Annotated in this window: 56 protein-coding genes, 1 tRNA gene, 1 rRNA gene and 3 pseudogenes (1 of these 61 cut by a window edge); 54 read left to right on the top strand and 7 right to left on the bottom strand. The window is 39.9% G+C overall.

Translation table 11 applies throughout. The features are described 5' to 3' along the window. The 5 genes and pseudogenes from OC530_RS09560 to OC530_RS09580 form a co-directional block, all read right to left on the bottom strand. Window positions 1-315 (bottom strand): annotated as a pseudogene (locus tag OC530_RS09560) (tyrosine-type recombinase/integrase); it reaches 818 nt to the left of the window's first position. Window positions 316-318: 3 nt separating this feature from the next. Beyond that, a complete protein-coding gene (locus tag OC530_RS09565) occupies window positions 319-513 on the bottom strand; it encodes a DUF3173 domain-containing protein (RefSeq protein ID WP_000598356.1) in 195 nt (64 codons plus the stop codon). A gap of 59 nt (window positions 514-572) precedes the next feature. Continuing rightward, window positions 573-959, bottom strand: coding sequence for a hypothetical protein (locus OC530_RS09570; RefSeq protein WP_164226432.1), 387 nt, complete (start codon window positions 957-959; stop codon window positions 573-575). A 2-nt stretch (window positions 960-961) separates the two neighbouring features. Further along, window positions 962-2,164, bottom strand: coding sequence for a replication initiation factor domain-containing protein (locus OC530_RS09575; RefSeq protein WP_164226431.1), 1,203 nt, complete (start codon window positions 2,162-2,164; stop codon window positions 962-964). A 40-nt stretch (window positions 2,165-2,204) separates the two neighbouring features. Beyond that, window positions 2,205-2,677, bottom strand: a pseudogene (locus tag OC530_RS09580) (hypothetical protein). A gap of 80 nt (window positions 2,678-2,757) precedes the next feature. On the opposite strand from OC530_RS09580, the gene OC530_RS09585 reads away from it, so the two are divergent. From OC530_RS09585 to pcp, 10 genes and pseudogenes are all read left to right on the top strand, one after another. Next, window positions 2,758-3,312, top strand: coding sequence for a DUF1269 domain-containing protein (locus OC530_RS09585; RefSeq protein WP_262081157.1), 555 nt, complete (start codon window positions 2,758-2,760; stop codon window positions 3,310-3,312). Between the two features lie 113 nt (window positions 3,313-3,425). Beyond that, window positions 3,426-3,848 (top strand): annotated as a pseudogene (locus OC530_RS09590) (transposase); the annotation flags it as partial. A gap of 366 nt (window positions 3,849-4,214) precedes the next feature. Further along, window positions 4,215-5,492, top strand: a complete 1,278-nt coding sequence (locus OC530_RS09595) for a gamma-glutamylcysteine synthetase (RefSeq protein WP_262081158.1) — start codon at window positions 4,215-4,217, stop codon at window positions 5,490-5,492. A 75-nt stretch (window positions 5,493-5,567) separates the two neighbouring features. Next, window positions 5,568-7,052 (top strand): threonine synthase, encoded by a 1,485-nt coding sequence (thrC, locus tag OC530_RS09600; RefSeq protein ID WP_262081159.1) that lies wholly within the window; start codon window positions 5,568-5,570, stop codon window positions 7,050-7,052. Between the two features lie 60 nt (window positions 7,053-7,112). Beyond that, window positions 7,113-8,393 (top strand): MATE family efflux transporter, encoded by a 1,281-nt coding sequence (locus tag OC530_RS09605; protein ID WP_262081160.1) that lies wholly within the window; start codon window positions 7,113-7,115, stop codon window positions 8,391-8,393. Window positions 8,394-8,396: 3 nt separating this feature from the next. After that, entirely contained in the window at window positions 8,397-9,020 is a 624-nt protein-coding gene (locus OC530_RS09610; protein ID WP_262081161.1) for an HAD family hydrolase, read from the top strand. A gap of 162 nt (window positions 9,021-9,182) precedes the next feature. Continuing rightward, complete coding sequence (locus OC530_RS09615) at window positions 9,183-10,388, top strand: LysM peptidoglycan-binding domain-containing protein (RefSeq protein WP_262081162.1); 1,206 nt, start codon at window positions 9,183-9,185, stop codon at window positions 10,386-10,388. 312 nt (window positions 10,389-10,700) lie between these two features. Beyond that, complete coding sequence (locus tag OC530_RS09620; RefSeq protein WP_262081163.1) at window positions 10,701-11,126, top strand: MarR family winged helix-turn-helix transcriptional regulator; 426 nt, start codon at window positions 10,701-10,703, stop codon at window positions 11,124-11,126. A 10-nt stretch (window positions 11,127-11,136) separates the two neighbouring features. Next, on the top strand, window positions 11,137-11,499 hold the full coding sequence (locus tag OC530_RS09625) for a DUF1304 domain-containing protein (RefSeq protein ID WP_262081164.1): 363 nt from the start codon (window positions 11,137-11,139) through the stop codon (window positions 11,497-11,499). Between the two features lie 117 nt (window positions 11,500-11,616). After that, on the top strand, window positions 11,617-12,261 hold the full coding sequence (gene pcp / locus OC530_RS09630; RefSeq protein ID WP_173234898.1) for a pyroglutamyl-peptidase I: 645 nt from the start codon (window positions 11,617-11,619) through the stop codon (window positions 12,259-12,261). Window positions 12,262-12,289: 28 nt separating this feature from the next. Here pcp and OC530_RS09635 read toward each other — a convergent pair whose 3' ends face one another. Next, window positions 12,290-13,147 (bottom strand): DUF975 family protein, encoded by an 858-nt coding sequence (locus OC530_RS09635; protein WP_262081165.1) that lies wholly within the window; start codon window positions 13,145-13,147, stop codon window positions 12,290-12,292. Window positions 13,148-13,263: 116 nt separating this feature from the next. On the opposite strand from OC530_RS09635, the gene tgt reads away from it, so the two are divergent. From tgt to gap, 37 genes are all read left to right on the top strand, one after another. Then, a complete protein-coding gene (tgt, locus tag OC530_RS09640; protein WP_020903627.1) occupies window positions 13,264-14,406 on the top strand; it encodes a tRNA guanosine(34) transglycosylase Tgt in 1,143 nt (380 codons plus the stop codon). 100 nt (window positions 14,407-14,506) lie between these two features. Continuing rightward, window positions 14,507-16,324, top strand: a complete 1,818-nt coding sequence (locus OC530_RS09645) for an acyltransferase family protein (RefSeq protein ID WP_262081166.1) — start codon at window positions 14,507-14,509, stop codon at window positions 16,322-16,324. Between the two features lie 151 nt (window positions 16,325-16,475). Continuing rightward, on the top strand, window positions 16,476-17,627 hold the full coding sequence (gene nagA, locus OC530_RS09650) for an N-acetylglucosamine-6-phosphate deacetylase (RefSeq protein ID WP_262081167.1): 1,152 nt from the start codon (window positions 16,476-16,478) through the stop codon (window positions 17,625-17,627). A 162-nt stretch (window positions 17,628-17,789) separates the two neighbouring features. After that, window positions 17,790-18,848, top strand: coding sequence for a zinc-dependent alcohol dehydrogenase family protein (locus tag OC530_RS09655; RefSeq protein WP_000649461.1), 1,059 nt, complete (start codon window positions 17,790-17,792; stop codon window positions 18,846-18,848). Window positions 18,849-18,998: 150 nt separating this feature from the next. Continuing rightward, window positions 18,999-19,364 (top strand): DUF1033 family protein, encoded by a 366-nt coding sequence (locus OC530_RS09660; RefSeq protein ID WP_045606653.1) that lies wholly within the window; start codon window positions 18,999-19,001, stop codon window positions 19,362-19,364. A gap of 76 nt (window positions 19,365-19,440) precedes the next feature. Next, a complete protein-coding gene (comGA, locus tag OC530_RS09665; RefSeq protein ID WP_262081168.1) occupies window positions 19,441-20,382 on the top strand; it encodes a competence type IV pilus ATPase ComGA in 942 nt (313 codons plus the stop codon). Next, window positions 20,330-21,346: a competence type IV pilus assembly protein ComGB gene (gene comGB, locus OC530_RS09670; RefSeq protein ID WP_262081190.1), complete on the top strand. Its 1,017-nt coding sequence runs from the start codon at window positions 20,330-20,332 to the stop codon at window positions 21,344-21,346. The genes comGA and comGB overlap by 53 nt, the downstream gene beginning before the upstream one ends. A gap of 1 nt (window position 21,347) precedes the next feature. Further along, window positions 21,348-21,671, top strand: coding sequence for a comG operon protein ComGC (gene comGC / locus OC530_RS09675; RefSeq protein WP_112445359.1), 324 nt, complete (start codon window positions 21,348-21,350; stop codon window positions 21,669-21,671). Beyond that, window positions 21,634-22,068 carry a competence type IV pilus minor pilin ComGD gene (gene comGD, locus OC530_RS09680; protein ID WP_173214457.1) on the top strand — a complete coding sequence of 145 codons (435 nt, stop codon included), beginning with the start codon at window positions 21,634-21,636 and terminating at the stop codon, window positions 22,066-22,068. Before comGC ends, comGD begins: the two co-directional genes overlap by 38 nt. Further along, the gene (gene comGE, locus OC530_RS09685; RefSeq protein ID WP_000413380.1) at window positions 22,031-22,333 is read left to right on the top strand and encodes a competence type IV pilus minor pilin ComGE; all 303 of its coding nucleotides are present in this window, start codon (window positions 22,031-22,033) and stop codon (window positions 22,331-22,333) included. The genes comGD and comGE overlap by 38 nt, the downstream gene beginning before the upstream one ends. Beyond that, window positions 22,296-22,757, top strand: a complete 462-nt coding sequence (comGF, locus tag OC530_RS09690) for a competence type IV pilus minor pilin ComGF (protein WP_173229674.1) — start codon at window positions 22,296-22,298, stop codon at window positions 22,755-22,757. The genes comGE and comGF overlap by 38 nt, the downstream gene beginning before the upstream one ends. Beyond that, window positions 22,735-23,148 carry a competence type IV pilus minor pilin ComGG gene (gene comGG / locus OC530_RS09695; RefSeq protein WP_262081169.1) on the top strand — a complete coding sequence of 138 codons (414 nt, stop codon included), beginning with the start codon at window positions 22,735-22,737 and terminating at the stop codon, window positions 23,146-23,148. Before comGF ends, comGG begins: the two co-directional genes overlap by 23 nt. 32 nt (window positions 23,149-23,180) lie before the next feature. Continuing rightward, a complete protein-coding gene (locus OC530_RS09700; protein ID WP_262081170.1) occupies window positions 23,181-23,768 on the top strand; it encodes a class I SAM-dependent methyltransferase in 588 nt (195 codons plus the stop codon). Between the two features lie 60 nt (window positions 23,769-23,828). Further along, window positions 23,829-24,782 (top strand): class I SAM-dependent methyltransferase, encoded by a 954-nt coding sequence (locus OC530_RS09705; protein ID WP_262081171.1) that lies wholly within the window; start codon window positions 23,829-23,831, stop codon window positions 24,780-24,782. Window positions 24,783-24,831: 49 nt separating this feature from the next. Next, window positions 24,832-26,022: an acetate kinase gene (locus tag OC530_RS09710; RefSeq protein WP_262081172.1), complete on the top strand. Its 1,191-nt coding sequence runs from the start codon at window positions 24,832-24,834 to the stop codon at window positions 26,020-26,022. A 149-nt stretch (window positions 26,023-26,171) separates the two neighbouring features. Continuing rightward, window positions 26,172-26,543, top strand: a complete 372-nt coding sequence (rnpA, locus tag OC530_RS09715; protein WP_112445373.1) for a ribonuclease P protein component — start codon at window positions 26,172-26,174, stop codon at window positions 26,541-26,543. Further along, complete coding sequence (locus tag OC530_RS09720; RefSeq protein WP_262081173.1) at window positions 26,518-27,342, top strand: membrane protein insertase YidC; 825 nt, start codon at window positions 26,518-26,520, stop codon at window positions 27,340-27,342. The genes rnpA and OC530_RS09720 overlap by 26 nt, the downstream gene beginning before the upstream one ends. Window positions 27,343-27,359: 17 nt before the next feature. Continuing rightward, window positions 27,360-28,346 (top strand): RNA-binding cell elongation regulator Jag/EloR, encoded by a 987-nt coding sequence (jag, locus tag OC530_RS09725; RefSeq protein WP_262081174.1) that lies wholly within the window; start codon window positions 27,360-27,362, stop codon window positions 28,344-28,346. A gap of 50 nt (window positions 28,347-28,396) precedes the next feature. After that, window positions 28,397-29,032 carry a ribonuclease P gene (locus OC530_RS09730; RefSeq protein ID WP_262081175.1) on the top strand — a complete coding sequence of 212 codons (636 nt, stop codon included), beginning with the start codon at window positions 28,397-28,399 and terminating at the stop codon, window positions 29,030-29,032. A gap of 118 nt (window positions 29,033-29,150) precedes the next feature. Further along, window positions 29,151-30,608, top strand: a complete 1,458-nt coding sequence (locus OC530_RS09735; RefSeq protein WP_262081176.1) for a PTS ascorbate transporter subunit IIC — start codon at window positions 29,151-29,153, stop codon at window positions 30,606-30,608. A 23-nt stretch (window positions 30,609-30,631) separates the two neighbouring features. Further along, window positions 30,632-30,913 carry a PTS sugar transporter subunit IIB gene (locus OC530_RS09740; protein WP_173262322.1) on the top strand — a complete coding sequence of 94 codons (282 nt, stop codon included), beginning with the start codon at window positions 30,632-30,634 and terminating at the stop codon, window positions 30,911-30,913. 47 nt (window positions 30,914-30,960) lie between these two features. Beyond that, complete coding sequence (locus OC530_RS09745; protein ID WP_262081177.1) at window positions 30,961-31,446, top strand: PTS sugar transporter subunit IIA; 486 nt, start codon at window positions 30,961-30,963, stop codon at window positions 31,444-31,446. 16 nt (window positions 31,447-31,462) lie between these two features. Beyond that, a complete protein-coding gene (locus tag OC530_RS09750) occupies window positions 31,463-32,128 on the top strand; it encodes a 3-keto-L-gulonate-6-phosphate decarboxylase UlaD (RefSeq protein WP_262081178.1) in 666 nt (221 codons plus the stop codon). Window positions 32,129-32,131: 3 nt separating this feature from the next. Continuing rightward, window positions 32,132-32,995, top strand: coding sequence for an L-ribulose-5-phosphate 3-epimerase (locus OC530_RS09755; protein ID WP_262081179.1), 864 nt, complete (start codon window positions 32,132-32,134; stop codon window positions 32,993-32,995). Between the two features lies 1 nt (window position 32,996). Further along, the gene (locus OC530_RS09760) at window positions 32,997-33,701 is read left to right on the top strand and encodes an L-ribulose-5-phosphate 4-epimerase (RefSeq protein WP_262081180.1); all 705 of its coding nucleotides are present in this window, start codon (window positions 32,997-32,999) and stop codon (window positions 33,699-33,701) included. Between the two features lie 108 nt (window positions 33,702-33,809). Further along, the gene (locus OC530_RS09765) at window positions 33,810-33,989 is read left to right on the top strand and encodes a hypothetical protein (RefSeq protein ID WP_262081181.1); all 180 of its coding nucleotides are present in this window, start codon (window positions 33,810-33,812) and stop codon (window positions 33,987-33,989) included. A 119-nt stretch (window positions 33,990-34,108) separates the two neighbouring features. Next, complete coding sequence (locus OC530_RS09770) at window positions 34,109-35,782, top strand: transcription antiterminator (protein ID WP_262081182.1); 1,674 nt, start codon at window positions 34,109-34,111, stop codon at window positions 35,780-35,782. Between the two features lie 111 nt (window positions 35,783-35,893). Further along, window positions 35,894-36,985, top strand: a complete 1,092-nt coding sequence (gene ulaG / locus OC530_RS09775) for an L-ascorbate 6-phosphate lactonase (protein WP_001134228.1) — start codon at window positions 35,894-35,896, stop codon at window positions 36,983-36,985. Window positions 36,986-37,098: 113 nt separating this feature from the next. After that, complete coding sequence (tkt, locus tag OC530_RS09780; protein ID WP_262081183.1) at window positions 37,099-39,075, top strand: transketolase; 1,977 nt, start codon at window positions 37,099-37,101, stop codon at window positions 39,073-39,075. Between the two features lie 116 nt (window positions 39,076-39,191). Beyond that, complete coding sequence (yajC, locus tag OC530_RS09785; RefSeq protein WP_000445810.1) at window positions 39,192-39,491, top strand: preprotein translocase subunit YajC; 300 nt, start codon at window positions 39,192-39,194, stop codon at window positions 39,489-39,491. A 46-nt stretch (window positions 39,492-39,537) separates the two neighbouring features. Next, window positions 39,538-39,981 carry a low molecular weight protein-tyrosine-phosphatase gene (locus OC530_RS09790; RefSeq protein WP_112445379.1) on the top strand — a complete coding sequence of 148 codons (444 nt, stop codon included), beginning with the start codon at window positions 39,538-39,540 and terminating at the stop codon, window positions 39,979-39,981. Further along, window positions 39,968-40,378 (top strand): MORN repeat-containing protein, encoded by a 411-nt coding sequence (locus OC530_RS09795; RefSeq protein WP_020902388.1) that lies wholly within the window; start codon window positions 39,968-39,970, stop codon window positions 40,376-40,378. Before OC530_RS09790 ends, OC530_RS09795 begins: the two co-directional genes overlap by 14 nt. Before the next feature lie 298 nt (window positions 40,379-40,676). Further along, entirely contained in the window at window positions 40,677-43,328 is a 2,652-nt protein-coding gene (gene adhE, locus OC530_RS09800; protein ID WP_262081184.1) for a bifunctional acetaldehyde-CoA/alcohol dehydrogenase, read from the top strand. A gap of 121 nt (window positions 43,329-43,449) precedes the next feature. Next, entirely contained in the window at window positions 43,450-44,370 is a 921-nt protein-coding gene (locus OC530_RS09805) for an XRE family transcriptional regulator (RefSeq protein ID WP_262081185.1), read from the top strand. Window positions 44,371-44,685: 315 nt separating this feature from the next. Next, a complete protein-coding gene (locus OC530_RS09810) occupies window positions 44,686-45,369 on the top strand; it encodes an ABC transporter ATP-binding protein (protein ID WP_049522022.1) in 684 nt (227 codons plus the stop codon). Beyond that, window positions 45,338-46,639 (top strand): ABC transporter permease, encoded by a 1,302-nt coding sequence (locus OC530_RS09815; RefSeq protein WP_262081186.1) that lies wholly within the window; start codon window positions 45,338-45,340, stop codon window positions 46,637-46,639. The genes OC530_RS09810 and OC530_RS09815 overlap by 32 nt, the downstream gene beginning before the upstream one ends. A 177-nt stretch (window positions 46,640-46,816) precedes the next feature. Then, window positions 46,817-47,827: a type I glyceraldehyde-3-phosphate dehydrogenase gene (gap, locus tag OC530_RS09820; protein WP_000260662.1), complete on the top strand. Its 1,011-nt coding sequence runs from the start codon at window positions 46,817-46,819 to the stop codon at window positions 47,825-47,827. Window positions 47,828-47,895: 68 nt separating this feature from the next. Here gap and OC530_RS09825 read toward each other — a convergent pair whose 3' ends face one another. Then, entirely contained in the window at window positions 47,896-48,771 is an 876-nt protein-coding gene (locus OC530_RS09825; protein WP_316043881.1) for an RluA family pseudouridine synthase, read from the bottom strand. Between the two features lie 87 nt (window positions 48,772-48,858). Here OC530_RS09825 and pbp2a point away from each other — a divergent pair, with 87 nt between their 5' ends. From pbp2a to OC530_RS09860, 7 genes are all read left to right on the top strand, one after another. After that, a complete protein-coding gene (pbp2a, locus tag OC530_RS09830; RefSeq protein WP_262081187.1) occupies window positions 48,859-51,054 on the top strand; it encodes a penicillin-binding protein PBP2A in 2,196 nt (731 codons plus the stop codon). A 52-nt stretch (window positions 51,055-51,106) separates the two neighbouring features. Then, window positions 51,107-51,259, top strand: coding sequence for a 50S ribosomal protein L33 (rpmG, locus tag OC530_RS09835; protein WP_001809375.1), 153 nt, complete (start codon window positions 51,107-51,109; stop codon window positions 51,257-51,259). A gap of 9 nt (window positions 51,260-51,268) precedes the next feature. Beyond that, window positions 51,269-51,445 (top strand): preprotein translocase subunit SecE, encoded by a 177-nt coding sequence (secE, locus tag OC530_RS09840; protein WP_001210991.1) that lies wholly within the window; start codon window positions 51,269-51,271, stop codon window positions 51,443-51,445. Between the two features lie 54 nt (window positions 51,446-51,499). Further along, the gene (nusG, locus tag OC530_RS09845) at window positions 51,500-52,036 is read left to right on the top strand and encodes a transcription termination/antitermination protein NusG (RefSeq protein ID WP_000376734.1); all 537 of its coding nucleotides are present in this window, start codon (window positions 51,500-51,502) and stop codon (window positions 52,034-52,036) included. A gap of 120 nt (window positions 52,037-52,156) precedes the next feature. After that, entirely contained in the window at window positions 52,157-52,636 is a 480-nt protein-coding gene (locus tag OC530_RS09850; RefSeq protein ID WP_218764753.1) for a sigma-70 family RNA polymerase sigma factor, read from the top strand. Between the two features lie 92 nt (window positions 52,637-52,728). Next, window positions 52,729-52,800, top strand: a tRNA-Glu gene (locus tag OC530_RS09855). A gap of 243 nt (window positions 52,801-53,043) precedes the next feature. After that, a 16S ribosomal RNA gene (locus tag OC530_RS09860) occupies window positions 53,044-53,122 on the top strand; the annotation flags it as partial.

Genomic DNA, 53,122 nt, shown 5'->3' on the forward strand with positions numbered 1-53,122 from the left:
ATTTAAATTTGTATCTTTAAAATAAGGCTTAATATGACGCTCATAATTGTTTCTTTGTGTACTTGTGTAGCTTACTTTTCTGCCATTTTTCAAATCATCTTCTTCAAGTAAGTCGAATAACATATCCGTTGTCACTACAAAGTCAAATTGTTTTTCTTTTAATTCTACAACTCGAATATGTTGTTCTAGTTCTAGGGCTTCCTTTTTAGATTTTAATCCTTTTCGAATGATACGTATTCTTTTTTGTGTGATGGGGTGGAAACCATTAGAAACATCAACAGTCCATTTACCACTTTTAGTTTTACGAATAGTCATTCATTATGCTTCTTTCTGGAGTTCAATTCCTAGTAGTTCTTCAGCGACACTGGCTGGAATTGTACCAATCCGTTTGTTATCGTAGATATTAAAACCACGATTCACTAATAGTAATTTGCCAGTATGGATAATCTTTCTTGCAGTTCCTGGAGCAAATCCAAGTTCGATAAGGTCATCTTTTGTTACAGTTTTAATCATGTGATCTCCTTTTCTAATTAGATTAAGTAAGGGGAGGATTAACTCCCCTTGTCTTATACTTATTTTTGTTTTACATCTACTAAATGGATAGCATCCGCCTTGTAATACATTGTCGTGCTAATCATAGTAGCTTGTAAATTGTCAAATGTAACTGGTACTTGATCCATTGCTTGGGTATAGTCATTATCGACTAAAGCATCTGGATTGTCTACTGAGACTTGGGTTGATTTCTTTTTGAATTGTCCATCCTTGATTGTTACATTGTATTTCCAACCAATGATTTTATCGGTATTAAAACGTCTTTCGCTACCATCTCGGTTTTTGATAATTTCTCCGTTTGCATCAGCTCGGACTTCCGTTTCAAATTTTGGAATGACTTCATCCAATTCAAATTTTGTTCCAATGTTATTAAAATTCCAGTCATTTTGTGAAAGCATTTTTGCCATAGTTAATTTCTCCTTTTGATATTTTCTTTGATTGTAGGGATCAAATCCTCTCTTTTAAAGAGTATTGCCCTTTCTATTAATCCACTTGCTAAATCTGGTGGATATTCCATATTGTTGAGTGCAAGATAGTTAGATTTCTCATACTCATGCAGTAAATTATTGTCGTATAGAAATTTATACGCTTTTAGAATAGCCCCTGAACCTTTATAAGTAAACCATTCTAATTTTTGTTCTAGTTCTGTTTTTGATTTTGAAATAATGATAGAGACAGGTTTTGAGTGACCTAAAAACTTCTCCCAAGTTCTCAAAGGTTTTGAGAAGTGACTATCACTATAGAACCTCACTTTTTCCTTGAGATATCCCTTGGTAAAGTTGAGAAGGTCTATTTCTGAATGCAACCATTCTTGAATGAAGTAGTGAGCTTTTTCTTTCCTAAGTTCTAACTCAGTTCTTATCCAATTTTCTATATACCGCTTGCTGATGCCGAGCTTCTCAGCTCGTTCTAAGCGCTTATCGTAAATTCTAAGTCTTTCATCATCATTGGGTTTTCTTAAATATAAGGTCTGGCCGATTGTTTCATCTCCGTAGGTATTGTAGTAGGTGCTTTTTCCATATAGAAAGCGTTTCTTCTGACAAATCTTTAGAAGCTGATTAGGAGTGAAATAGGGCGTTTCATTAAAATCATCTATTGCAATATCAATTCGTCTTACTGAAAATTGATTGTAATTGTAATTGTAGTAGAGGTTGTTCAGAAACTGTCTTTCGGACAGACTATTTGGATCTAATACCATATCTCTATAGAACTCGAGTGCCTGTCCTGACATGACAAGCATGTAGGACGACTCTTTCGCTCCATAGTAGATACGGATATTCCCATAATGAAGCTGGCTATCATAGTTATAGTATTTAAGGCTCCCCTTATTCTCAACAAATAGGTCAAAGTCAAGAAATAGGATGTCTTCGATTATTTCTCTTGGCGAAAATTCAGTCTTATCAAACTGAATTTGAATCCAGTCAAATACAGAACGTAAATGTTCATTTTTTGCCATAGATTTTGATTCAACTTTTTGCCTAATTTTGCCACCCTTAAAATCTCCGAAACCCTTGGAAATACTGAATTCTTTCGATGGTACACCTAACTTGCAGAGGGTGGTGTTACTACACACCCTATCGGTCAAAAATGGTCCGTCCGCATCTACGCTCATTTTCGGCTTTCTGCCTCATGGCTCAGCCGAAAACTCGCTATTAGCCGGACCTATTTTTTGACCTCTTCTGAACAAACCCTAGTAAGCCGGTTTGCATCGACTCTTCAATATCTTGGATTTTCTTTTTTAGGTTGGTATTCTCAATTTTTATCAGTCGCATTTCTCGCTTAAATTCCTGTTTTAAGGCGCTCAGTTCATCGTAGAGCGCATCTATTACTTGGTTTAGGGATTCATGATCATTATCTGCTATACTCCCAAATACGACTTGTATAGCTCTTTTAGACCTATTTCAAGTTTTAGTTTAGCTAACTTTTGAAATTGTATAAGGTCTTCGTCTGTAAAGTCATAGGCAACAGTATAACTTAATTGATGAGTTCTTTGGTTTCTACTGATAGGAATTTTAATTTTCTTAAATTCCTTGCCACTTATCTCTTTAATCAGTTGAATCCAATTTTTAAGAGTAGAGGTAGAGTTTAGGCCAGAAATTTGATTGACTAACTCTTTATTAGTCATCTTTTTATGAACCCTCCGAAATTTTATTCTGCAACTGAAGAGTTTTCTGTGGTATAATTGTTACATACTATATTTTGATCTTGGAACGAAAAGTAGCCCAAGCTTCTATTGTGAAGGCTGAGGATGGAATCATTAAAGTGAAGGACAGCTTTGATTTAATGAATTCTTTCGGGAGCGATTATTTCGATGGCGGTCTCATTGGCAGTCTCATTGGAATTTTAGGTGGCCCGCTTGGAGTTCTCTTTGGTTTTGTAGCTGGTGGAACGATTGGAGCTTCCATTGATTTAGATAAAGAATTGGATAAAGAATTGGCTGAATCGGCGCTAATTACAACCGTTAGTGAAAAATTGACTAACGGGGAAGTCGCTATTATTGCACTTGTACAAGAAAAAAATGAATCTGTTTTAAATGCTATTTTTGAGAAATATCAGACTATTATTGCAAGATGGGATATTGCGACTGTTTCAGCAGAAGTAGAATCAGCCCTCCAAATCCAACAAGATCTAGCTCATCAGGCTGAAGCACGTTTAATTGCGGATAAAAAAGAAGCCCGTCGTGAAAAATTTGACAAGCTAAAAGCTGACATTAAAGAAAAATTTGACAAGCTAAAAGCTGACATTAAAGAAAAATTTTAAAAAAAGAATTAGTTTTCAGATTGAAGACAAAGTCCTTGGAACACAAGTTTCCAAGGGCTTTTCTTTGTGCAAAATCGTATAATAGAGCTAAGAAGAGTTGTGAGGTGTTTCCTATGTTTCACAAAGAAAAACCAGATTATAATCGACTCCAATATGGTTTCTATACGATAGACGAATTAGTCCCAGAGGATCACTTTCTTCGACAAGTGGACTCAGAGGTTGATTTTGACTTTATCTATGATTTGGTAGAAGATACCTATAGTCCAGATAATGGTCGTCCTAGTCTAGATCCTGTCATGTTAGTCAAAACCCCTTTGATTCAATGCTTCTATGGCATTCGCTCCATGCGCCAAACCATTAAAGACATTGAAGTAAATGTGGCTTATCGCTGGTTTTTTGGACTAACCTTAGACGACAAGGTTCCTCATTTTACTACATACGGAAAGAATTACAGCCGTCGTTTTCAAGATAAAGAGCTCATTTCTGAGATTATTTCACAGGTTCTCAATCAAGTTTTGTGTGCTGGTTTAATTGATCGTTATCTTTTGTTTTGAATACCTTTGTATGAATATGACCGGTTGGGACATATCCTCTATTCTCTGATGATGCTCTTAGGACGATAAGGTATGAAGTGTTACCAAAAAGTTACTAAAATTTGAAAAATAAGCCTATTTTGCAAGATTCAAAATTCTTAAAACCCTATTAAATCAAGGTTATAAGATTTAAAAAATGTAGTTATGGAACTCAAAATCCAGTGTCCGCAAGGACGTGCCGGTTCGACCCCGGCCGCCGGTATAGTAAAGAGCTAAGGAACGTAGTTAATCTTCGTTCCTTTTTTATATTATTTTTGCTATAATAATAGTTATTCAAATTTTATTTAGATTATGAAAGTGTAGGGAAGTATGTCTCGTTCTATCGATTTATTAAAACATCGGTATTTGAAAAATATTAAAGAAAACCCTGAATTGTTTGTTGGGATTGAGCTGGAATATCCTGTTGTAAACTTGGAAGGGGATGCTACAGATGTTGAAGTTATAAAAGATTTATTTCATTATTTACTTTCCGCTCTGGATTTCACTGTAGAAAAGGTAGATGATTTTGGCAATCCGATCCAGTTAGTGGATCCGATAAGTCAGGATGCTATTTTATTTGAAGTTTCCTATACAACGATTGAGTTTGCATTTGGTAAGGCTGAAACAATTCAAGAGGTCGAAAATCGTTTTAACAATTATATGGTAGTGATCCAGAAAAAGTTAGCTGAATCAAATCATGCTATCGTTGGCTGCGGTATTCATCCTAACTGGGATAAAAATGAGAATTGTCCAGTGGCTTATCCACGGTATCGCATGCTGATGGACTATTTGAATTTGAGTAGAAATGTGACTAAATCAGACTTGCATCATTTCCCTGAATATGGTGCTTTTATCTGCGGGAGTCAGGTTCAGCTGGATGTTTCAAAATCTAACTACCTACGGGTGATTAATGCTTTTACTCAAATTGAAGCAGTTAAGGCATATTTATTTGCCAATTCTGAGTTTTCAGGTGCAGATTGGGATACGAAAATTTCAAGGGATATTTTCTGGGAAGAATCCATGCATGGTCTCTATCCAGAAAATGTTGGGGTTAATGCTAGACTCTTTAAAGATGAGGATGATTTTTTTGACTATCTAGATCATTCTGCGATTTTTACTGCGGAACGTGATGGACAAACCTATTATTTTTATCCGATTCAGGCTAGGGACTATTTGCCTACATCTGAAATCCAAGCTTTTGCTCTGAATGGGGATGAGATTCTTATTTACCCCCAAGAGAAGGATTTTGAAACTCATCGTAGTTACCAGTACCAAGACTTAACGACTCGAGGAACAGTTGAGTTTCGTAGTGTGTGTACACAGCCACTTGATAGGACTTTTGCTTCTGCAGCCTTTCACTTGGGATTGTTGGTTAATTTAGATAAGTTAGTAGCTTACTTAGAAACAGCACCTTTCTTTAAGAAATTTGGTTGTGATTATAAGTTTTTAAGACGACAATTTTCTAAGAAAAAGCTAACAGATGAGGAGAAAACTGCGATTATAGAGTTTTCCAAAGACTTACTCCTGCTAGCCGAGGAAGGACTGGAGATGAGAAATAAACAAGAAATGATTTATTTAGAGCCTTTGAAGAAAGAATTGGGACTATAATTTCTTTTATAAAGGGAGAATTTTCTGAAAAATCATGATATAATGGAAGAGACTATAGATAAAGGATAGAGAGTAATGACATTAGTTTATCAATCAACGCGTGATGCCAATAATACAGTAACTGCTAGCCAAGCAATTTTGCAAGGTTTGGCGACGGACGGTGGTTTGTTTACACCGCTTACTTATCCAAAGGTAGATTTGGACTTTGACAAATTGCAAGATGCTTCTTATCAGGAAGTTGCTAAGTTAGTTTTGTCAGCATTTTTAGATGACTTTACAGCTGAGGAGTTGGACTACTGTATCAACAATGCCTACGATAGTAAGTTTGATACTCCAGCTATAGCGCCTTTGGTGAAATTAGATGGCCAATACAACTTGGAACTGTTCCATGGTTCAACAATTGCTTTTAAGGATATGGCCTTGTCTATTTTGCCATACTTTATGACAACAGCTGCTAAGAAGCATGGTTTGGAGAACAAGATTGTCATCTTAACAGCGACATCTGGTGATACTGGGAAAGCTGCTATGGCAGGATTTGCGGATGTTCCTGGTACTGAGATTATCGTCTTTTATCCAAAGGATGGTGTCAGCAAGGTACAAGAGTTGCAAATGACCACTCAAACTGGCGACAATACTCATGTTATTGCTATTGATGGTAACTTTGACGATGCGCAAACTAACGTCAAACATATGTTTAACGATGTAGCACTTCGTGAAAAATTGGCTGCAAACAAGTTGCAATTTTCATCTGCAAACTCTATGAATATCGGTCGTTTGGTACCACAGATTGTTTATTATGTTTATGCCTATGCTCAGTTGGTTAAGACTGGTGAGATTGTGGCTGGTGATAAGGTCAACTTCACAGTACCAACAGGAAACTTTGGAAATATCTTGGCTGCCTTTTATGCCAAACAAATCGGCCTACCAGTTGGCAAATTAATCTGTGCTTCAAATGACAACAATGTTTTGACAGACTTCTTCAAGACACGTGTTTACGACAAGAAGCGTGAGTTTAAGGTAACAACTAGTCCATCTATGGATATCTTGGTATCTTCAAACTTGGAGCGCTTGATTTTCCATCTTTTGGGAAATGATGCGGTCAAGACAGCTGAACTCATGAATGCTTTGAATAGCCAAGGTCAATATGAGTTGACTAATTTTGATGCAGAGATTTTGGACCTCTTTGCAGCTGAATATGCGACTGAGGAAGAAACAGCGGCAGAAATCAAGCGTGTTTATCAAACAGATGCCTATATTGAGGACCCACACACAGCTGTTGCCTCGGCAGTTTATAAGAAATACCAAGCGGCTACTGGCGATGTGACTAAGACAGTGATTGCTTCAACAGCGAGTCCATACAAGTTCCCAGTGGTTGCAGTAGAAGCTGTAACTGGAAAATCAGGGCTTGGCGACTTTGAAGCCTTGGCTCGATTACATGACATTTCAGGAGTCGCAGTGCCGCCAGCAGTTGATGGGCTTGAAACAGCTCCTGTTCGTCATAAGACAACTGTTGCAGCAACAGACATGCAAGTAGCGGTTGAGGCTTATCTAGGACTTTAAGACAGGGGGAGTAAACTCGGTTGGGAAACCAACTGAGTTTCTTTTCATCAGGAGGAAGGATTGTTTAAGAAAAATAAAGACATTCTTAATATTGCCTTGCCAGCTATGGGCGAAAACTTTTTGCAGATGCTCATGGGAATGGTGGACAGTTATCTGGTTGCTCACTTGGGCTTAATCGCTATTTCAGGTGTTTCAGTAGCTGGCAATATTATCACGATTTATCAGGCGATTTTCATAGCTCTGGGAGCTGCTATTTCCAGTGTTATTTCAAAGAGTTTAGGGGAGAAGAATCAGTCTAAGCTAGCCTACCATGTGACTGAGGCGTTGAAAATTACTTTACTCTTAAGTTTCCTTTGGGGAGCTTTGTCCATCTTCGCTGGGCAAGAGATGATAGGACTTTTGGGGACGGAGAGAACTGTAGCTGAGAGTGGTGGACTCTACCTATCTTTAGTTGGTGGTTCGATTGTTCTTTTGGGATTCATGACCAGTCTGGGTGCCTTGATTCGTGCAACGCATAATCCACGTCTGCCCCTCTATGTTAGTCTCTTGTCAAATGCTTTGAATATTCTCTTTTCCAGTCTAGCTATTTTTGTTCTGGATATGGGGATAGCTGGTGTTGCTTGGGGGACTATTCTGTCTCGTTTGGTCGGTCTTATGATTTTGTGGTCACAATTAAAGTTGCCTTTTGAGAAACCGACTTTTGGTTTAGATAAGGAACTATTGACCTTAGCTTTGCCAGCAGCTGGAGAGCGGCTTATGATGCGGGCTGGTGATGTCGTTATCATTGCCTTGGTCGTTTCTTTTGGAACGGAGGCAGTGGCGGGAAATGCGGTCGGAGAAGTCTTGACCCAGTTTAACTATATGCCTGCCTTTGGCGTAGCTACGGCAACGGTCATGCTGGTGGCTCGAGCAGTTGGAGAGGATAATTGGGAAAGAGTAGCTAGTTTGAGCAAGCAAACCTTTTGGCTTTCTCTGCTTCTCATGTTGCCCTTGACGCTTAGTGTCTATGCCTTGGGCATACCACTGACTCATCTCTATACGAATGATTCTCTAGCGGTGGAGGCTAGTGTGCTAGTGACACTTTTTTCACTACTTGGTACTCCTATGACGATAGGAACAGTCATCTATACAGCAGTCTGGCAGGGTTTGGGCAATGCTCGGCTTCCCTTTTATGCGACAAGTATAGGAATGTGGTGTATCCGCATTGGAACAGGATATCTGATGGGGATTGTGCTTGGTTGGGGCTTGCCCGGTATTTGGGCCGGAACCCTTTTGGATAATGGTTTTCGTTGGTTATTTCTACGTTACCGTTACCAGCGTTATATGAGCTTGAAAGGATAGGAAATGCAAAAAACAGCTTTTATTTGGGATTTAGACGGGACTTTATTGGACTCTTACGAAGCGATTTTGTCAGGGATTGAGGAAACTTTTGGTCAGTTTGCTATTCCTTATGAAAAGGAGCAGGTGAGAGAGTTTATCCTCAAGTTTTCTGTGCAGGATTTACTTGTGCAGGCGGCAGAAGAGAGAAAGCTGGATGTGGAAATGCTAAATCAGGTGCGTGCCCAGAGTTTGGCTGAGAAGAATGCTCAGGTAGTTTTGATGCCAGGTGCGCGTGATGTGCTAGCTTGGGCAGAGGCATCAGGAATTCAGCAGTTTGTTTACACTCATAAGGGAGACAATGCTCTTACCATTCTCAGAGATTTGGGTTTGGAATCTTATTTTACAGAGATTTTAACCAGTCAGAGTGGTTTTGTGCGGAAGCCAAGTCCAGAAGCGGCTACCTATCTGTTAGACAAGTATCAGTTGGATTCTGAGAAGACCTATTATATAGGGGATCGGACTCTGGATGTGGAATTTGCCCAGAATAGTGGGATTCAAAGCCTCAACTTTTTAGAGTCGACTTATGAAGGAAATCACAGGATTCAAGCGTTAGCAGATATTTCCCGTTTTTTTGAGGCTGAGCAATAAAAAGATTGTGTCAGTTTTGTGACAGAGACCTAACAAACTATTTCAAGTAACTGAGTTTGTTACAAGGAATAGACAGTTCTATTAAATAGGCCCGAGAGGGCTTTTTTTCTGCATTTTTTGTGTTATGATAGACAGGTACTCATTTGAAAGGAATTTGAAAGAATGAAGAAAAGAATATTATTAGCCTCAACAGTAGCCTTATCATTTGCCCCAGTATTGGCAACCCAAGCAGAAGAAGTTCTTTGGACTGCACGTAGTGTTAAGCAAATCCAAAACGATTTGACTAAAACGGACAACAAAACAAGTTATACCGTTCAGTATGGTGATACCTTGAGCACCATTGCAGAAGCCTTGGGTATAGATGTCACAGTTCTTGCGAATTTGAATAAAATCACGAATATGGACTTGATTTTCCCAGAAACTATTTTGACAACGACTGTCAATGAAGCAGAAGAAGTAACGGGAGTTGAAATCCAAACACCTCAAGCAGCTTCTAGTGAAGAAGTGACAACTGCGACAGCAGATTTGACAACCAATCAAGTAACCGTAGATGATCAAACTGTTCAAGTTGCAGACCTTTCTCAACCGATTGCAGAAGCTCCAAAAGCGGTAGAAACTACAAGAACAAAAGAAGTAGCAACAAGTTCAGAAGTTACAGAGACAGTGACTGCTTCAGAAGAAGTGACACCATCTACAGGAACTTCTGTCCCAGAGGAACAAACAGCCGAAACAATCAGTCCGGTTGAAGAGGCAGCTCCTCAGGTAACGACTCTAGCTGATAAAGAGGAAACTCAAGCAAACCCACAAGCTGCTTCAACAGTGGAAGCAACTACAATACCAGTAGAAGAAAAAGCACCTGAAACAACTGCAACAAGTTCAGAAGAAGCAAAAGAAGTAGCATCATCAAGTGAAGCTACAGCAGCAGTTTCTACTTATCAACCAGAAGAGGCGAAAACAGTTTCAACAACTTACGCGGCTCCAGCTGCGCCCGATTATGCTGGACTGGCAGTAGCGAAATCTGAAAATGCTGGCCTTCAACCACAAACAGCTGCCTTTAAAGAAGAAATCGCCAACTTGTTTGGCATCACATCCTTTAGTGGTTACCGTCCAGGAGATAGTGGAGATCACGGAAAAGGTTTGGCTATCGATTTTATGGTACCAGAAAGCTCAGAACTAGGGGATAAGATTGCGGAATACGCTATTCAAAATATGGCCAGCCGTGGAATTAGTTACATTATTTGGAAACAACGTTTCTATGCTCCATTCGATAGCAAATATGGGCCAGCTAATACTTGGAACCAAATGCCAGACCGTGGTAGCGTGACAGAAAATCACTATGATCATGTTCACGTTTCAATGAATGGATAAACCAGACTTTGTAATATCATTTTGACGAATGAGATCTAGCTTTCGTGATAGGAAGCGAGTCTCGTTCGTTTTTTGTTTGTCATACTCTTCGAAAATCTCTTCAAACCACGTCAGTTTTATCTGCAACCTCAAAGCTGTGCTTTGAGCAACCTGCGACTAGCTTCCTAGTTTTCTATTTGATTTTCATTGAGTATCAATATGAATGGAAAGTTAGCATCTTGTAATAATCTAAGCATAATTCTTGCAATCTATTTGACTTTGCATTACACTTGATTAGTCAACTATTGATAAATCAATAAAAGGAAAGAAGAAATGATAGAGATTCAAGATCTGCTTTATCAACTCCGTTTGTCTGAGCAAGCGAGTACGCAATTGTTTGAAAAAAGACTTGGGATTAGTTTGACACGGTATCAGATTTTATTATTTTTGCTGAAGCATTCCCCTTGTAATCAAATAGCGGTTCAGGAGCGTTTGAAGATTGATCAGGCTGCTTTGACCCGACATTTCAAAATTCTGGAAAAGGAAGGTTTGGTGGAGCGTCATCGTAATCCTGAAAATCAGCGGGAAGTGTTGGTAGAAGCTACGAAGTATGCCAAGGAGCAGTTAGTGATGAATCCGCCTCTGCAGCATATCAAGGTTAAAGAAGCGATGGAAAGTATCTTAACAGAATCTGAAAAAACAGAACTCAGCCGTTTATTAAATAAATTGGTTTTGGGTATTGAGAATATAGAAATTTAAGGAGAAATAGATGTCAATTATTACAATCATTTTAGCAACAATCGTTGCTTTGGAGCATTTTTACATTTTTTATTTGGAAAGTATTGCAACGCAATCAGATGCGACTAGTCGTGTCTTTAACATGGAAAAGGAAGAACTGGCTCGTCGGTCAGTAAGTTCATTGTTTAAAAATCAAGGGATTTATAATGTTCTGCTAGGAGTCTTTCTCCTGTATGGGATTTATTTCTCACAGAATTTAGAAATTGTGACTATTTTTGTTTTATTTGTGATTGGGGCGGCGGCTTATGGCTCTCTCACAGCAGATAAAAAAATTATTTTAAATCAAGGAGGGCCAGCTATTTTGGCCTTGATTAGTATTTTTCTCTTTAAATAAGTTTAAAGATCAATCTTAGTCTCTCTAGTCCTTTTTACTCCAGAATAAGGGAAATATGTTATACTTGTTTTATTGTCGGAAAAAGAGTTTCATGGAATTGGTTGTAAGGAGTTAGAAATGAAAGTATTGGTGACAGGTTTTGAGCCCTTTGGAGGGGAAAAGGTTAATCCAGCTTTAGAGGCCGTTAAAGGTTTACCAGCTGAAATCCATGGCGCTGAGGTCCGTTGGCTAGGAGTGCCAACAGTCTTTCACAAATCGGCCCAAGTGTTGGAAGAAGAGATGAGTCGTTATCAACCTGATTTTGTCCTTTGTATCGGGCAAGCGGGTGGAAGAACTAGCTTGACGCCTGAACGAGTGGCCATTAACCAAGACGATGCACGCATTCCTGATAATGATGGCAATCAACCGATTGACCTTCCCATTCGCCCAGATGGTGCTTCGGCCTACTTTAGTAGTTTGCCGATTAAAGCGATGGTTCAAGCTATAAAAAAAGAGGGATTGCCGGCCTCTGTTTCCAATACGGCAGGTACTTTTGTCTGCAATCATTTGATGTATCAGGCCCTCTATTTGGTAGAAAAGAAATTTCCACATGTTAAGGCAGGTTTTATGCATATTCCTTATATGATGGAACAGGTGGTGAATCGACCGACTACTCCAGCTATGAGTTTAGTGGATATTAGGCGAGGGATAGAAGCGGCAATCGGCGCCATGATAGAACATGGAGATCAGGACCTCAAGTTGGTAGGCGGAGAAACTCATTGATAGAAAAAAGCGGCTTGAGGGGTTACCTTCAAGCTTTTGGACGTTTTCGAGCCAGTACTGCTCGGTAAAAAATCATTTTATTGATTTGAATGTAGGTTAGGAGTGAGAAACTAGCAATTCCAAAGGTAATCCAATTGAGGAAATACCAAGGAAGGAGTTGTAAGTCTAGGACAAAGCGTTGAAACTTGTAGCCTTTCATTAAGAAACGGCTGGTTTTTAGGATTTGTCCTGGTTTGGCTTGTCCTAAGTCTAGGGTGTCACAGAGGAGAAATTCTACCTGCGAATAGGCATAGTATTGTGGAATATAGAGACTATTTCCTACAACCATCAAGAGGATACTTGCTAGAAAGTAAAGACCAAAGGTCATGAGGAAGCGTTCCGTTTCAACTGACGTGAGATCCAGATTGGGAAACTCAGGGTGAAGGGCAACGAATTTCTTGGCTAAAAAGCTACTGTAAAAAAGGAAGTAAATTCCAAGCAAACTAGGAATGCCCCATAAAAAGAGATAGAAACGTTTGAGAAGAAGAGTCAAAAAGGTTTGTGAAAAGTGCTCTTCGTCAAATAGAGCCAGACTATTTTTGACGGATAGTTCTGTATCTGGATTCTTGATGAGTTTCAGCGTTGTATAAACTGAACTGGTTAGAAGTATTGTTCCGATAAAGGAGACTAATAGTGGAAAAAGGTAAGCTTGGAATATATGACCAAACACGCTTAAAAAGGGTTGTTCTAAAACACTCTCGTTGATGCGCTCTAAGGGATTAAGAAAGCCAGACAATATGACCAGCATGCTAGGTAAGAGATAGACGAGAAAGAGGCGGGGATTTTCAGCCTGAAATTGTCTGGCTTGCAGACGAATGGTTTTTAAATCAATTTTTGGGTATTTCATTCTCTCATTATACCATAGTTCGTGACAGTTCCGGCTTTTTTTGATAAAATCATACAGTATGCCCTTGGGCACAAAGTATGAACTGGGACTGTTTTTCCCAGCTTCGGAGGTAAAAAATGTCAGATTCACCAATCAAATATCGTTTGATTAAGAAAGAAAAACACACAGGAGCTCGTCTGGGAGAAATCATCACTCCTCACGGCACCTTCCCGACGCCTATGTTTATGCCAGTTGGGACTCAAGCCACTGTCAAAACTCAGTCACCTGAAGAATTGAAGGAGATGGGTTCAGGGATTATCCTATCAAACACCTATCATCTCTGGCTTCGCCCTGGAGATGAACTCATTGCTCGCGCAGGTGGTCTCCACAAGTTCATGAATTGGGACCAGCCTATCTTGACAGATAGTGGTGGTTTTCAGGTTTATTCTCTAGCAGATAGTCGCAATATCACAGAAGAAGGAGTAACCTTTAAAAACCATCTCAATGGTTCTAAGATGTTCCTATCGCCAGAAAAAGCCATCTCTATTCAGAATAATTTGGGTTCAGACATCATGATGTCCTTTGACGAATGTCCTCAGTTTTATCAGCCTTATGACTACGTTAAGAAATCAATCGAGCGTACCAGTCGTTGGGCTGAGCGTGGTTTGAAGGCTCATCGTCGTCCGCATGACCAAGGATTGTTTGGGATTGTGCAGGGGGCAGGATTTGAAGATCTTCGCCGCCAATCGGCTCATGACCTTGTCAGCATGGACTTCCCAGGCTATTCTATCGGTGGTTTGGCAGTGGGAGAAACCCACGAGGAGATGAATGCGGTCTTGGACTTCACAACCCAACTGCTTCCTGAAAATAAACCTCGCTATTTGATGGGTGTGGGAGCACCAGATAGTTTGATTGATGGGGTGATTCGTGGTGTAGATATGTTTGACTGTGTCTTGCCAACTCGTATCGCTCGTAACGGGACTTGTATGACCAGTCAGGGACGTTTGGTTGTAAAAAATGCTCAGTTTGCTGAGGACTTTACACCACTGGATCCTGAGTGTGATTGCTACACATGTAAGAACTATACACGCGCCTACCTTCGTCACCTGCTCAAGGCCGATGAAACCTTTGGTATCCGCTTGACTAGCTACCATAATCTTTACTTCTTGCTTAACCTGATGAAGCAAGTGCGACAAGCCATCATGGATGACAATCTCTTGGAATTCCGTGAGTATTTTATTGAAAAATATGGCTATAATAAGTCAGGGCGTAATTTCTAAAACGGAATAGATATAAGCTAAAAATCCTAAGTTTTCTCTTGGGATTTTTCTTCTTTTTTTGATAGAATAAAGTGTATAATGAAAGGAAGAATAAACTCGTATGCGCATTAAATGGTTTTCCTTGATTAGGATTACAGGTTTACTTTTGGTACTCTTGTATCATTTCTTTCAGACTATCTTTCCTGGAGGATTTTTCGGGGTAGATGTCTTTTTCACATTTTCAGGTTTCCTGATTACGGCTCTACTCATCGAAGAATTTTCTAAAAACCATGAGATTGATTTGGTTGGATTTTTTAGGAGACGCTTTTATCGGATTGTGCCACCTGTGGTTTTGATGGTCTTAGTAACCATGCCCTTTACCCTCCTAGTTCGCCAAGACTATGTGGCTGGAATTGGAGGTCAGATTGCGGGTGTCTTAGGCTTTATGACCAACTTCTATGAACTCCTAACAGGTGGGAGTTATGAATCTCAGTTCATTCCTCATTTGTTTGTTCATAATTGGAGTTTGGCCGTTGAGGTTCACTACTATATTCTTTGGGGATTGGCAGTTTGGTTCTTATCTAAACAGTCCAAATCAAATGGTCAGTTGAGGGGAATGGTTTTTCTCTTATCAGCTGCTGCCTTCTTAATTAGCTTCTTCTCCATGTTTATTGGTAGTTTTCTAGTAACCTCTTATTCCTCTGTTTACTTCTCCAGTTTAACTCATGTCTATCCATTCTTTTTGGGAAGTATCCTAGCAACGATTGTAGGCGTTCGTCAGACAACTTCTTTAGTTAAGCAGTTGGATAAAATCTGGGATTTACGAAAGACCCTGTTGATTTTTGCAGGAGGTTTTGGCTTCCTACTCATTTTGACCTTCTTTGTCAAATTTACTTATCTCTTTGCCTATCTTATAGGCTTCTTGCTTGCCAGTCTTGCAGCCCTTGCTATGATTTTAGCGGCGCGTGTTTTACATGAAAAGACTCCTAATATACAGGAGCCGAAGATGATTAGCTTTTTAGCGGATACTAGCTATGCAGTTTATCTCTTCCATTGGCCTTTCTACATTATTTTCTCACAGTTGACCTCAAATCTTTTTGCTGTGTTACTGACTTTGATTTTTTCTTATGGATTCGCCAGCCTATCATTTTATGTGTTGGAACCTTGGATTGCAGGAAAGGACACACCTATTATACAAATCCTTCGTCCCCTGCCTTATATTCACGCAATTCTTGCGACAAGTACAGGAATCTTGGCCTTCATTGTCCTCTTAGTGACTTTGTTGGCACCACAAGTGGGAGCGTTTGAGACAGACTTAACTGTCAATGGTTTGAAGCAAGCTGCAACAAATATTAGCCAGACCAAGATGATGACAGAACGGGCAGATGCAAATAGTTTGGGGATTGCTGATGGCACTATGTTAATTGGTGACTCGGTGGCCTTAAGGGCAAATACAGCCCTGCAGACAGCCCTTCCTGGAGCACAGATTAACGCACAAGTCAGCAGAACAACCAAGACCGCCAATGAAATCATGCTAAATAATAGCCAGAATAAATTTTTACCTAAGATGGTGGTCATTGCAACAGGGGTAAATAATCCTGAAAATTACAAGGAAGATTGGGATAGTATCGTAAAAAATCTTCCTAAGGGCCACCATATGGTTTTGGTGACTCCTTATGAAGGAGATAAGACAAAAGAGACCTATGCAATCGTTGAGAAGGCGGCTGCCTATATGAGAGAATTGGCAGAGAAGACTCCTTATATCACCATTGCTGATTGGAATCAAGTTGCTAAGGAACATCCAGAGATCTGGACAGGAACAGACCAAGTCCATTTCGGAAGTGACACTAGCAAAATTGAAGCCGGAGCTAAATTGTATGCAGATACCATTGCTGCAGCCTTGCAAACAGCTCAAGACAAACCAGTCAAATCAAAATAACGTATATTTAAAAGAGAAGAGTTGGAGAAATCCAGCTCTTTTAAAATATCTCTAGAAAATAGGTCTATACCATTTACAAATGAATCAGAAAGGTTTATAATGTAATTGACATAATAAATATCAAAAGTAATCTTTTAAGGAGGTCATTATTATGCCTAATTACGTTAAAGCGGATCAGTTTTTCTATCCATTTGGCATTCGTCGCGGTGGGTACCTAGAACTTGTTGATGGCAAATTTGGGAAACATGTGGATCAAATTCCTGAAGGAGCAGAGGTTCTTGACTATACTGGTTATAGCATTGCACCAGGTCTTGTGGATACTCATATTCATGGATATGCAGGTGTAGATGTGATGGACAACAACATTGAAGGTACATTGCATACTATGAGTGAAGGACTTCTTAGTACCGGTGTTACCAGTTTCTTGCCCACAACTTTAACAGCCACTTATGAGCAATTGCTTGCAGTCACTGAAAATCTTGGAAACCATTATAAAGAAGCAACAGGTGCTAAGATTCGTGGGATTTATTATGAAGGTCCATATTTCACAGAAACTTTTAAGGGGGCACAAAATCCGACTTATATGAGAGATCCGGGTGTTGAGGAGTTTCATTCTTGGCAAGATGCTGCAAAAGGGATGCTAAATAAAATCGCTATTGCACCAGAACGTGATGGGGTGGAAGATTTTGTACGTACTATTACAGGTGAAGGTGTGACAGTTGCACTTGGACACTCAGATGCGACATTTGAACAAGCTAAGAAGGCAGTTGATGCTGGAGCTAGTGTATGGGTACATGCCTATAATGGGATGCGTGGTTTAACACACCGCGAACTAGGTATGGTAGGAGCTATGTATGAGCTCCCACATACTTACGCAGAATTGATTTGTGATGGTTATCACGTAGATCCAAAAGCTTGTGAGATTTTACTTAAGCAAAAGGGGACAGAAAACATCGCTCTTATTACGGACTGTATGACAGCTGGTGGGCTTGAAGACGGTGACTATATGTTGGGAGAATTCCCTGTTATAGTAGCAAATGGAACTGCACGTCTCAAATCTACTGGTAATTTGGCAGGTTCTATCCTCAAACTTAAAGATGGTATGAGAAATGTAGTCGAGTGGGGTATTGCTAATCCGCATGAAGCGGTCATGATGGCTAGCCTTAACCCAGCAAAATCCGTTCACATCGATGACGTCTGTGGCCAAATCCGTGAAGGCTACGACGCTGACTTTATCGTACTAGATAAAGATTTGGAATTGGTAGCAACCTACCTAGATGGTGTGAAACGTTATCAAGCATAAGAGAGAAAGCAGAAGTTAGAGATTAGCTTCTGCTTTTTTATCTATATTGCTTTACCGGTAAATAAAAAAGTTAAAAAAATCACAAAAAAACTTGAAGAAACAAATGAAAAGGCTTATAATTATATTATAAATAGTACAAATAAAAAAACGGAGGAATGCTTTATGAAAGCCTATACTTATGTTAAACCAGGACTTGCTTCTTTTGTTGACGTAGACAAACCAGTTATTCGCAAGCCAACTGACGCTATTGTGCGTATCGTAAAAACCACTATTTGTGGAACAGACCTCCATATTATCAAAGGGGATGTTCCCGCTTGCCAAAGTGGTACCATTCTTGGTCACGAAGGGATTGGGATTGTGGAAGAAGTTGGGGAAGGAGTTTCTAACTTCAAAAAAGGCGATAAGGTCTTGATTTCTTGTGTCTGTGCCTGTGGTAAATGCTACTACTGTAAAAAAGGAATTTATGCCCACTGTGAAGACGAAGGGGGCTGGATTTTTGGTCACTTGATTGATGGTATGCAGGCTGAGTATCTACGTGTCCCTCATGCAGATAACACTCTTTACCACACTCCAGAAGACTTGTCAGATGAAGCCTTGGTTATGCTATCAGACATTCTACCTACTGGATATGAAATTGGTGTCTTAAAAGGGAAAGTAGAACCTGGTTGCAGCGTAGCCATTATTGGTTCAGGACCTGTTGGATTGGCTGCTCTTTTGACAGCCCAATTCTATTCACCAGCTAAATTGATTATGGTGGACTTAGACGATAACCGCTTGGAAACTGCTGTATCATTTGGTGCGACTCATAAAGTTAATTCTTCAGACCCTGAAAAAGCCATTAAAGAAATTTATGATTTGACAGATGGTCGTGGTGTAGATGTTGCTATCGAAGCTGTTGGTATTCCTGCAACATTTGATTTCTGTCAAAAGATTATCGGTGTAGACGGAACAGTTGCCAACTGTGGTGTGCATGGTAAACCAGTTGAATTTGATTTGGACAAGCTTTGGATTCGCAACATCAATGTAACAACTGGTTTGGTATCTACAAATACAACTCCACAATTGTTGAAAGCTCTTGAAAGTCATAAGATTGAACCAGAAAAATTGGTAACTCACTATTTCAAACTAAGTGAAATTGAAAAAGCCTATGAAGTTTTCAGTAAGGCAGCAGACCACCATGCAATTAAGGTCATTATCGAAAACGATATTTCAGAAGCTTAAGTAGTAAAAACATTTTGGAACATAAGCACATAGAAATTCAGTCATCCATCAGATGGCTGGATTTTTTATCAAGAAATTAAGAAATGAGCATATTTCTTTCCTTGTTTAGCGGAATTGGTTATAATATACGGTACAAAGGAATGAATGAATATGTATCGTGTTATAGAAATGTACGGAGATTTTGAACCGTGGTGGTTCTTAGAAGGTTGGGAAGAAGATATTGTAGCTAGTAAGAAATTTGACCAGTATTATGATGCTCTCAAATACTACAAAACTTGCTGGTTTAAATTAGAACAAGAATCCCCTCTTTATAAAAGCAGAAGTGACTTGATGACCATTTTTTGGGATCCGGAAGACCAACGCTGGTGTGATGAATGTGATGAGTATTTACAACAATACCATTCTTTGGCTCTTTTGCAGGATGAGCAGGTTATCCCAGATGAAAAACTACGCCCAGGCTATGAAAAACAAACAGGTAAGGAAAGGCACCGTTCTTGCCGTATGAAATTAAAATAGAGAAAAAGTAACTTTTTTGGAGTTGCTTTTTTTATTTTTCCAAATCTTTGCGAATAGTATAGGTGAGGAGGTAAGTATGGTTCAAGAAATTGCACAAGAAATCATTCGTTCGGCTCGGAAAAAAGGGGCACAAGACATTTATTTTGTCCCTAAGTTAGACGCCTATGAGCTTTATATGAGGATAGGAGACAAGCGCTGTAAAATCGGTTGTTATGATTTCGAAAAATTTGCGGCTGTTATCAGTCACTTTAAGTTTGTGGCGGGTATGAATGTTGGAGAAAAGCGACGTAGCCAACTGGGTTCCTGTGATTATGCCTATGACCAGAAGATGGCGTCTCTACGTCTATCTACTGTAGGCGATTATCGAGGGCAGGAGAGTTTAGTTATTCGCTTGTTGCATGATGAGGAGCAGGATTTGCATTTTTGGTTTCAGGATATTGATGAACTGGGCAAGCAGTACAGGCAACGTGGTCTCTATCTCTTTGCTGGTCCAGTCGGTAGTGGCAAGACAACCTTGATGCATGAATTGGCTAAATCTCTCTTTAAAGGACAGCAAGTCATGTCCATTGAAGATCCTGTCGAAATCAAGCAGGAGGACATGCTCCAGTTGCAGTTGAATGAGGCGATTGGACTAACCTATGAAAATCTAATCAAACTTTCTTTGCGTCATCGTCCTGACCTCTTGATTATCGGAGAAATTCGAGACAGCGAAACGGCGCGTGCAGTGGTCAGAGCTAGTTTGACAGGGGCGACAGTCTTTTCAACCATTCACGCCAAGAGTATTCGAGGTGTTTATGAGCGCCTGTTGGAGTTGGGTGTGAGTGAGGAGGAATTGGCAGTCGTTCTGCAAGGAGTCTGCTACCAGAGATTAATCGGGGGGGGAGGAATCGTTGACTTTGCCAACAAAGACTATCAAGAACACCAGCCAACTAGCTGGAATGAACAGATTGACCAGCTTCTTAAAGATGGACATATCACAAGTCTTCAGGCTGAAACGGAAAAAATTAGCTACAGCTAAGCAAAAAAATATCATCACCTTGTTTAACAATCTCTTTTCCAGCGGTTTTCATCTGGTGGAGACCATCTCCTTTTTAGATAGGAGTGCCTTGTTGGACAAGCAGTGTGTGACCCAGATGCGTACAGGCTTGTCTCAGGGAAAATCATTCTCAGAAATGATGGAAAGTTTGGGTTTTTCAAGTGCCATTGTCACTCAGTTATCCCTAGCGGAAGTCCATGGAAATCTCCACCTGAGTTTGGGAAAGATAGAAGAATATCTAGACAATCTGGCCAAGGTAAAGAAAAAATTAATTGAAGTAGCGACCTATCCCTTGATTTTGCTGGGTTTTCTTCTCTTAATTATGCTGGGACTACGGAACTATCTACTACCACAACTGGATAGCAGCAATATTGCCACCCAAATTATCGGAAATCTGCCACAAATCTTTCTAGGAATGGTAGGGTTTGTTTCAGTAGGTGTCCTTTTAGCACTCACTTTTTATAAAAGAAGTTCTAAGATGCGTGTCTTTTCTATCTTAGCACGCCTTCCCTTACTTGGAATCTTTGTGCAGACTTATTTGACAGCCTATTATGCGCGTGAGTGGGGGAATATGATTTCGCAGGGAATGGAGTTGACGCAGATTTTTCAGATGATGCAGGAACAAGGTTCCCAGCTCTTTAAAGAAATCGGTCAAGATTTGGCTCATGCTCTCCAAAATGGTCGAGAATTTTCTCAAACTATAGGAACCTATCCTTTCTTTAGGAAGGAATTGAGTCTCATCATCGAGTATGGGGAAGTCAAGTCCAAGCTGGGTAGTGAGTTGGAAATCTATGCTGAAAAAACTTGGGAAGCCTTTTTTACCCGAGTCAACCGCACCATGAATTTGGTGCAGCCACTGGTCTTTATCTTTGTGGCTCTGATTATCGTTTTACTTTATGCGGCAATGCTCATGCCCATGTATCACAATATGGAGGTAAATTTTTAAAATGAAAAAAATGATGACATTCTTGAAAAAAGTGAAAGTGAAGGCTTTCACACTTGTGGAAATGTTGGTGGTCTTGCTCATCATCAGCGTGCTTCTCTTGCTCTTTGTACCTAATCTGACCAAACAAAAAGAAGCAGTCAACGACAAAGGAAAAGCTGCTGTTGTTAAGGTGGTGGAAAGCCAGGCAGAGCTTTATAGCTTGGATAAAAATGAAGATGCTAGCCTAAGCAAGTTACAAGCAGATGGGCGAATCACAGAAGAACAGGCTAAAGCTTATAAAGAATACCATGCTAAACAAAATACCAGTCAAACCGTTGCAGATTAAGGCCTTTACCATGCTGGAAAGTCTCTTGGTTTTGGGACTTGTGAGTATCGTAGCCTTGGGCTTGTCAGGCTCTGTTCAGTCCACTTTTGCAGCGGTAGAGGAGCAGATTTTCTTTATGGAGTTTGAAGAACTCTATCGGGAAACCCAAAAACGCAGTGTAGCTAGTCAGCAAAAGACTAGTCTAAACTTAGATGGGCAGACAATCAGTAATGGCAGTCAAAAGTTGACAGTTCCTAAAGGAATTCAGGCACCATCGGGACAAAGTATCACATTTGACCGAGCTGGGGGCAATTCGTCCCTGGCTAAGGTTGAATTTCAGACCAGTAAAGGAGCGATTCGCTATCAATTATATCTAGGAAATGGAAAAATTAAACGCATTAAGGAAACAAAAAATTAGGGCAGTGATTTTACTGGAAGCAGTAGTCGCTCTAGCTATCTTTGCCAGCATTGCAACCCTCCTTTTGGGACAAATTCAGAAAAATAGACAAGAAGAAGCAAAAATCTTGCAAAAGGAAGAAGTCTTGCGTGTAGCTAAGATGGCCCTGCAGACAGGTCAAAATCAGGTAAACATAAATGGAGTTGAGATTCAGGTGTTTTCTAGTGAAAAGGGATTGGAGGTTTATCATGGTTCAGAACAGTTGTTGGCTATCAAAGAGCCATAAGGTCAAGGCTTTTACCCTGTTGGAATCCCTGATTGCCCTCATTGTCATCAGTGGAAGCTTACTCCTCTTTCAAGCCATGAGTCAGCTCCTCATTTCAGAAGTTCGCTACCAGCAGCAAAGCGAACAAAAAGAGTGGCTCTTGTTTGTGGACCAGTTGGAGGCAGAATTAGACCGTTCGCAGTTCGAAAAAGTGGAGGGCAATCGCCTCTATATGAAGCAAGATGGCAAGGAAATTGCGATAGGTAAGTCAAAATCGGATGATTTTCGAAAAACTGATGCCAGTGGACGGGGTTATCAGCCTATGGTTTATGGACTCAAATCTGCGCAGATTACAGAGGAGAATCAACTGATTCGCTTTCGTTTCCAGTTCCAAAAAGGTTTAGAAAGGGAGTTCATCTATCGTGTGGAAAAAGAAAAAAGTTAAGGCAGGTGTTCTCCTCTATGCAGTCACCATGGCAGCCATCTTTAGTCTTTTGTTACAATTTTACTTGAACCGACAAGTCGCCCACTATCAAGACTATGCTTTAAATAAAGAAAAACTGATTGCTTTTGCCATGGCCAAACGAACCAAGGATAAAGCCGAGCAAGAAAGTGGGGAACAGGTTTTTAATCTAGGTCAGGTAAGCTATCAAAACAAGAAAACAAGCTTGGTGACAAGGGTTCGTACGCCTAAGAGACAATATGAATTCATCTTTCCTTCAGTCAAAATCAAAGAAGAGAAAAAGGATAAAAAGGAAGAGGTAGCGACCGATTCAAGCGAAAAAGCGGAGAAGAAAAAATCAGAAGAGAAGCCTGAAAAGAAAGAGAATTCCTAGCTAATCAAGCTACTTTGTGCTAAACTAAAAATATGAAACATGATTTTAACAACAAAGCAGAAACTTTTGATTCCCCTAAAAATATCTTCCTTGCAAACTTGGTTTGTCAAGCAGTCGAGAAACAGATTGATCTTCTATCAGACAAAGAAATTTTGGATTTCGGTGGTGGCACGGGTCTATTAGCCTTGCCTCTGGCCAAACAAACCCAATTTGTAACACTGGTGGATATTTCTGAGAAAATGCTGGAGCAAGCTCGTTTGAAAGCGGAGCAGCAAGACATCAAGAATATCCAGTTTTTGGAGCAAGATTTACTGAAAAACCCCTTGGAGCAGCAATTTGACCTCATTGTTGTTTGTCGGGTTCTTCATCATATGCCTGATTTGGATGCGGCTCTCTCACTGTTTCATCAACATTTGAAGGAAGATGGACAACTCCTCGTTGCTGATTTTATCAAGACAGAAGCTAACCATCATGGATTTGATTTAGCTGAACTGGAAAACAGGCTAATTGAGCATGGTTTTTCATCTGTGCATAGTCAGATCCTCTATAGCGCTGAAGACCTGTTTCAAGGAAATTATTCAGAACTCTTTTTTACAGTAGCCCAAAAATCACTCGCCTAGTCAGGGAGTGATTTTTCTATAAGGATGGAAAAAAGAAGGGAAATTTGATAAGATAGGAATATGGATTTTGAAAAAATTGAACAAGCTTATACGTATTTACTAGAGAATGTCCAAGTCATTCAAAGTGATTTGGCGACCAACTTTTATGACGCCTTGGTGGAGCAAAATAGCATCTATCTGGACGGTGAAACTGAGCTAGAGCAGGTCAAAGGGAACAATCAAGCTCTTAAGCGTTTAGCGCTTCGCAAAGAAGAATGGCTCAAGACCTACCAATTTCTCTTGATGAAGGCTGGGCAAACAGAACCCTTGCAGGCAAATCACCAGTTTACACCAGATGCTATGGCTTTACTTTTGGTGTTTATTGTGGAAGAGTTGTTTAAAGAGGAAGAAATCACTATCCTCGAAATGGGTTCTGGCATGGGAATTCTGGGCGCTACTTTCTTGACCTCGCTTGATAAAAAGGTGGATTACTTGGGAATGGAAGTGGATGATTTGCTGATTGATTTGGCAGCAAGCATGGCAGATGTAATTGGTTTGCAGGCTGGCTTTGTCCAAGGAGATGCCGTTCGTCCACAAATGCTCAAAGAAAGTGATGTGGTCATCAGCGACTTGCCTGTTGGCTATTATCCTGATGATGCCGTTGCGTCGCGCCATCAAGTTGCTTCTAGTCAAGAACATACTTACGCCCATCACTTGCTCATGGAACAAGGGCTTAAGTACCTCAAGTCAGAGGGATATGCTATTTTTCTCGCTCCGAGTGATTTGTTGACCAGCCCTCAAAGTGATTTGTTGAAAGGCTGGTTGAAAGAGGAGGCAAGTCTGGTTGCTATCATCAGTCTGCCTGAAAATCTCTTTGCTAATGCCAACCAATCTAAGACTATTTTTATCTTACAGAAGAAAAATGAAATAGCAGTAGAGCCTTTTGTTTATCCACTTGCTAGCTTGCAAGATGCAAGTGTTTTAATGAAATTTAAAGAAAATTTTCAAAAATGGACTCAAGGTACTGAAATATAAAATAGATTTTGTTATAATAGTTAAAAACGCTTAAAAGAGGTAATTGATAATGACAAAAACAATCGCAATCAATGCAGGAAGTTCAAGTTTGAAATGGCAATTATACTTAATGCCAGAAGAAAAAGTATTGGCGAAAGGTTTGATTGAACGTATCGGTTTGAAAGATTCAATTTCAACTGTAAAATTTGATGGCCGTTCTGAACAACAAATTTTGGATATCGAAAATCACACACAAGCTGTTAAAATCTTATTGGATGACTTGATTCGTTTCGATATTATCAAGGCTTATGACGAGATTACTGGTGTTGGACACCGTGTTGTGGCTGGTGGAGAATATTTCAAAGAATCAACAGTCGTTGAGGGAGATGTTTTAGAAAAAGTTGAAGAGTTGAGCTTGTTGGCTCCTCTCCACAATCCAGCCAATGCTGCAGGTGTTCGTGCCTTCAAGGAATTGTTGCCAGACATTACCAGTGTAGTTGTTTTTGATACTTCATTCCACACAAGTATGCCAGAGAAAGCTTATCGCTACCCTCTACCAACAAAATATTACACAGAAAACAAGGTTCGTAAATATGGTGCCCACGGTACAAGTCACCAGTTTGTAGCAGGAGAAGCTGCAAAACTCTTGGGACGTCCATTAGAAGACTTGAAATTGATTACTTGCCACATCGGTAATGGTGCTTCTATTACAGCTGTTAAGGGTGGTCAATCTGTCGATACTTCAATGGGCTTCACTCCACTGGGTGGTGTGATGATGGGAACTCGTACAGGGGATATTGACCCAGCTATCATTCCTTACTTAATGCAGTATACAGAGGACTTTAACACGCCTGAAGAAATTAGTCGCATCCTTAATCGTGAATCAGGGCTTATGGGTGTCTCAGGCAAATCTAGTGATATGCGTGATGTGATTGCTGCTATGGAAGAAGGGGACCACGATGCCACTTTGGCTTATGAAATGTATGTTGACCGTATCCAAAAACATATCGGTCAATACCTTGCAGTCTTAAATGGAGCAGATGCTATTATCTTTACAGCGGGTGTAGGAGAAAATGCAACCGATGTACGTGAAGATGTCATCTCAGGTATCTCTTGGTTTGGCTGTGATGTTGACCCAGAAAAGAACGTCTTTGGTGTGACAGGAGACATCTCAACAGAGGCAGCGAAGATCCGTGTATTGGTTATTCCAACTGATGAAGAATTGGTCATTGCCCGTGACGTTGAACGTTTGAAAAAATAACTAAAATTAGAAAAAATATTCCGTACAAGGAGTTGGGAAAGAGATTTTTCCAGCTTCTTTTTCTGATGAAATTGTGCAAAACCTTGCTATGATTGGCTTTTTTGAAAAATATGGTATAATAGTAGTAATTTAATAGATGGAGTTGAGTTTTGAAGAAAAACTTTCGTGTAAAAAGAGAGAAAGATTTTAAGGCGATTTTCAAGGAGGGGACAAGTTTTGCCAATCGCAAATTTGTTGTCTACCAACTAGAAAACCAGAAAAACCATTTTCGAGTAGGTCTATCAGTTAGCAAAAAACTGGGGAATGCCGTCACTAGAAATCAAATTAAGCGACGGATTCGGCATATTATCCAGAATGCAAAAGGGAGTCTGGTAGAAGATGTCGACTTTGTTGTCATTGCTCGAAAAGGGGTTGAAACCTTGGAATACGCAGAGATGGAGAAAAATCTACTCCATGTATTAAAATTATCAAAGATTTACCGGGAAGGAAATGGGAGTGAAAAAGAAACTAAAGTTGACTAGTTTGCTAGGACTGTCTCTGTTAATCATGACAGCCTGTGCGACTAATGGGGCAACTAGTGATATTACAGCCGATTCGGCTGATTTTTGGAGTAAATTTGTTTACTCCTTTGCGGAAATCATTCGCTTTTTATCGTTTGATATCAGTATCGGAGTGGGGATTATTCTCTTTACGGTCTTGATTCGTACAGTGCTCTTGCCAGTCTTCCAAGTGCAAATGGTGGCTTCTAGGAAAATGCAGGAAGCTCAGCCACGCATTAAGGCGCTTCGAGAACAATATCCAGGTCGAGATATGGAAAGCAGAACCAAGCTAGAGCAGGAAATGCGTAAAGTCTTTAAAGAAATGGGTGTCAGACAGTCAGATTCTCTTTGGCCGATTTTGATTCAGATGCCGGTTATTTTAGCCTTGTTCCAAGCTCTATCAAGAGTTGACTTTTTGAAGACAGGTCATTTCTTATGGATTAACCTTGGTGGTGTAGATACAACCCTTGTTCTTCCGATTTTAGCAGCAGTATTCACCTTTTTAAGTACTTGGTTGTCCAACAAAGCCTTGTCTGAGCGTAATGGCGCTACGACGGCGATGATGTATGGGATTCCAGTCTTGATTTTTATCTTTGCAGTTTATGCGCCAGGTGGAGTCGCCCTATACTGGACAGTGTCCAATGCTTACCAAGTCTTGCAAACCTATTTCTTGAACAATCCATTCAAGATTATCGCAGAACGTGAGGCGGTAGTACAGGCACAGAAAGATTTGGAAAATAGAAAAAGAAAAGCCAAGAAAAAGGCTCAGAAAACGAAATAATAAGGAGGAATCTGGTAATGGTAGTATTTACAGGTTCAACTGTTGAAGAAGCAATCCAAAAAGGATTGAAAGAATTAGATATTCCAAGGAAGAAGGCACATATTAAAGTCATTTCTCGTGAGAAAAAAGGCTTTCTTGGTTTATTTGGTAAAAAACCAGCCCAAGTGGATATTGAAGCGATTAGTGAAACGACTGTTGTAAAAGCAAACCAACAAGCTGTAAAGGGAGTTCCAAAACAAATCAATGATTTGAATGAGCCTGTTAAAACAGTCAGTGAAGCAACTGTTGATTTGGGGCATGTTGTAGAAGCAATTAAAAAGATTGAAGAGGGAGGCCAAGGTATTTCTGATGAAGTCAAGGCTGAAATCTTAAAACATGAAAGACATGCCAGCACTATCTTAGAAGAAACTGGTCACATTGAGATTTTAAATGAGCTTCAAATCGAGGAAGCGATGAGGGAAGAAGCGGGCGCTGATGACCTTGAAACTGAGCAAGACCAAACTGAAAATCAAGACTTGACAGAGATGGGCTTGAAAGTTGAACCGAGCTTTGATATTGCCCAGGTGGCTACGGATGTGACTGCCTATGTTCAAGCAATTGTGGATGACATGGATGTTGAAGCCACACTTTCAAATGATTATAACCGTCGTAGTATCAATTTGCAAATTGACACTAACGAACCAGGTCGTATTATCGGCTACCACGGTAAAGTCTTGAAGGCCTTGCAGCTGTTGGCTCAAAATTATCTTTATAACCGCTATTCAAGAACCTTCTACATTACTATCAATGTCAATGATTATGTTGAACACCGTGCAGAAGTCTTGCAGACCTATGCGCAAAAATTGGCGATTCGTGTTTTAGAAGAAGGTCGCAGTCATCAAACGGATCCAATGTCAAATAGCGAACGCAAGATTATCCACCGTATTATTTCACGTATGGATGGCGTGACCAGTTACTCTGAAGGTGACGAGCCAAATCGCTATGTCGTTGTAGATACAGAATAAGTAAAATCAGGCTTGACCTGATTTTTTGCTAGCTAGAGGAGATGAAACTAATGTTGAATAAGATAAGAGATTATTTAGACTTTGCTGGTTTGCAGTACCGTAATCCTGATAAAGCAGGAGCAGAGCGAGAGAAAATGCTGGAATTGCGCCACAAAGGCCAAGAGGCTCGAAAGGCTTTTACAGAGCTAGCCAAAGCCTTTCAAGCAAGTCATCCAGAATGGCAACTCCAACAGACTAGCCAGTGGATGAATCAAGCGCAACGTTTGCGACCACATTTCTGGGTCTATCTACAGAGAGACGGACAAGTAACAGAGCCTATGCTAGCCTTACGTTTGTACGGGAATCCTTCTGATTTTGGTATTTCCTTAGAGGTCAGTTTCATCGAACGTAAGAAGGATGATCGAACTTTAGACAAGCAGACCAAAGTTTTAGAACTTCCAACCGTTGAAGGGATTTATTATCTAGCTTACTCTGATGGTCAAAGTCAAAGATGGGAGGCTACTGAGGAAAATCGACAAGTGTTAAGAGAAAAACTATCCCATCAGGAAGTTCGCAAAGTTTTAGTGAAGGCAGATGTTCCTGTGACTGCCAATTCATCTGAAGAGGAAATCGTAGAAGGTCTATTGAAATCTTATGCTAAAATTCTTCCCTATTATCTAGCTACGAGAAAATTAGATAATCCGTAAAATATCGTAAATCATACAGTCCAAGAGTGAACAGTCCGCTGTGTAATTCTTGGTCTTTTTGTTTCCGCTTTCAAAGTATATAATAAACTTACAAAAACAATTCAAAAGGAGAACAATTATGGAAGTTGTTTCAAGTGTTCTAAATTGGTTTTCTAGCAATATTTTGCAGAATCCCGCATTTTTCGTAGGTTTATTGGTGCTAATAGGATATGCACTTTTGAAAAAACCTGCTCATGACGTTTTCTCAGGTTTCGTTAAAGCAACAGTAGGGTATATGTTGCTCAACGTGGGTGCTGGTGGCTTGGTTACAACCTTCCGCCCAATCTTGGCAGCTCTTAACTACAAATTCCAAATTGGTGCAGCGGTTATCGACCCTTACTTTGGACTTGCTGCAGCAAACAACAAAATTGCGGCAGAGTTTCCAGATTTTGTTGGAACTGCAACTACAGCTCTATTGATTGGTTTTGGAATAAATATCTTGCTTGTGGCTCTTCGCAAGATTACGAAGGTAAGAACCCTCTTTATTACTGGTCACATCATGGTCCAACAAGCTGCGACTGTATCTCTTATGGTTCTATTCTTAGTCCCACAATTGCGTAATGCTTATGGTACAGCAGCTATCGGTATCATCTGTGGTCTTTACTGGGCAGTTAGTTCAAATATGACTGTTGAAGCAACTCAACGCTTGACTGGTGGTGGCGGATTTGCGATTGGTCACCAACAACAGTTTGCAATCTGGTTTGTAGATAAAGTAGCAGGACGTTTTGGTAAGAAAGAAGAAAGTCTAGACAATCTTAAATTACCTAAGTTCCTCTCAATCTTCCACGATACAGTTGTTGCATCTGCCACTTTGATGCTCGTTTTCTTTGGAGCCATTCTTTTAATCTTGGGTCCAGACATTATGTCTAATAAAGAAGTCATCACTTCAGGAACTCTATTCAATCCTGCTAAACAAGATTTCTTTATGTACATTATCCAAACAGCCTTCACCTTCTCAGTTTACTTGTTCGTTTTGATGCAAGGTGTTCGCATGTTCGTATCTGAGTTGACAAATGCCTTCCAAGGTATTTCAAACAAATTGTTGCCAGGTTCATTCCCAGCAGTCGACGTTGCAGCTTCTTATGGATTTGGTTCTCCAAATGCTGTCTTGTCTGGATTTGCCTTTGGTTTGATTGGTCAATTGATTACAATTGTCTTGCTCATCGTCTTTAAAAACCCTATCCTTATTATTACAGGATTTGTACCAGTGTTCTTTGATAATGCAGCAATTGCAGTTTACGCTGATAAGCGTGGTGGTTGGAAAGCAGCCGTTATCTTATCCTTCATCTCAGGTGTCCTCCAAGTTGCTTTAGGAGCTCTCTGTGTAGCCCTTCTCGACTTAGCATCTTACGGTGGGTACCATGGAAATATCGACTTTGAGTTCCCATGGCTTGGATTTGGATACATCTTTAAATATCTCGGCATTGTCGGTTATGTACTTGTATGTCTCTTCTTGCTTGTCATTCCTCAACTTCAATTTGCTAAAGCAAAAGATAAGGCAAAATACTACAATGGTGAAGTACAAGAAGAAGCATAATTTTTAGAAAAGGAGAAAGTAAAATGGTTAAAGTATTAGCAGCATGTGGAAATGGTATGGGTTCATCTATGGTGATCAAAATGAAAGTGGAGAATGCCCTGCGTAAACTAGATCAAATTGATTTTACAGTCAATTCCTGCAGTGTTGGTGAAGCAAAAAGTTTGGCAGCAGGTTATGATATTGTAATTGCATCCCTTCATTTAATTCACGAATTGGATGGACGGACAGATGGCAAATTAATTGGCTTGGATAATTTGATGGATGATAGAGAAATTACTGAAAAGCTGAGTCTAGCACTGGAGTAGCAGATTGGGGAGGAAACATCCTCCCTTGTTTATATAAGGAGGTAAATATGAATTTAAAACAAGCATTGATTGAAAACGATTCGATTAGACTAGGATTAGAGGCTACGGACTGGAAAGAAGCAGTCAAGGTAGCGGTAGCTCCCTTGATTGAAAGTGGGGCGATTTTGCCAGAGTATTACGATGCTATTATTGAATCGACTGAAGAGTATGGGCCTTACTATATCTTGATGCCAGGTATGGCTATGCCCCATGCTAGACCAGAGGCAGGAGTACAGCGAGACGCCTTTTCACTTATCACTTTGAAACAACCAGTTGTCTTTTCGGATGGAAAAGAAGTATCTGTCTTATTAGCTTTGGCCGCTACAAGTTCAAAGATTCACACAAGTGTAGCTATTCCACAGATTATTGCCTTATTTGAATTGGAAGATTCTATTGCACGTTTACAAGCTTGTCAGACCAAGGAAGATGTCTTGGCTATGATTGAAGAATCGAAAAATAGTCCCTATCTTGAAGGGTTGGATTTGGAAAGTTAGAAAGAGGGATATAGAGATGACAAAAAGAATACCAAATTTACAAGTTGCATTAGATCATTCAGACTTACAAGGAGCGATTAAGGCAGCAGTTTCTGTTGGTCACGAAGTAGACATTATTGAGGCTGGAACAGTTTGCTTACTTCAAGTCGGAAGTGAATTGGTTGAAGTTTTGCGTAGTCTTTTTCCAGATAAGGTTATTGTGGCAGACACCAAATGTGCCGATGCTGGGGGAACAGTTGCCAAGAACAATGCGGTTCGTGGAGCAGACTGGATGACTTGTATCTGTTGTGCAACCATTCCTACAATGGAAGCTGCTCTGAAAGCCATTCAAGCTGAACGAGGCGATAGAGGTGAAATCCAGGTTGAACTATATGGAGACTGGACTTTTGAACAGGCGCAGCTCTGGCTGGATGCGGGGATTTCTCAAGCAATCTACCACCAATCTCGTGATGCGCTACTTGCTGGTGAAACTTGGGGTGAAAAAGATCTTAACAAGGTGAAAAAACTCATTGACATGGGCTTCCGGGTATCTGTTACAGGAGGGCTGAACGTGGATACACTCAAACTTTTTGAAGGAGTGGATGTCTTTACCTTTATCGCAGGGCGCGGAATTACAGAGGCCGCTGATCCAGCAGGAGCAGCGCGTGCCTTCAAGGATCAAATCAAACAAATTTGGGGGTAAGCCATGGCGCGTCCAATTGGAATTTATGAAAAGGCAATGCCGAGGCACTTCACCTGGCTGGAACGTTTGAATTTTGCCAAGGACTTAGGCTTTGACTTTGTTGAAATGTCCATTGATGAACGTGATGAGCGTTTAGCAAGGCTTGACTGGAGCAAGGAAGAACGCTTGGAGATTGTCAAAGCCATCTATGAAACGGGTGTTCGGATTCCTTCTATCTGTTTCTCAGGTCATCGTCGCTACCCATTGGGGTCAAATGATCCAGCCCTAGAGGAAAAATCTCTGGAACTCATGAAAAAATGTATCGAATTAGCCCAGGATTTGGGTGTTCGTACCATTCAGTTAGCTGGTTACGACGTTTACTATGAGGAAAAGTCTCCTCAGACACGCCAACGTTTTATCAAAAATTTGAGGCAGGCTTGTGATTGGGCAGAAGAAGCTCAGGTGGTGCTAGCTATTGAAATTATGGATGATCCCTTTATTAATAGTATTGAAAAATACTTGGCTGTAGAGAAAGAGATTGATTCACCCTATCTCTTTGTTTACCCAGATATTGGTAATGTGTCTGCATGGCATAATGATGTCTATAGTGAGTTCTATCTAGGTCACCATGCTATCGCAGCTCTCCATCTTAAGGATACTTATGCAGTGACAGAAAGCTCAAAAGGTCAATTCCGCGATGTCCCTTTTGGACAAGGTTGTGTCAATTGGGAAGAAGCCTTTGATATTTTAAGGAAGACCAATTATAATGGTCCTTTCCTGATCGAAATGTGGTCTGAAAATTGTGAAACGGTAGAAGAAACACGCGCAGCCATTCAAGAGGCGCAAGCCTTTCTCTACCCACTTATAAAGAAAGCAGGTTTGATGTAAGATGAATCAAGTAATGAATGCTATGCGGAAACGAGTCTGTGATGCCAATCAATCCTTGCCAAAGCATGGACTGGTTAAATTCACCTGGGGCAATGTGTCTGAAGTCAATCGCGAACTTGGGGTCATTGTTATTAAACCATCAGGTGTGGACTATGATAAGCTGACACCTGAAAGTATGGTAGTGACTGACCTAGATGGAAAGGTTCTAGAAGGTGATTTACGACCCTCTTCTGACCTTCCGACTCATGTGCAGTTATATAAAGCATGGCCAGAGATTGGTAGTGTAGTCCACACGCATTCGACAGAAGCCGTTGGTTGGGCCCAGGCTGGGCGTGATATTCCTTTCTATGGGACAACCCATGCAGACTATTTCTATGGTCCAATTCCCTGTGCCCGTAGTTTGACCAAGGATGAGGTGGAAAGGTCCTATGAAAAAGACACCGGTTTGGTCATCATAGAAGAGTTTGAACGTCGAGGTCTTAATCCGGTCGAAGTTCCAGGAATTGTCGTACGCAATCACGGTCCATTCACTTGGGGTAAAAATCCAGAGAATGCCGTCTATCACTCTGTTGTACTAGAGGAAGTGTCTAAGATGAATCGCTTCACAGAACAGATCAATCCAAGAGTTGAACCTGCTCCACAGTACATCCTGGAAAAACATTATCAACGCAAGCATGGGCCAAATGCTTATTACGGTCAAAAGTAAGAACAATGGAAGGAGGATGGGAAGAGAATTCTAGCTCCTCCTTTTTGTATTCAAACGATAGGGCAGATAAACTAGTCAAGGGCTAAAGATGAGGTTTGGTAATACTCAATGAAAATCAAAGAGCAAACTAGGAAGCTAGCTATAGATAGCTCAAAGCCCTGCTTTGAGGCTGCAGATAAGACTGATAGAGTCAGCTCAAAACCCTGCTTTGAGGTTGTGTATAAGACTGACCAAGTCAGTAACAGATACCTAGGGCAAGGCGACGCTGACCTGGTTTACAGAGTATAAGAGTATAAAAGAAGTTTTTTAAGAAGTGTTGAGCAGTGTATTTGAAATTTATTGTTTGACATATATGGTAAAATAGAAAGAGTTGTTACTGCATCATATACCAGTAGGGGGATTTTAATATGGTATTGGATAGAACAAGCTGTGAATTATTGTTATATCTTTTGAAACAGGAAGTTCCAAAAACAATTATGACAATTTCAAAAGATTTAGGGCAATCAAGGAGGAAAATCTATTATCACATCGATAAGATAAACGAGTTATTAGACCAAGAGAATCTTGCTATAGTTAGTCGTCCTCGTATTGGCATCTGCTTAACAGAGAAGCAACGTACCGCTTGTCGTCAACTTGTATCGGAGATGGATTCTTATGATTATGTTATGAGCGGGAAAGAGCGGATGCAAATGATGTTACTTTGGATAGGTATTTCTAAAGAACGTATCACACTTGAAAAATTGATGGACTTGACAGAAGTGTCTCGGAATACGGTTCTCAATGATTTAAATACCATCCGCTACCAACTGACCTTGGAGCAGTACCAGGTGACCTTGCAAGTTAGCAAATCGCAGGGTTATTACCTTCATGCCCATCCTCTCAACAAAATTCAGTATCTTCAATCGCTTTTATATCATATCTTTATGGAGGAAAATGCAACGTTTATTGCCATCTTAGAAGATAAGATGAAAGAGAGACTAGAGGATGAGTATTTCCTTTCTGTTGAGATGCATCGATTTTTTAAGGAACAGGTTCCCCTGGTTGAACAAGATTTAGGAAAGAAAATAAACCATCATGAAGTCACTTTTATGTTACAGGTGCTTCCTTACTTGCTGTTGAGTTGTAATAATGTGGTGCGATATCAGGAACGGCATCAGGAGATAGAAAAAGAGTTTTCCTTGATAAGAAAACGAATTGAGTATCAAGTGTCCAAGAAATTAGGAGAACGTTTGTTTCAGAAGTTTGGGATTTCCTTGTCAGAACTTGAGGTTTCCCTCGTAGCCGTTCTCCTCCTCTCCTATCGTAAGGATTTGGATATCCATGCAGAGAGCGATGATTTTCGGCAGTTGAAGCTTGCTCTAGAGGAATTTATCTGGTATTTTGAGTCGCAAGTTAGGATGGAAATTGAAAACAAGGAAGACTTATTACGGAATTTGATCATCCATTGTAAGGCTTTGTTGTTTAGAAAAACTTATGGTATCTTTTCTAAAAATCCACTGACCAAGCAAATTCGATCTAAGTATGGAGAATTATTTTCAGTTACTAGAAAATCTGCAGAAATTTTAGAGGGGACATGGTTTGTTCGACTAACAGACGATGATATTGCCTATCTCACTATTCATGTTGGAGGATTTCTGAAGTATACTCCTTCTTCTCAAAATGATATGAAAAAAATTTATCTTGTTTGTGATGAAGGTGTCGGGGTTTCGAAACTCTTGCTGAAGCAATGCCGGCTTTATTTGCCGAATGAGCAAATTGGTACTGTATTTACAACAGAACAATTTAAGAGTGTGGAAGATATTGCACAAGTTGATGTAGTGATTACTACTAATGATGATTTGGATAGCAGATTTCCGATTTTAAGGGTTAATCCTATCCTTGAAGCAGAAGATATTTTGAAAATGCTAGACTATCTTAAACACAATATATTTCGTAATGAGAGCAAAAGTTTCAGTGAAAATCTTTCTAGTCTTATTTCGTCTTATATTGTAGACAGTAAGTTGGCTAGTAAGTTCCAAGAAGAGGTTCAAACACTTATAAATCAAGAAATAGTAGTTCAAGCTTTTTTGGAAGATATTTGAAGGACAGTCCAATGATGAACACAAACCTGTGTTTTTCTTGGTCTTTTTTAGTGTTTTGAAGGGTGGTATACTAATCTCAAAGATAACAATTATATCCAAAGGAGGCAACATATGCCAAACGTCAAAGAAATTACAAGAGAGTCATGGATTTTAGCTACTTTTCCAGAGTGGGGAACCTGGTTGAACGAAGAAATCGAAGAAGAAGTCGTACCTGAAGGTAACTTTGCCATGTGGTGGCTAGGCAACTGTGGTACTTGGATTAAGACACCAGGTGGTGCTAACGTTGTTATGGATCTTTGGTCAAATCGTGGAAAATCAACTAAAAAAGTGAAAGATATGGTTCGAGGGCATCAAATGGCAAATATGGCAGGTGTTCGTAAGTTGCAACCAAACTTGCGTGTTCAGCCAATGGTTATTGATCCATTTGCTATCAACGAACTCGACTACTACTTGGTTTCACACTTTCATAGTGACCATATCGACCCATACACAGCTGCAGCAATTCTCAACAATCCTAAGTTAGAGCATGTTAAGTTTATCGGTCCCTACCATTGTGGACGAATCTGGGAAGGATGGGGTGTTCCAAAAGAACGTATCATCGTTGTTAAACCAGGTGACACTATCGAATTAAAAGATATGAAGATTCATGCAGTAGAATCATTTGACCGTACTTGCTTGGTTACTCTACCAGTGAACGGTGCTGATGAGACAGGCGGTGAACTTGCCGGACTAGCTGTTACGGATGAAGAAATGGCTCAAAAGGCTGTTAACTATGTCTTTGAAACACCAGGTGGAACTATATATCATGGTGCAGATTCTCACTTCTCAAACTACTTTGCAAAACATGGTAAAGACTTTAAAATTGATGTTGCTTTGAATAACTATGGTGAAAATCCAGTAGGTATCCAAGATAAAATGACCTCTATCGATCTTCTTCGTATGGCAGAAAATCTACGTGCTAAAGTCATTATCCCAGTTCACTATGATATCTGGTCTAACTTTATGGCTTCTACAAATGAAATCTTAGAATTATGGGAAATGAGAAAAGATCGTCTGCAATACGATTTCCATCCATTTATCTGGGAAGTTGGCGGTAAATACACTTATCCTCAAGATCAACACTTAGTAGAATACCATCATCCACGTGGTTTTGATGATTGTTTTGAACAAGACTCCAACATTCAATTTAAAGCTTTGCTATAATATAAAAATATTCCTTGGAGGTTATCCGTATGTTGCATGATACGGATAATTTTCATATAATAGTAAAATAGAATGTGTGATCCAATAATCACCTCAAATAGAAAGGAAATTCTATGTCAAATCTATCTGTTAATGCAATCCGTTTCCTAGGTATTGACGCTATCAACAAAGCCAACTCAGGTCACCCAGGTGTGGTTATGGGAGCAGCTCCGATGGCTTATAGCCTCTTTACAAAACAACTTCGTATCAATCCATCCCAACCAAACTGGATTAACCGCGACCGTTTTATTCTTTCAGCAGGACATGGTTCAATGCTCCTGTATGCCCTTCTTCACCTCTCTGGCTTTGAAGATGTCAGTATGGATGAGATCAAGAGCTTCCGTCAATGGGGTTCAAAAACACCTGGTCACCCAGAATTTGGTCATACAGCAGGGATTGATGCTACGACAGGTCCTCTAGGTCAAGGGATCTCAACTGCTACTGGTTTTGCCCAAGCAGAACGTTTCTTGGCAGCCAAATATAACCGCGAAGGCTACAATATCTTTGACCACTACACTTACGTTATTTGTGGAGACGGAGATTTGATGGAAGGTGTTTCAAGTGAGGCGGCTTCATACGCAGGCTTGCAAAAACTAGACAAGTTGGTTGTTCTTTATGATTCAAATGACATCAACTTGGATGGTGAGACAAAAGATTCCTTTACAGAAAGTGTTCGTGACCGTTACAATGCCTACGGTTGGCATACTGCCTTGGTTGAAGATGGAACAGACTTGGAAGCAATCCAAGCTGCTATCGAAACAGCTAAAGCTTCAGGCAAACCATCTTTGATTGAAGTGAAGACTGTGATTGGATACGGTTCTCCAAACAAACAAGGAACTAATGCTGTACACGGTGCTCCTCTTGGAGCAGATGAAACTGCAGCAACTCGCCAAGCACTTGGTTGGGACTATGAACCATTTGAAATCCCAGAACAAGTATATGATGATTTCAAAGAACATGTTGCAGACCGTGGCGCATCAGCTTATGAAGCTTGGACAAAATTAGTTGCTGATTATAAAGAAGCGCATCCAGAATTGGCTGCAGAAGTAGAAGCCATTATTGATGGACGTGATCCAGTTGAAGTGACTCCAGCAGACTTCCCAGCTTTAGAAAATGGTTTCTCTCAAGCAACTCGTAATTCAAGCCAAGATGCCTTGAATGTTGTGGCAGCTAAGTTACCAACCTTCCTAGGTGGATCAGCTGACCTAGCTCACTCAAATATGACTTATATCAAAACTGACGGACTTCAAGACGATGCCAATCGCTTGAACCGTAACATTCAGTTTGGTGTTCGTGAATTTGCAATGGGAACGATCTTGAACGGGATGGCCCTTCATGGTGGACTTCGTGTATACGGTGGAACTTTCTTCGTCTTCTCTGACTATGTGAAGGCAGCTGTCCGCTTGTCAGCCTTGCAAGGTCTTCCTGTGACTTATGTCTTTACCCACGATTCAATCGCAGTTGGAGAAGACGGTCCAACGCATGAACCGGTGGAACATTTGGCAGGTCTTCGTGCCATGCCAAATCTAAACGTTTTCCGTCCAGCAGATGCGCGTGAAACGCAAGCAGCTTGGTACCTTGCAGTGACAAGTGAGAAAACACCAACTGCCCTTGTCTTGACACGTCAAAACTTGACTGTTGAAGAGGGAACAGACTTCGACAAGGTTGCAAAAGGTGCCTATGTTGTCTATGAAAATGCAGCAGACTTTGATACCATCTTGATTGCGACAGGTTCAGAGGTCAATCTTGCTGTCTCAGCTGCCAAAGAATTGGCTAGTCAAGGTGAAAAAGTCCGCGTAGTCAGCATGCCATCTACAGATGTCTTTGATAAACAAGATGTAGCTTACAAGGAAGAAATTCTTCCAAATGCAGTTCGCCGTCGTGTTGCAGTCGAAATGGGTGCAAGTCAAAACTGGTACAAATACGTTGGTCTCGATGGTGCCGTTCTCGGTATTGATACCTTCGGAGCCTCTGCCCCAGCACCAAAAGTATTGGCAGAATATGGCTTTACTGTAGAAAATCTTGTAAAAGTGGTTCAAAACTTGAAATAATCCTAAAAATCAGGGCGTAAGCTCTGGTTTTTCTTACCAGAAAAGTAAGGTACAATCTTGTAAAAGTAGCCGAAATTTGATATAGTAGTCCTATGTAAAAGACAAAGGAGAATATAATGGAATCACAATATACATTTTTAATCATTCTTGTGGCTATGGTGGGCTTGATGTTCTTTACGCAACGCTCTCAAAAGAAACAAGCGCAAAAACGTATGGAAAGCTTGAATAAACTACAAAAAGGCTATGAAGTGATTACAATCGGTGGACTTTATGGAACAGTCGATGAAGTAGATACGGAGAAGAAAACAATTGTTCTTGATGTAGATGGAGTTTACTTGACGTTTGAACTAGCTGCTATCAAGACCGTATTACCACTTAAAGAAACAGCTTCACTCGAAGGTGCAATTGAAAAATAAGACGGGATTACGAACTCCCGTTTTTCTATAAAAGAAAGGAAATGGGATGAAAAAATTAGTCTTTGTCTGTCTAGGAAATATTTGCCGCAGCCCTATGGCCGAGTTTGTGATGAAATCAATGACAGATAATTATGAAATCCAAAGTCGAGCGACTTCTTCTTGGGAACATGGCAATCCGATTCATAAGGGAACTCAAGGGATTTTTCAAGAGTATGAGATTCCTTATAACAAAGCCAAAACATCGCTTCAGATTAGTAAGGAAGATTTTGAAGCCTTTGATTATATTATCGGCATGGATGCTTCAAATGTTTCTGACTTACGTCAGATGTGTCCAGTAGACTGTCAAGATAAGATTTACTCATTTGCATCTGAAAGTGTTCCAGATCCTTGGTATACAGGAGATTTTGAGGAAACCTATCAGCGTGTTCAGGAGGGTTGTCAAGCTTGGTTAAAACGTTTAGAAAAGGAGAGTGAAGGTGGAAAATCTTAAGAATTTTTACGAAAAGTATCGTGTCTATCTGACTCGTCCACGTTTAGAGCTTTTGGCAGTAGTTACCATTGTTTTCTGTGCTGTACTCGTCTTTTTTCTAAATATTCCCGGAAAAGGTGTTCTAAAGCTTGATAATGGAACGATTGTTTACGATGGCAGTCTTGTCCGTGGTAAAATGAATGGGCAAGGTACCATTACCTTCCAAAATGGAGACCAATATACAGGTGGTTTCAACAATGGAGCCTTCAACGGAAAAGGCACCTTTCAATCCAAAGAAGGCTGGACCTACGAAGGTGATTTTGTAAATGGTCAGGCTGAAGGAAAAGGAAAACTAACAACAGAACAAGAAGTCGTTTATGAAGGGACTTTTAAACAAGGCGTTTTTCAACAAAAATAAAGCCTCCTTATCAAAGGAGGTATTGTTAGAATGTTCAGGTAAGCGCTTACCTGCAAATCCCTTTCTTTCCAAGTCCCCCTTCCAAGTAAGTTTGTGAAATAAAAAATATTTGAAATAAATTTCACAAACTCTAAAGAAAAAACTTGATAAGCAAAGAAAATGAGAAAGATTTCACAAGGTGCTAAAAATTCTTTGTGAAATGTTTGTGAAACTGTTTACAAAATTGAAATAATGCGTTATAATAAACTTGTGAAAAAATTAACAAGGGATTGAATCCTTGAAAGCTATGGAGGAAAATATGGCTGATAAAAAAACTGTGACACCAGAGGAAAAGAAACTCGCTGCTGAAAAGCATGTCGATGGATTGGTGCAAAAAGCTCTAGTTGCTCTTGAAGAAATGCGTAAGTTGGATCAAGAGCAGGTTGACTACATCGTAGCTAAAGCGTCAGTGGCAGCTTTGGATGCCCACGGAGAATTGGCTTTACATGCCTATGAAGAAACAGGACGTGGTGTATTTGAAGATAAAGCAACTAAGAACTTGTTTGCTTGTGAACACGTAGTAAACAACATGCGCCACACTAAGACAGTTGGCGTTATCGAAGAAGACGATGTAACAGGTTTGACTCTTATTGCTGAACCAGTTGGTGTTGTCTGTGGTATCACTCCTACAACAAACCCAACATCAACAGCAATCTTTAAGGCGTTGATTTCATTGAAGACTCGTAATCCAATCGTTTTTGCCTTCCACCCATCAGCTCAAGAGTCATCAGCTCATGCAGCTCGTATCGTTCGCGATGCAGCTATAGCAGCTGGTGCTCCTGAAAACTGTGTACAATGGATTACTCAACCATCTATGGAAGCAACAAGTGCCCTTATGAACCACGAAGGTGTTGCGACAATCCTTGCAACTGGTGGTAATGCCATGGTTAAAGCCGCATACTCATGTGGTAAACCAGCTCTTGGGGTAGGTGCCGGTAACGTTCCAGCTTATGTTGAAAAATCAGCTAACATCCGCCAAGCTGCACACGATATCGTCATGTCTAAATCATTTGATAACGGTATGGTCTGTGCCTCAGAGCAAGCGGTTATCATTGATAAAGAAATTTACGATGAATTTGTAGCAGAGTTCAAATCTTACCACACTTACTTTGTAAACAAAAAAGAAAAAGCACTTCTTGAAGAGTTCTGCTTCGGCGTGAAAGCAAACAGCAAAAACTGTGCGGGTGCAAAATTGAACGCTGACATCGTTGGTAAACCAGCAACTTGGATTGCAGAACAAGCAGGATTTACAGTTCCAGAAGGAACAAACATTCTTGCTGCAGAATGTAAAGAAGTTGGTGAAAATGAGCCATTGACTCGTGAAAAATTGTCACCAGTTATCGCAGTTTTGAAATCTGAAAGCCGTGAAGATGGTATTACTAAGGCTCGTCAAATGGTCGAATTTAACGGTCTGGGACACTCAGCAGCTATCCACACAGCTGACGAAGAATTGACTAAAGAATTTGGTAAAGCTGTTAAAGCTATTCGTGTTATCTGTAACTCACCTTCTACTTTCGGTGGTATCGGGGACGTTTACAATGCCTTCTTGCCATCATTGACACTTGGATGTGGTTCTTACGGACGCAACTCAGTTGGGGATAACGTTAGTGCCATTAACCTCTTGAACATCAAAAAAGTCGGAAGACGGAGAAATAACATGCAATGGATGAAACTTCCTTCAAAAACATACTTTGAACGTGATTCAATTCAATACCTTCAAAAATGTCGTGACGTTGAACGTGTCATGATCGTTACTGACCATGCCATGGTAGAGCTTGGTTTCCTTGATCGTATCATCGAACAACTTGATCTTCGTCGCAATAAGGTTGTTTACCAAATCTTTGCTGATGTGGAACCAGATCCAGATATCACAACTGTAAATCGTGGTACTGAGATTATGCGTGCCTTCAAACCAGATACAATTGTCGCTCTCGGTGGTGGATCTCCAATGGATGCTGCTAAAGTAATGTGGCTCTTCTATGAACAACCAGAAGTGGACTTCCGTGACCTTGTTCAAAAATTCATGGATATCCGTAAACGTGCCTTCAAGTTCCCATTGCTTGGTAAGAAGACTAAATTCATCGCGATTCCAACTACATCTGGTACAGGATCTGAAGTAACACCATTTGCCGTTATCTCTGATAAAGCAAATAACCGTAAATACCCAATCGCCGACTACTCATTGACACCAACTGTGGCAATCGTAGACCCTGCTTTGGTATTGACAGTTCCTGGATTTGTTGCTGCGGATACTGGTATGGACGTATTGACTCACGCGACTGAAGCTTACGTATCACAAATGGCTAGCGACTACACTGACGGTCTTGCACTTCAAGCCATCAAACTTGTATTCGAAAACCTTGAAAGCTCAGTTAAGAATGCAGACTTCCACTCACGTGAGAAAATGCATAACGCTTCAACAATCGCTGGTATGGCCTTTGCTAATGCCTTCCTAGGTATTTCTCACTCAATGGCCCATAAGATTGGTGCGCAATTCCACACAATCCACGGTCGTACGAATGCTATCTTGCTTCCATATGTCATTCGCTACAACGGTACACGTCCAGCTAAGACAGCAACATGGCCTAAGTACAACTACTACCGTGCAGATGAAAAATACCAAGATATCGCACGCATGCTTGGCCTTCCAGCTTCTACACCAGAAGAAGGTGTGGAATCTTACGCAAAAGCTGTCTATGAACTTGGTGAGCGCGTAGGTATCCAAATGAACTTCAAAGCACAAGGAATCGATGAAAAAAAATGGAAAGAACATTCTCGTGAATTGGCCTTCCTTGCTTATGAAGATCAATGTTCACCAGCTAACCCACGTCTTCCAATGGTTGACCACATGCAAGAAATCATCGAAGATTCTTACTATGGTTACAAAGAAAGACCAGGACGCCGTAAATAATTGTTATCAGCCTAGAGGCAGGAATTTCCTGTCTCTTTTTTGTAATTCTATTTGAAAAATGGTATAATCATCGCATATATTTATTTGAAAATCAAATCTTTTATAATCATGCGAGGGGCAAATGAACAAGATAAATGAGTTAGGGGATAAAGTGCGACTTTTAAGAGAGGAGAAAGGACTTAGTCGTCCAGTTTTTTGCGGGAATGAGTCTGAATTATCAGTCCGTCAGTTGGTGCGGATAGAAAAAGGAGAATTTCGCCCGACTATAAAAACACTAGAATATATTGCAGAACGATTAGAAATTCCGTCCTATGTCTTGATGCCAGATTATAAGGAATTACCCAAGCGTTACCAAGAATTAAAATACTTTCTTTTACATCATCCTGACTATGGAGACAAGGAGTTGCAGGAACAAAAGGAAGAATATTTCGATGAGATTTTTGAGTGTTTTTATGATGATTTGCCACGTGATGAGAAAGTGCTAGTGGATTGTCTTCAAGCCATAGATGAAGTGAGAGCGACTAGTAATTCCTTATACGGAAGTGGTGTGATTGAGGACGGTCTTCAAGACTTACTATCCAGAGATGTATATAAAGCCGAGGACTTGTTGAAATTGAGACTGTATTTCAACTGTCAGTTAATGGATGGTTTAAATGTGGGTGAGATAAAAGAATCTGAGCATGAAACCATTCTTTGTTTTCATGACAAACTAAGTTCTCAGGTTGATAAGATAGAGTTCGATTGTTTGGACTTGCTTAGATATTCCTTGTTAGCTTCTTTAGCTTGTATAGAAATTATGGGGTTGTTTCATTATTTTAAGAGAGCAGTCGAGACCTTAAATAAAATAGGACAAAAAACACGAGATTTCCAAAAGCAACCGATTGTCTTGATGGTGGAGTGGAAATATTATATTCATACCGATTATGATACAGCCAAACAAAAGTATGAAGAAGCAAAAATGATGGCGAGGATGTTTGGTAATGAGAAGTTACTCGTTAGTTTAGATAAGGAATGGAGCGAAGACTTAGAAAGGTATTATTAAATGATTTATAGGAGTGACATTTCTGTCATTGGGGAAATGTCGCTTTTTTGTTACAATGAATTTTATACTCAATGAAAATCAAAGAGCAAATTAGGAAACTAGCCGCAGGCTGTACTTGAGTACGGCAAGGCGACGTTGACGTGGTTTGAAGAGATTTTCGAAGAGTATTACTTGATATACATCCAGAAGCAAACTAGGCAATAGAGAAAAAATTCTAAGCAGTAGGTTCATAGTGGCAATCAGTGCTGATGTCGCTTGAAGGCTTTTCTATAATTATGATGTATGACGATAACAGTTTTAAATAAGGGGGAAAGAATGTCCATTTTATCCATTAAAAATATTTCAAAGTTTTACACTTTGGACGGTAAACATCAAGAGCAGGCTCTAAGAAATATAAACCTGCAGATTGCAAAAGGTAAAATTACAGCGATTTATGGTCCGTCAGGCTGTGGCAAAACCAGTCTACTAAACATCATCAGTGGTTTAGATAGACAATATGAAGGAGATTTAGAGTTTAAAGGGGAATCCCTCCGTGACTTATCAGAGATTGAACTAACTCAATTTCGTAAAGATAAGATTGGATTTGTGTTTCAAAACTTTAACCTCATTCCTCATCAGTCTGTCTTGGACAATGTCAAATTACCTCTCTATGTCAAAGATTTATCTGACAGGGAGATGACAATGATTGCAAAGGAGCAATTAAGTAACTTAGGCATGGAGCCTTTTGTAGCTAAAAATGTTAAACAGCTTTCTGGCGGGCAAAAGCAACGCGTAGCAATCGCGCGTGCACTGGTAAATCAGCCAGATATGATTGTAGCAGATGAGCCAACGGGTTCGCTGGATTCTCAATCCCAAGAAATGGTATTGGAAGTATTTAAAAAATTAGCCCAAACAGGGAAAACAGTACTGATTGTAACCCATAATCCAGAGGTTGCCGAATATGCAGATGTGATTATCAAAATGAAGGATGGTGAAGTCGTTGAAGAAGTCAAAAAATAAAGGATTATCATTGAAAAATAAATTCAAGCTTTCTTTAAATAACTTTATGGAAAGAAAGTGGCGTAACCTATTGATTGCGCTAGCAACTTCAATCGGTTTTGTAGGAGTCTTAATTTTTTTCGGCTTGGGAAATGCATTGATTTCGATGATTGATGAAAATACGAATGGAGGTCAAATCCCTTCTCAAGTTCAGATTGCTTTAAACACAAAAAATGTTGGACGAGGCTTTTTGAACCAAGATGATAAGAACTATATCACGGATACAGTTGGCAAAGAAACTATTAAATATTTGGAGAGTCCTTTTGGGATGATCATGTCAAATATTACTATAGATGGTCAAGAAATGGATCTGAGTCAAACGATGCCTTCTTATGCTCAAGTGGTGAGTCTCTATGAGGATACAAGTATCTCTGTTAGTAGTAATGAGGCGGACAAAGTATTAGCCGGTTCCCTCTATACTGATTCAAATGAACAGGGATTGACGATTCCAAGCAGTTTACTAAAAAATTGGAATGAACAGACAGGAAAAAATCTGACAGCTAGTGATATTATTGGCAAATCAGTCTCAGCCAGCATTGTAGAAAATGATGCTGAAGCTAGCAAGACTGCTCAATTTCAAACAAAGATTGTACGTGTAATCAATGATGAAGATGACTTGGAGGACAGCAACAGTTTCATGCCGTCTCATCAAATGGAAACGATTTTGAAAGAGGCTGGATTTACAAAAGCTGTATCTTATTTTATCTTGGAACTCAAAGATCCATCACAAACAAAAGCGATAACAGAAGAATTGCAGAAAAACAAGAAGTATACTGTTCTTTCTCAACAGAAGGTTCTTGATATTGTGATTACTTTTATTCGTGTCATTCAGGGATTGTTGATTGTACTTTCATCACAAGCTATTGTGGTAGCAGCGGTCATGATTGGTATCATCATTTACATCAATATCATGCAACGTTCTAAGGAAATAGGTGTCATGAAGGCAGTTGGTTATCAAAATCGCGATGTCAAAGGGATTTTTATTTACGAGGCTATTTGGATTGTAGGCATTGCCTTGCTGCTGGCATTTTTGGTTGCACAAGGGGTGGGAAGTTTGGCGAATGTGATTGTAAGTCACTTTTACCCATCCATCACGAAGGTTTTTGAATTAAATTTGTTATCTGTTTTAGGAACTCTAGCTTTCGCTCTCTTACTTGGCTATGTCTCAGCCTACTTCCCAGCACGTAAAATTAGTAAAATGGATCCTGTAGAATCGCTACGATATGAATAGTAAGGGATTTCCTTGATTTACAGTCTTAAAAAGAAACTAACATAGAAAAACAATGCCCGTACTTGCAATTCAACTCAAATAGTTATATAATAGGTTTGTTGAAAGGTGATTTGTAGTGATTCAAGTTACTCTTTTCACAATAAAAATTTCATGATTTTCATAAGGAGGAAATCACTAATGGTAGTTAAAGTTGGTATTAACGGTTTCGGACGTATCGGTCGTCTTGCTTTCCGTCGTATCCAAAACGTAGAAGGTGTTGAAGTTACTCGTATCAACGACCTTACAGATCCAGTCATGCTTGCACACTTGTTGAAATACGACACAACTCAAGGTCGTTTCGACGGTACTGTTGAAGTTAAAGAAGGCGGATTTGAAGTTAACGGTAAATTCATCAAAGTTTCTGCTGAACGTGATCCAGAACAAATCGACTGGGCTAACGACGGTGTAGAAATCGTTCTTGAAGCTACTGGTTTCTTTGCTAAGAAAGCAGCTGCTGAAAAACACTTGCACGCTGGTGGAGCTAAAAAAGTTGTTATCACTGCTCCTGGTGGAAACGACGTTAAAACAGTTGTATTCAACACTAACCACGACGTTCTTGACGGTACTGAAACAGTTATCTCAGGTGCTTCATGTACTACAAACTGCTTGGCTCCAATGGCTAAAGCTCTTCAAGACAACTTTGGTGTTGTTGAAGGATTGATGACTACTATCCACGCTTACACTGGTGACCAAATGATTCTTGACGGACCACACCGTGGTGGTGACCTTCGCCGTGCTCGCGCTGGTGCTGTAAACATCGTTCCTAACTCAACTGGTGCTGCAAAAGCTATCGGTCTTGTAATCCCAGAATTGAACGGTAAATTGGACGGAGCTGCTCAACGTGTTCCTGTTCCAGCAGGTTCTGTAACTGAGTTGGTAGCAGTTCTTGAAAAGAACGTTACTGTTGACGAAGTGAACGCAGCTATGAAAGCAGCTTCAAACGAATCATACGGATACACTGAAGATCCAATCGTATCTTCAGATATCCTAGGTATGTCTTACGGTTCATTGTTTGACGCAACTCAAACTAAAGTTCTTGACGTTGACGGTAAACAATTAGTTAAAGTTGTATCATGGTACGACAACGAAATGTCATACACTGCACAACTTGTTCGTACTCTTGAATACTTCGCAAAAATCGCTAAATAATTCTTGAGTCGATAAAAAGCAAGGCCTCATGGTCTTGCTTTTCTTATATGGAAAAATGGATGACGCAATCATCCATTCTTTTTTAACTCTTTTTCAAATGTATCTGAAAGAGCAGTAAAGCTTAACTTTTTTAAAGTAAGCGGATGGGTAAAGGAAAGTCGAAAGGCATGAAGCATAAGCCGACTTGTCTTTGATTTACTATTATAGAGAGGGTCACCCAAGATGGGGAAGTTATGATGAGAAAGGTGCACACGAATCTGATGGGTTCGCCCTGTCTTTAGCTTGCAATGAACCAAGGAAGTCTTATTTGAGAATTGCTTTAATCTGCTTACATGCGTTTCAGCATATTGCCCATTTTTTGCATCAACTATTCTTTTTCTACGATCATGGCGATCACGTCCAATTTTGTCTCTGAAAACAAGCTCTTTACGGTTGGCATTTCCATCAACTAGAGCCCAATATTCCCTAGAAATCTCTTTTTTCTCCAATAAGCGATTGAGAATGGGCAGGATAAAAGGATTTTTGGCAAAGAGAATCAAACCACTGGTTTCCATATCCAGGCGGTGAACGACATAGCAGGTTTGGCCAACATAGGCACTGACATGGTTAAGAAGGGCGATTTCGTTTGGCTGATTACCATGCGTTTTCATACCCTCAGGTTTGTTCACAATAACCAAGTGTTGATCTTGATAGACTTCTTGAATTAAGTCTGGGTTGCCCCAAGGGATTTCTTTTTCGGGATAATCTTCCTCGTCAAAAGTTAACTGGCAAATATCTCCAGGATTTACGATTTCGTTCCAGTGGACTTCTTCTTGGTTTATCAAAATATGTTTCTTGATTCTCAAAAAATGACGGATTTTTCTAGGGATGAGGAGTTGTTCCTCAAGTAATTGCTTTACCGTCATTTGAGGTAGAGAGTCTGGTAATGTAAATGTGAATTTCATACAGATATTGTAACAAAAAAAAGCCCTATTTGGATAGAAAATAGCTAAATTCTTGTCTTCCTATGATGAAGATGATAAAATAAACGCATGAAATTAGATAAATTATTCGAGAAATTTCTTTCTCTTTTTAAAAAAGAAACAAGTGAATCAGAGGATTCTGGGTCTACTAGCTTGCGTCGCTCTCGTAGTGATCGAAAAAAATTAGCCCAAGTAGGTCCAATTCGAAAATTCTGGCGTCGTTATCATCTAACAAAGATTGTCCTTATACTAGGTTTGAGTGCAGGCTTACTAGTTGGAACCTATTTGTTTGCTGTAGCTAAGTCAACCAATGTTAACGATTTGCAAAACGCCTTGAAAACTCGGACTCTCATTTTTGACCGTGAAGAAAAAGAGGCTGGTGCTTTGTCTGGTCAAAAAGGAACTTATGTTGAACTGACTGACATCAGTAAAAACTTGCAGAATGCTGTTATTGCGACAGAAGACCGTTCTTTCTATAAAAACGACGGGATTAACTATGGTCGCTTCTTCTTGGCTATTGTCACTGCTGGACGTTCAGGTGGTGGCTCTACTATTACCCAACAGCTGGCTAAAAACGCCTATTTGTCACAGGATCAAACTGTTGAGAGAAAAGCAAAAGAATTTTTCTTGGCTTTAGAATTGACTAAAAAATATAGCAAGGATCAGATCCTAACCATGTACCTTAACAATGCCTATTTTGGAAATGGTGTGTGGGGTGTAGAAGATGCGAGTAAGAAATACTTTGGAGTTTCTGCATCAGAAGTGAGTCTGGATCAAGCTGCGACTCTGGCAGGGATGCTCAAAGGGCCGGAACTGTATAATCCTTTGAATTCCGTACAAGATTCGACTAATCGTCGCGACACTGTCTTACAAAATATGGTTGCAGCAGGATATATTGATAAAAACCAAGAAACCGAAGCTGCAGAAGTTGATATGAATTCGCAATTGCACGATAAGTATGAAGGGAAAATCTCAGATTACCGCTATCCTTCTTACTTTGATGCTGTGGTTAATGAGGCTGTTTCCAAGTATAATCTAACAGAGGAAGAGATTGTCAATAATGGCTACCGCATTTACACAGAGCTGGACCAAAACTACCAAGCAAATATGCAGGTTGTCTATGAAAACACCTCGCTATTTCCGAGGGCAGAGGATGGAACATTTGCTCAATCAGGAAGCGTAGCTCTTGAACCGAAAACAGGAGGAGTTCGTGGAGTTGTCGGTCAAGTTGCTGACAATGATAAAACTGGATTCCGGAATTTCAACTATGCAACTCAATCAAAACGTAGCCCTGGTTCTACAATTAAGCCTTTAGTTGTTTATACGCCAGCAGTTGAGGCAGGTTGGGCTTTGAATAAGCTCTTGGATAACCATACCATGCAGTATGACAGCTATAAGGTAGATAACTATGCAGGAATCAAAACGAGTCGAGAAGTTCCTATGTATCAAGCCTTGGCAGAATCGCTTAATCTACCTGCTGTTGCCACTGTTAATGATTTGGGTGTTGACAAGGCTTTTGAGGCAGGAGAAAAATTTGGACTCAACATGGATAAGGTCGACCGTGTTCTTGGTGTCGCCTTGGGAAGTGGCGTCGAAACCAATCCTCTGCAAATGGCTCAAGCATATGCAGTTTTTGCCAATGAAGGTTTAATGCCGGAGGCACATTTTATTAGTAGAATTGAAAATGCTAGTGGACAAGTTATTGCAAGCCATAAAAATTCACAAAAACGAGTGATTGATAAAGCTGTAGCTGACAAGATGACTAGTATGATGTTGGGGACATTCACCAACGGAACCGGTATTAGTTCATCGCCTGCAGATTATGTCATGGCAGGGAAAACTGGTACAACCGAAGCTGTTTTTAATCCTGAATACACAAGTGACCAGTGGGTAATTGGCTATACTCCGGATGTAGTGATTAGTCACTGGCTTGGTTTCCCGACCACTGATGAAAATCACTATCTAGCAGGTTCTACATCAAATGGTGCAGCCTATGTCTTTAGAAATATTGCAAATACCATTTTACCTTATACGCCAGGAAGTACCTTCACAGTTGAAAATGGATATAAGAAAAATGGAATTGCACCAGCTAACACAAAAAGACAAGTACAAACCAATGATAATAGCCAGATAGATGATAATTTGTCTGATATTCGAGGACGTGCGCAAAGTCTAGTAGATGAGGCTAGCCGGGCTATCTCAGATGCGAAGATTAAGGAAAAGGCTCAAACAATATGGGATTCGGTAGTCAATCTATTTCGCTAAGATGCTTGTCAAAGCCTAGCTTTCTTGTTATAATAGATAAGATGGAGGCGTTATGGCACTAAAAAAAGCAAGCCTAGCTTGTGCGGTTTGTGGTTCGAGAAACTATTCAATCAAGATTAGTGGAAACCCCAAGCCTACACGACTAGAAGTAAATAAATTTTGTAAGCATTGTGGTAAGTACACTACACACAGAGAAACGAGATAGGAGAGAGCGATGCGTTTTATTGGAGATATTTTTAGACTTCTTAAAGACACAACATGGCCAACTCGCAAGGAAAGCTGGAGAGATTTTCGTTCTATCATGGAATACACAGCTTTCTTTGTAGTAATTATTTACATTTTTGACCAGTTGATTGTTTCAGGTTTGATTCGATTTATTAACATTTTTTAGAAGGCTAGTGGAGTTATTTACACTAGAAATCTTCTATTTATGAAAGGAAATATCATGGATAGTTTTGATAAAGGATGGTTTGTCTTACAAACTTATTCTGGTTATGAAAATAAGGTAAAAGAAAATCTATTACAACGTGCACAAACCTATAATATGTTGGATAATATTTTACGTGTTGAAATTCCAACACAAACCGTGCAAGTTGAAAAAAATGGAAAGAGAAAAGAAGTAGAAGAAAATCGCTTTCCAGGTTATGTTCTTGTAGAAATGGTGATGACAGATGAAGCTTGGTTTGTTGTTCGAAACACACCAAATGTTACAGGATTTGTCGGATCACACGGGAACAGATCAAAACCAACTCCATTATTGGAACAAGAAATTCGTGACATTTTGATATCTATGGGACAAACTGTTCAAGAATTTGATTTCGATGTTGAGGTTGGTCAAACTGTACGTATTATTGATGGTGCTTTTGCAGATTACACTGGTAAGATTACAGAAATTGATAATAACAAAGTGAAGATGATTATCTCTATGTTTGGTAATGACACAGTTGCAGAAGTAAACCTAAACCAAATCGCAGAATTATAACCCTGAGAGAGGCTTGTCCTCTCTTTTTTGTGCAGTTGAGGAGCTAAAGGGAACAGAATGGAGGAAATGAACCCAACTAGCTTCTTTATTTGTTAGACTGTACACAGAAAGGGGAAAAGAATGATTAAAGAATTGTATGAAGAAGTCCAGGGAATTGTATATAAGTGTAGAAATGAATATTATCTTCATTTATGGGAGCTATCGGACTGGGACCAAGAGGGAATGATTTGCTTACATGAATTGATTAGTAGAGAAGAAGAATTGGTAGAAGATATCCCTCGTTTAAGGCAATATTTCAAAACAAAATTCCGAAATCGAATTTTAGACTATATCCGTAAGCAAGAAAGCCACAAACGAAGATATAATAAAGAACCTTATGAAGAAGTGGGTGAGATAAGTCATCGTATAAGTGAGGGCGGTCTGTGGCTAGATGATTATTATCTCTTTCATGAAACACTAAGAGATTATAGAAACAAACAAAGTAAAGAGAAACAAGAAGAACTAGAACGCGTCTTAAGAGATGAACGCTTCCGAGGGCGTCAAAGAGTGCTAAAGGACTTACGCATTGTGTTTAAAGAGTTTGACATCCGTACTCATTAGGAATTCATGCAAAAAAATAAAAAAATTTTAAAAAAGGTGTTGACAAAGTTTGAAAAGTCGGTATAATAGTAAGAGTTGAAAATAACAACTCTGGTCCGTTGGTCAAGGGGTTAAGACACCGCCTTTTCACGGCGGTAACACGGGTTCGAATCCCGTACGGACTATGGTATGTTGCGGTTGTAACACTTGATGAAAAAAGTTTTAAAAAAGTTTCAAAAAAGTGTTGACAAGCGAAAGTGACTGTGATATACTAATATAGTTGTCGCTTGAGAGAAGTAAGTGACAAAGACCTTTGAAAACTGAACAAGACGAACCAATGTGCAGGGCACTACAACCTTGGTTGTAGTACTGAACAATGAAAAAAACAATAAATCTGTCAGTGACAGAAATGAGTGAGAACTCAAACTTTTAATGAGAGTTTGATCCTGGCTCAGGACGAACGCTGGCGGCGTGCCTAATACATGCAAGTAGAACGCTGAAGGAGGA

Source organism: Streptococcus sp. Marseille-Q5619, from assembly GCF_946901205.1.
Classification (GTDB): Bacteria; Bacillota; Bacilli; order Lactobacillales; family Streptococcaceae; genus Streptococcus.

What these genes read in the sequence shown, in the direction of transcription:
- OC530_RS09565 (WP_000598356.1), bottom strand. Translation starts at nt 513, where the DNA reads ATGATTAAAACTGTAACAAAAGATGACCTTATCGAACTTGGATTTGCT.
- OC530_RS09570 (WP_164226432.1), bottom strand. Translation starts at nt 959, where the DNA reads ATGGCAAAAATGCTTTCACAAAATGACTGGAATTTTAATAACATTGGA.
- OC530_RS09575 (WP_164226431.1), bottom strand. Translation starts at nt 2,164, where the DNA reads ATGAGCGTAGATGCGGACGGACCATTTTTGACCGATAGGGTGTGTAGT.
- OC530_RS09595 (WP_262081158.1), top strand. Translation starts at nt 4,215, where the DNA reads ATGTCTCGTTCTATCGATTTATTAAAACATCGGTATTTGAAAAATATT.
- thrC (WP_262081159.1), top strand. Translation starts at nt 5,568, where the DNA reads ATGACATTAGTTTATCAATCAACGCGTGATGCCAATAATACAGTAACT.
- OC530_RS09610 (WP_262081161.1), top strand. Translation starts at nt 8,397, where the DNA reads ATGCAAAAAACAGCTTTTATTTGGGATTTAGACGGGACTTTATTGGAC.
- OC530_RS09615 (WP_262081162.1), top strand. Translation starts at nt 9,183, where the DNA reads ATGAAGAAAAGAATATTATTAGCCTCAACAGTAGCCTTATCATTTGCC.
- OC530_RS09620 (WP_262081163.1), top strand. Translation starts at nt 10,701, where the DNA reads ATGATAGAGATTCAAGATCTGCTTTATCAACTCCGTTTGTCTGAGCAA.
- OC530_RS09625 (WP_262081164.1), top strand. Translation starts at nt 11,137, where the DNA reads ATGTCAATTATTACAATCATTTTAGCAACAATCGTTGCTTTGGAGCAT.
- pcp (WP_173234898.1), top strand. Translation starts at nt 11,617, where the DNA reads ATGAAAGTATTGGTGACAGGTTTTGAGCCCTTTGGAGGGGAAAAGGTT.
- OC530_RS09635 (WP_262081165.1), bottom strand. Translation starts at nt 13,147, where the DNA reads ATGAAATACCCAAAAATTGATTTAAAAACCATTCGTCTGCAAGCCAGA.
- tgt (WP_020903627.1), top strand. Translation starts at nt 13,264, where the DNA reads ATGTCAGATTCACCAATCAAATATCGTTTGATTAAGAAAGAAAAACAC.
- OC530_RS09645 (WP_262081166.1), top strand. Translation starts at nt 14,507, where the DNA reads ATGCGCATTAAATGGTTTTCCTTGATTAGGATTACAGGTTTACTTTTG.
- nagA (WP_262081167.1), top strand. Translation starts at nt 16,476, where the DNA reads ATGCCTAATTACGTTAAAGCGGATCAGTTTTTCTATCCATTTGGCATT.
- OC530_RS09655 (WP_000649461.1), top strand. Translation starts at nt 17,790, where the DNA reads ATGAAAGCCTATACTTATGTTAAACCAGGACTTGCTTCTTTTGTTGAC.
- OC530_RS09660 (WP_045606653.1), top strand. Translation starts at nt 18,999, where the DNA reads ATGTATCGTGTTATAGAAATGTACGGAGATTTTGAACCGTGGTGGTTC.
- comGA (WP_262081168.1), top strand. Translation starts at nt 19,441, where the DNA reads ATGGTTCAAGAAATTGCACAAGAAATCATTCGTTCGGCTCGGAAAAAA.
- comGB (WP_262081190.1), top strand. Translation starts at nt 20,330, where the DNA reads ATGGACATATCACAAGTCTTCAGGCTGAAACGGAAAAAATTAGCTACA.
- comGC (WP_112445359.1), top strand. Translation starts at nt 21,348, where the DNA reads ATGAAAAAAATGATGACATTCTTGAAAAAAGTGAAAGTGAAGGCTTTC.
- comGD (WP_173214457.1), top strand. Translation starts at nt 21,634, where the DNA reads ATGCTAAACAAAATACCAGTCAAACCGTTGCAGATTAAGGCCTTTACC.
- comGE (WP_000413380.1), top strand. Translation starts at nt 22,031, where the DNA reads ATGGAAAAATTAAACGCATTAAGGAAACAAAAAATTAGGGCAGTGATT.
- comGF (WP_173229674.1), top strand. Translation starts at nt 22,296, where the DNA reads ATGGTTCAGAACAGTTGTTGGCTATCAAAGAGCCATAAGGTCAAGGCT.
- OC530_RS09700 (WP_262081170.1), top strand. Translation starts at nt 23,181, where the DNA reads ATGAAACATGATTTTAACAACAAAGCAGAAACTTTTGATTCCCCTAAA.
- OC530_RS09705 (WP_262081171.1), top strand. Translation starts at nt 23,829, where the DNA reads ATGGATTTTGAAAAAATTGAACAAGCTTATACGTATTTACTAGAGAAT.
- OC530_RS09710 (WP_262081172.1), top strand. Translation starts at nt 24,832, where the DNA reads ATGACAAAAACAATCGCAATCAATGCAGGAAGTTCAAGTTTGAAATGG.
- jag (WP_262081174.1), top strand. Translation starts at nt 27,360, where the DNA reads ATGGTAGTATTTACAGGTTCAACTGTTGAAGAAGCAATCCAAAAAGGA.
- OC530_RS09730 (WP_262081175.1), top strand. Translation starts at nt 28,397, where the DNA reads ATGTTGAATAAGATAAGAGATTATTTAGACTTTGCTGGTTTGCAGTAC.
- OC530_RS09735 (WP_262081176.1), top strand. Translation starts at nt 29,151, where the DNA reads ATGGAAGTTGTTTCAAGTGTTCTAAATTGGTTTTCTAGCAATATTTTG.
- OC530_RS09740 (WP_173262322.1), top strand. Translation starts at nt 30,632, where the DNA reads ATGGTTAAAGTATTAGCAGCATGTGGAAATGGTATGGGTTCATCTATG.
- OC530_RS09745 (WP_262081177.1), top strand. Translation starts at nt 30,961, where the DNA reads ATGAATTTAAAACAAGCATTGATTGAAAACGATTCGATTAGACTAGGA.
- OC530_RS09750 (WP_262081178.1), top strand. Translation starts at nt 31,463, where the DNA reads ATGACAAAAAGAATACCAAATTTACAAGTTGCATTAGATCATTCAGAC.
- OC530_RS09755 (WP_262081179.1), top strand. Translation starts at nt 32,132, where the DNA reads ATGGCGCGTCCAATTGGAATTTATGAAAAGGCAATGCCGAGGCACTTC.
- OC530_RS09760 (WP_262081180.1), top strand. Translation starts at nt 32,997, where the DNA reads ATGAATCAAGTAATGAATGCTATGCGGAAACGAGTCTGTGATGCCAAT.
- OC530_RS09765 (WP_262081181.1), top strand. Translation starts at nt 33,810, where the DNA reads ATGAAAATCAAAGAGCAAACTAGGAAGCTAGCTATAGATAGCTCAAAG.
- OC530_RS09770 (WP_262081182.1), top strand. Translation starts at nt 34,109, where the DNA reads ATGGTATTGGATAGAACAAGCTGTGAATTATTGTTATATCTTTTGAAA.
- ulaG (WP_001134228.1), top strand. Translation starts at nt 35,894, where the DNA reads ATGCCAAACGTCAAAGAAATTACAAGAGAGTCATGGATTTTAGCTACT.
- tkt (WP_262081183.1), top strand. Translation starts at nt 37,099, where the DNA reads ATGTCAAATCTATCTGTTAATGCAATCCGTTTCCTAGGTATTGACGCT.
- yajC (WP_000445810.1), top strand. Translation starts at nt 39,192, where the DNA reads ATGGAATCACAATATACATTTTTAATCATTCTTGTGGCTATGGTGGGC.
- OC530_RS09790 (WP_112445379.1), top strand. Translation starts at nt 39,538, where the DNA reads ATGAAAAAATTAGTCTTTGTCTGTCTAGGAAATATTTGCCGCAGCCCT.
- adhE (WP_262081184.1), top strand. Translation starts at nt 40,677, where the DNA reads ATGGCTGATAAAAAAACTGTGACACCAGAGGAAAAGAAACTCGCTGCT.
- OC530_RS09805 (WP_262081185.1), top strand. Translation starts at nt 43,450, where the DNA reads ATGAACAAGATAAATGAGTTAGGGGATAAAGTGCGACTTTTAAGAGAG.
- OC530_RS09810 (WP_049522022.1), top strand. Translation starts at nt 44,686, where the DNA reads ATGTCCATTTTATCCATTAAAAATATTTCAAAGTTTTACACTTTGGAC.
- OC530_RS09815 (WP_262081186.1), top strand. Translation starts at nt 45,338, where the DNA reads ATGGTGAAGTCGTTGAAGAAGTCAAAAAATAAAGGATTATCATTGAAA.
- gap (WP_000260662.1), top strand. Translation starts at nt 46,817, where the DNA reads ATGGTAGTTAAAGTTGGTATTAACGGTTTCGGACGTATCGGTCGTCTT.
- OC530_RS09825 (WP_316043881.1), bottom strand. Translation starts at nt 48,771, where the DNA reads ATGAAATTCACATTTACATTACCAGACTCTCTACCTCAAATGACGGTA.
- pbp2a (WP_262081187.1), top strand. Translation starts at nt 48,859, where the DNA reads ATGAAATTAGATAAATTATTCGAGAAATTTCTTTCTCTTTTTAAAAAA.
- rpmG (WP_001809375.1), top strand. Translation starts at nt 51,107, where the DNA reads ATGGCACTAAAAAAAGCAAGCCTAGCTTGTGCGGTTTGTGGTTCGAGA.
- secE (WP_001210991.1), top strand. Translation starts at nt 51,269, where the DNA reads ATGCGTTTTATTGGAGATATTTTTAGACTTCTTAAAGACACAACATGG.
- nusG (WP_000376734.1), top strand. Translation starts at nt 51,500, where the DNA reads ATGGATAGTTTTGATAAAGGATGGTTTGTCTTACAAACTTATTCTGGT.
- OC530_RS09850 (WP_218764753.1), top strand. Translation starts at nt 52,157, where the DNA reads ATGATTAAAGAATTGTATGAAGAAGTCCAGGGAATTGTATATAAGTGT.